Consider the following 53,027-nt stretch of genomic DNA (forward strand, 5'->3'; position numbering starts at 1 on the left):
ATTTCTAATATCGGATTTTGAAGCCATGGAAAGATCAGTCAAGTGATCATAAAAATATTCTTAACTGATCTGCATTACGCTTTGGCGGGTTTTTTATTGTCCAAATAAAATATTAGATAGTTAATGCTTAATTCGTTGCATGATTGTATTAACTTTCGTTAAATGTCGTCATTGATATGGTTAATAAAGCAAAAAATCCTCTCTATATGCATTAAAATCCTCGACAATATTATCATTATTATAAGCAGGATTTTATGACCGCATTAAACAACCAGAATTTACTGCAACTTCGTTTTATTAACCAAGCCAATATTGATTTGGTTAAGCCTTCTTTTGATAACTTACCTGCAAATCCTTATGCAGATGGTGCGTTTCGTAAACGCCGTTATTCAGTGGTTAAATTACAAAATGGTGAGCTTAATCTTCAAGCGACCAAAGCGTTTGTGCAAGACGATTCAATTAATACCTTTCAAGGTAATGTTGAGCGTACTTACGAAAACTTAGAGCAAAGCTTGCTTGAGTCTGAGGGTATGAAAAGCATTGTTAGCGAATTTGCAGCGATCACCGGCATTGACGCAGAGCGTGATATTGAAATTCACCAATTTAGAATGCTTGCCATTGATAGCGATACGCCAGCAGCTCCAGAAGGTGTGCATCAAGATGGGTTTGACCATGTGTGTGTATGTGGTGTTTCTCATGAAAATTTAGAAGGTGGTGAGCTATTGGTTTATGAAAACCAACAAGCTGAACCGTGTTTTAAAATGGAAATAAAAGACGGCATGTTTGCACTAATTAATGACCGTCAGGTATGGCATAACGCCACGCCAATGAACAAAATTGATGCTAACAAACCAGGTTACCTGGATTGCTTTGTACTAACTGCTTAAGAGAAATAAAATGAATTTAATGCAATTGCGCGCGCAATTTCCTGCTTTAATGCAAACTGTTGATGGCAAGTCACCGGTGTTTTTAGATGGGCCAGGTGGCTCACAAGTACCCCAGTCGGTACTCAGTGCCATGACCGCTTATTTAGGGCATTACAATTCAAACTTGGGCGGTGCGTTTTTCTCAAGTGACAAAACGGTTGAGCTGATGGCGAATGCGCGTCAAGCGGCGGCTGATTTGTTAAATGCGCCCAGTGCACAAAATATTGTGTTTGGCCCTAATATGACTAGCCTAACATTTAGCTTTAGCCGAGCAATTTCACGCAATTGGCAAGCAGGTGATGAAATTATAGTGACCAATGCTGATCATTTTTCAAATGTATCGTCTTGGCAGCAAGCCGCTGAAGATAAAGGCGCAGTGGTTAACACAGCGCTAATTAACGAAGCCGATTGTAGTTTAGATATGGCGCATTTTGAAAGCTTATTAAACGCTAACACTAAATTGGTTGCGGTTACGTATGCATCAAATACCACTGGCTCTATTAACGATATTAAACGTATTATAGAGCTTGCTCATAATGTGGGTGCGTTGGTGTATGTTGATGCGGTGCATTATGCGCCACATGAACTGATTGATGTACAAGCGTTAGATTGCGACTTTTTAGCTTGTTCTGCATATAAGTTTTTTGGCCCGCACTTAGGCATGGTTTATGGTAAAACTGAGCACTTAGAAGGGTTTACACCTTATAAAGTAGAGCCAGCAAAAGATGTTGCACCAGGTCGCTGGGAAACCGGCACACAAAGTTTTGAGGCACTTGCAGGCTTTATTGCGGCGGTTGATTACATAGCGGCGATTAGCGAACTTGATGACAGTCACTCACGCCGAGAAAAATTACGTGTTGCGTTTGCTAAAACAAAACAACATGAAATGGCATTGAGTGAATACTTTTTAACGCGTCTAGTTAACTACCCAAAAATTAAGTTGTTTGGTATAGACGATTTAGAGCGTTTGAGTGAGCGTACCCCTACGTTCGCACTGACCTTTGAAGGGTTAGAGCCTCGCCAAATGTCTGAATTTTTGGGTAAACACCATGTATGTGTATGGGATGGTAATTTTTACGCCCAAGGTTTATGCAAACAACTGGGTGTGCTTGATAAGGGCGGCGTAGTACGCATTGGTTGTATGCACTACAACACCATTGAAGAGATGGACACTTTGTTTGACTTGTTTGATGAGCTGATTTGAAGCTGTCAGCTATAAGCCGTCAGCTTTCAGTTTAATGCAAATACTTGACAGTAGTCAGCAGTTAGTTAATTTCTGACCGCTGACCGCTGACCGCTGACCGCTGACCGCTGACCGCTGACCGCTGACCGCTGACCGCTGACCGCTGACCGCTTTAGCTTTGTGGCGTTCCATAAATTTGCTCTGCTCGATTAAACAAAACCCATGAGGTTAAAATATACTTATCGTTTGATACTGGCTTATTGCCTCTATGTGTATGGGTAAAGTAGCCTGGGGCAACCACCATACTGCCTTTTTTAGGGGCTATTTTACGATTTTGATAATAAAACTCGGTTTCTCCGCCTTCTTCAACATCATTTAAATAAAACATAAATAACAACACCCGATGCAGTGCTTCATTATGCTGTAGCTGCGGATACACCTCACTGTGCCAATACGGATAACCGCCTTTATTTACTTCGTATTTTTGCGCTTGAATATTACCGAGTCTAAAAATTTGCTGTACCAATAAGGGGAGTTGTGGTTTACCTACCTCGTCATAGTTGGCGTGAGTTAAATCAACCGGTTGTCCTGTTTTTGGGTGATATACCTTTAAACCAAATGCCCCAATCATCATAAAAATATGTTCTTCAATGTAGTTGAAAACATACTGTGCAGTGGTTTGTTGAATATGTTTTAATTGTTCTGCGTATTCAGGATGATTGTTTAAGTATAAGTCGTGGCTATCTTTTTTATTAAGATCAACACCGCCCGATGTCATCCCTTGTTTAATATGCGGGCTTTGAGAAAAGGTAGTGATAAAGTTATCGCAAAATTCATTACTGAGCGCGTTGTCATACACGCGGATAAAGTCCGTCATGAGTTACCTGTTTAATTATTATTGGATTATTATGTTTACTGAAAAAGTGATGCCGCGTTTTAGCGAAACGGATGCACTCGGACACATCAACAATACCGTACTCCCCGTATGGTTTGAAGCGGCCCGAGTACCTATTTTTAAATTTTTTACGCCAGATCTAAATCCACACAACTGGAAGTTAATCATTGCTAAAGTTGAAGTGTCGTTTGTTGGCGAACTATTTTATGCCCATGAGGTGACAATTAACACCAGCATAGAGCAAATTGGCAATAGTTCATTTGTGATCCGCCAAGAAGCATGGCAGCAAGATAAGTGCTGCGCCATTGGTAAAACGGTGATGGTACGTTATGACTTTGTTAGTAAAACAAAGCAACCACTTTCGACTGATGAAAAAGCCGCATTAACACAGCACCTTGTAGCAGTTAGTTAATCGCAGCTTAACTATGACAAGCTGGATGTTTAGTTAAATATTGCCCCAAGGCAATGACTTGTTTTTCTGAAAAGCGCAGCCCAAGCTTTGTTCGTCGCCAAAGTATATCTGCGCTGGTTCTTGCCCATTCATGGTTTACTAAGTAATCAACTTCTTGCGCATACAGACCATGACCAAAGTGATAACCTAAATCGCCGATTGCTTGGCTGTTCCCCAGTAATTGATAACTAAGCGTGCCATAGCTGCGAACCATACGTTTTAAGGTGTCGATTGCCAGCCAAGGGTAGCTACTTTCTAACTGAGCGATAAGGTATGTTTGGTTACTAAAGTCGCCGCCTGGTAAAGGGGCATCTTTCGTCCACGAGCCACTCATCTTTGGGTAAAAAGGCACTAATTTATTGACGGCATTTTCTGCAAGCTTTCGATAGGTAGTAATTTTACCGCCAAACACACTTAATAAAGCGGCATGATCGGTGTCGTTGCTTAATATCAGCTTGTAATCACGGGTCACCGCTTGAGCATCTGTTGATTTGTCATCTAATAGTGGCCGCACCCCACTAAAGCTGTGCACAATATCGGCCGCGCTTATTGTGTTTTTAAAGTAATGGTTAGTGATACTGATAAGATACTGTATTTCTTGCTCACTAATTTTTACATCAGCAATATCGCCGGTGTACTCTTCATCAGTGGTGCCAATCAGTGAGTAATCTTGCTCATAAGGAATGACAAATACAATGCGGTTATCTTCATTTTGTAAAATATAGGCAACTGGCTCATCGTGGAGTCGGGGCACTACAATATGACTGCCTTTCACAAGGCGAATAGTGTGCGGTGTGGGCTGGGTAAATACATCTTCAAATAATGACGCGACCCATGGGCCTGCGGCATTTACAACACTTTTTGCCTTTATATTTAGGTGCTGCTTGCTGGCTTGTTGCTCTAAAATCACATCCCAATAATCTGCGTTACGCGTTGCTTTAATGCAGCGCGTGCGTGTTGCAATGGTAGCGCCTAAATTATGAGCCGCTTGGGCGTTTAAAATCACTAAACGTGCGTCATCAACCCAGCCGTCTGCGTATTCAAAGCCTTGGGTAATGCTGCTGTTAAGAACGCTATCGCTGTTAAACTCAATCGCCTTTGAAGCGGGTAAAGTATTACGCTTGGCTAGGTGGTCGTAAATAAATAACCCCACACGAATCATCCATGGCGAACGTAAATGTGCTTGGTGCGGCAGTCGAAAAGACAGTGGCCACATAATATGCGGCGCTTTTTTTAATAGCACTTCACGTTCACGTAATGCCTCTCTTACCAATCTAAATTGATAATTCTCTAAATAGCGTAGCCCGCCATGAATAAGCTTACTGCTATTAGAGGAAGTGGCTGAGGCTAAATCGTTTTGCTCACACAATAATACTTTTAAACCGCGACCACTGGCATCGGCAGCAATGCCAGCGCCGTTAATACCGCCGCCAATAATGAGTAAGTCATATTCGTTGTCGTGTGCGCTCATAGATTTTACTCACTCTCGCCGTCATTGCTATTAGAAAGTCTAACTTGTGCAATGCAATGTAGCCACTTTGCGTATAAATCGTTGCGCTCTTCACTGCTCATGGTTGGTTCAAAGCGACGATCGCTTTTCCACATGCTGGCAAGCTGCGCAGTTGATTCATACACCCCAGTTTGCAAACCGGCTAAGTAAGCAACCCCTAACGAAGTGGTTTCGGTTAGAGTGGGGCGCTCAACGCTTGCGCCTAAAATATTGGCTAAAAACGCCATTGCCCAATTATTGTTTGCCATGCCGCCATCAACTCTTAGAATACTAGGTCGGAGTCCGTCACCTTCCATAGCTTTTTGTAAATCTTTGGTTTGATAACCCACCGACTGCAAGGCAGCTGCAACAATAGTGCTAATGCCTGAGTCTCGGGTTAGGCCCAAAATTGCGCCTCGGGCATTTGCATCCCAATAGGGCGCACCTAAGCCTGTAAACGAGGGAACCAAGAATACCCCATGATCCAAGGGAACATCTTTGACGAGGGCTTCACTTTCACCTGCGTTTTCTAATAACTTTAAGCCCTCTACTATCCACTGCATGGTGGCACCAGCCATAAAAATACTGCCTTCAATCGCATAGGTGGGTTTGCCGTTGAGCCGATACGCAAGAGTGGTTAATAAACGATTATTTGATTTTAGTGCTTTATCACCAGTGTTAAGCATTAAAAAGCAGCCCGTTCCGTAAGTACTTTTTGCCATTCCTTCTTCAAAACAAGCTTGACCAATTAAGGCGGCTTGTTGATCGCCTGCTATACCGCAAATTGGAATTTCACCACCAAATAGCTCGCTTGCAGTCACCCCAAAGTCAGCCGCTGAGTCCATTACCTCAGGTAGCATCGACGCTGGAATATTAAATAAAGCCAGTAACTCTTCATCCCAGCATTGCTGATGAATGTTAAACAGTAATGTACGAGAGGCATTGGTAGCATCGGTTTTGTGAGCTTTACCGTTAGTGAGTTGCCATAGCAAGTAGGTATCTATCGTACCAAATGCTAGTTCACCTGCGTGTGCTTGCTCTTTAGCGCCTTTGACGTTATCTAAAATCCAACGAATTTTGGTTGCAGAAAAGTAAGGATCGAGTACTAAACCGGTTTTATCATTCACCATTTGTGTATGCCCAGCATGACGTAAATTATCGCAATAGTCACTGGTACGTCGGTCTTGCCACACAATCGCATTGTAGATAGATTGCCCGGTTTTTTTATTCCACACTAAGGTGGTTTCTCGTTGGTTAGCAATGCCAATGGCAATAATGTCGGCGGCAGTGACTTGTTGCTGCGATAATACGTTTTTAACGCTGCTTAATACGGTTTGCCAAATATCTACAGGGTCATGTTCAACCCAACCATTTTTCACAAAGTGTTGAGGGAAGGTTTGTTGAGCCGTGTCAAAAACCTCGGCATCTTTAGTGTATAAAATAGCTCGAGAGCTTGTCGTTCCTTGGTCAATCGAGAGTATGTATTTAGACATAAAAAATAGTGTTGTTTAATTTAGATAAAGACAGCTTGTCTTTAAGCTAAACGAATAGCAATGCTTTTGCACCATAATGGTTAAAATTATAGATGAGCGAAAGGTAGGAGAGGGAGGTGAACACTCAATTCTGGCGCCTACAATTTAATAGGCGCCAAATAACAACAATTAATTAGCATCCGTTAATTGTTGATGTAGCCAATCTTTTAATACCATTCTGTCGTGTTTTAACTGCTGCATGGCTTCGTCATCTATGGGTGAGTCTTGTAGCTCAAGTACTCGAATTTCTTTATCGATTTCATTGTATTGTTTTGCTTTGGTTGCAAAGTTTTCATCGTTTGCATTAAGTTTTGCAATAGTTTGCGTGTAATCAGGAAAATCTTTAGTTAATGAATGGTCTTCGCCTAACATAGGTTACTCCTTAAATGGCTGTTGCATAATACACGTCACGTTATATAAAAATGATCAGTGACTTGGGGTGTCCCCATACAACAGAGCTTGGGCTGATCTAAAATAAATCAACCGTTATTGGTTGTTAGTGTGTCTATTTATGTTTGCTGGGCTGCAAAACACTGACACCTGCAAAGGCTTCAGTTAGAATATGCCTGCGACAGGCCCTAATTACTTTGAGTACTTTATTACATGCTTTTAATGATCGATAACTATGACTCGTTCACCTATAACTTGGTACAGTATTTTCAGCGCTTAGATCAAGACGTGTTGGTAAAACGTAACGACCAAATAACGCTGAGTGAGATCAAACAGTTAAACCCAGATCATATTGTGATTTCTCCAGGACCTAAAAACCCGACTGAAGCGGGAGTGTCGTTATCTGTGGTAGAGCAGTTTAAAGGAGTTTATCCTATATTAGGTATTTGTTTGGGGCACCAAACCATTGCTCAAGTGCTAGGTGGTAAAGTAGTGCGAGCTAAACAGGTTATGCATGGAAAAACATCGCCTATTTATCATCAGCACCAAGGCATGTTTAAAGGCCTACCTAATCCACTTACGGTGTGCCGCTACCATTCATTAATTGTTGAAGCGCACTCATTGCCAAAGGAGTTAGAAGTAACAGCATGGACTCAAAGCATCGCTGGGCAGCGTGATGAAATTATGGGATTATTACATAACGAGCTCGCACTTGAAGGTGTGCAATTTCACCCTGAAGCGATTTTGACCGAGCAGGGCTTAGCTTTACTTGATAACTTTTTAACGCGCTTCTAGGCTTATACCTGCAAGCTATTTACTTTTTGCCCTAAGATAGAGCTTATGACCGACATATTGCAGCAACAGCGTATTGTTAATGTGCTAAACCAACGAGCGCATGATTTGCTACTGGGTCATAGTTTTGCCAATCAGCAAATTGGCTTTATTCATACCTTAGATCTTAATGACGGCAAACCCGTTAAAAAACGCACCTTATTAGAAGTAGAAGTAGCTGCGCAGCAAAAGCGCCAACAAAAAAGCTCTTCACATCAAAAGTTACAGGCTAAAACCAGTCAAAAACTCCATACCGTTATTGAAAGCGTGATTGCTAAACGTCTTGAAGACATCGATTTTGTGATTAAAGACACCATTGGCATAGAAGATAACGTGTGCGCCATACTCGATATACTGGCTACTCGCGCCGCCTCGGTTGGCCGTCTAGAGCCGCTAATTAACGATTTAAGTTGGTTGGGGCGAGAGCTGGTTACCTTAGTTAATTTACCTTTTTATCGTAAGCAACGCAGTAAAGGCACCTCAGTCAAAGTAGATACCCCAGCGTTGGCATTACGTTATTTGGGCTTAGACAACCTGCAACTGGTAGTGCCTACTTTTGCAGTGCGTCATTGGATGCCACATAGCACAGAACCATTCACGTTATTAAAACGCAGGTTAAAAGACAACACCATGTCGTGTGCCATTGCAGCGCAAACGCTTGCCCAGCTTAACGGGGTAAACCCAATGCATGCGTTTACATTGGGCATGTTACTGAATGTAGGGCAAATTGCTTTAGTGCGCTTATACCTAAAAGTGTTTGATCAGGTATGGCAGCGCAAAGTACTGCGTGCTCGTGAAGAAGGTGATAAAAACCTACACACCGCGCTATTAGAGCTAAAACCAGATCCGTTATTTTTAACAACACTGCTACACGAAAAATCACTGCTTGTCAGCGCCAAGGTCATAGAAACCATGTCGTTCAAATATTTGCCCTTTAACAGTGTTATGCAGCAGTTAGTGAATGGGGTTGAAAAGGGCGATAGTTTATTGCCATTATCGCAAGTGATTTTAAAGGCTCGCTGTTATTCTCAATATTTAAATTTAAAAGAGCACCAGCTGATTGAAGACGATGAATTACAAAGCTGGTTTAGCTATTATCAGTTCACTAAAAAAGAGTTAGATACCCTAAAAACAGGTAATTTTACTAATTTGGCACTTCAAATTGATTAAATCTGTTAATTTTTTTGCGACTATTCATTCACTTTAATTCTACTTATTCATGTGCAGTTGATTTATAAGCGCCATGCTTTTTTCGTTGTAGAGGCGCTCACTAAGGTAAATGCACATCATAATTAGCTCTCAAATAGTTATTCACTATCTATGAAATAATATCTTAAGCCCTTTATTTTAAAGGGGTACATGAAAGTTTTTGAAGAGACATCCCCCTAAATTTCTGAAATAATGAGCGCCTGAAAATTGAACCACAACGTAGTTTCAGGCAAATATACAGTTATTAATTTTTGCCGGCACATTTGGTTATTAACAATAATCACACCCCTATTCTACTGCTTTGTGATGCACACAATTAAGAGGAAATAAAATGACAGTCAATCGCGAATTATTTGATCACGTAATGGTTCCTAACTACGCACCTTCAAGCGTAATTCCTGTTCGAGGCGAAGGCTCTCGTGTATGGGATCAACAAGGACGAGAGTTTATCGACTTTGCTGGTGGTATTGCCGTTAACTGTCTTGGCCATTGCCATCCTGCATTAGTGGGCGCATTAAAAGAGCAAGGCGAAAAAATTTGGCATTTATCAAATGTAATGACCAACGAGCCGGCACTTCGCTTAGCTAAAAAAATGGTTGATGCGACATTTGCTGAAAAAGTTTACTTTGCAAACTCAGGCGCAGAAGCAAACGAAGCGGCACTTAAGTTAGCGCGCCGTTTTGCGCTTGATAAATTTGGCGCAGAAAAATCGCAAATCATCGCCTTTAATAAAGGTTTCCATGGCCGTACATTCTTCACCGTTACTGTAGGCGGTCAAGCAGCCTATTCAGATGGTTTTGGTCCTAAGCCAGGCGACATTGTTCATTGTGATTACAATGACCTTGCCGCATTTGAAGCACTGATCAGCGATAACACCTGTGCGGTAATGATGGAGCCAATTCAAGGTGAAGGCGGTATCATTTCGCCAACTGACGAATTTGCACAGGGCGTTCGCGATTTATGTACTAAACACAACGCACTGCTTATTTTTGATGAAGTACAATCAGGTGTTGGCCGTACAGGTGAGCTATACGCATACCAAGGTTTAAACGTAGTGCCTGATATTTTAACCTCAGCAAAAGCTCTCGGTGGCGGTTTCCCAATTGGCGCTATGCTAACAACCACTGATATTGCACAGCATCTTAAAGTGGGTACACATGGTTCTACTTACGGTGGTAACCCATTAGCGTGTGCAGTTGCAGAAGCTGCATTTGATACTGTAAATAACCCAGAAGTTTTAGCGGGCGTTAAAGCAAAGTCGGCGTTATTTACTGAGCTATTAAATGCCATTAACGACAAGTACAACGTATTTAGTGAAATTCGTGGCCAAGGTTTATTAATTGGTGCTGTGGTAAACGAGCAATACAAAGGCCGTGCAAAAGAGTTTTTAGTTGCCGGTACTGAGCATGGCTTAATGTCATTGGTTGCTGGTGCTGATGTGGTTCGTTTCACACCTTCTTTAGTAATACCAGAAGCGGATATTCGCGAAGGTATGGCACGCTTTGAAAAAGCAGTAGCCCACGTTGTAAATGCGTAATTGCTAATTCAACTTCTTTAGGGGCAAACGTAGTTTGCCTTGCAGTTCCTATTTACCGTTATATATAAGGGAGTAAGCGGATTCATGATGATCCTTCGCCCAATCCAAAAAAGTGATTATGCAGCTTTAGTAACCATCGCCGACGAGTCGGGACATGGCTTTACTTCTTTGCCTAATAATGAAGAGTTATTACAAAAGAAGATAGCGCATTCAGTTAACTCATTTACAAAAACGACATCACAACCAGGTGATGAGGGTTACTTATTTGTTCTTGAAGATACTGAAACTGGTGAAGTAGTCGGTACTTCAGGTATTGAAGCCGCAGTTGGCTTAGATGACGCATTTTATCATTATCATTTGAGTAAAGTGATTCACTCTTCGCGCACGCTAGATGTGTATAAAGCGGTAGATATTCTCACCCTTTGTAATGACTACACTGGGGCGACAGAGCTGTGCACACTGTTTTTAAAAAACGGCTATCGTAAAAATTGTAACGGTAAGCTGCTTTCAAAAGCACGTTTTATGTTTATAAAACAGCATCAACAACGCTTTGCACAAACCGTTATTGCAGAAATGCGCGGTGTATCTGACGAAAACGGTAGTAGCCCATTTTGGCAGTGGCTTGAAGAGCACTTTTTCTCTATGGACTTCCCAACGGCAGATTATCTGACGGGAATAGGGCAAAAAGTATTTATTGCTGAGCTTATGCCTAAATACCCAATTTACGTCAACTTATTGAGTAAAGACGCGCAAGCGGTTATAGGTCAAGTGCATGACAATACGCGCCCTGCAATTCAACTATTAAAAAGTGAAGGTTTTACTTTTAATGGTTACGTTGACATTTTTGATGCGGGCCCAACCGTTGAAGCAAAAGTAGATAACATTGCGACAATTCGTAATGCACAAAACTTTAGTGTTGAAATTGGCGAAATGACAGGCGATACCATGGTGTTGTTAGCCAATGACAAGCTTGAAGACTTTAGAGCAACCGTTGTTCCTATGACATTTGATTCGCGATCAAACAGCCTAGTGCTTACGCAAGAACTTGCTGATGCATTACATTTGAAATCGGGCGATTTTGTTACGGCTACCCCAGTTTAATTTAGGAGAAAGTATATGACTCATCCTGCACAATTTATTAATGGTCAATGGTCACCAGGCCAAGGCACCGAATTTAACTCAGTTAACCCTGCAAATAACGATGTTATATGGCAGGCATCAGCTGCAAGCGCTGAGCAAGTAGATAGCGCCGTAGCCTCTGCACGTGAAGCATTTTATAGCTGGGCTGATAAAAGCTTTGCGCAGCGCTTAGAAATTGTAAAAACCTTTGCTGCAACGTTAAAAGAGCATAGCGAAGAGTTGGCTGTGGCAATAGCTCAAGAAACAGGTAAGCCACTTTGGGAAACGCGTACTGAAGCGGGTGCCATGGTCGGAAAAATTGCCATTGCTGAAAAAGCATTTTTAGAGCGTACCGGCGACGTTGAAAACGCGATGCCGCAAGGCCGTGCGATGATCCGCCATAAGCCACACGGTGTTGTTGCTGTATTTGGTCCTTATAACTTCCCTGGGCATTTACCAAATGGCCACATTGTACCTGCACTTTTAGCTGGTAATACCGTGGTATTTAAACCCTCTGAACTAACACCTATGGTGGCTGAGCTAACCCTTAAACTATGGGAAAAAGCCGGTTTACCAGCAGGGGTTATTAACCTTGTACAAGGTGAAGTTGAAACAGGTAAAGCACTGGCGTCACACAAAGGCATTGATGGTTTATTCTTTACTGGGTCTTCTCGTACGGGTCATATTTTACATGAGCAGTTCGCAGGTCAACCAGGTAAGATTTTAGCGCTTGAAATGGGTGGTAATAATCCGCTAATCGTTAAAGATGCAGAAGATACGCTTGCTGTTGTGCACGATATTGTGCAATCTGCGTTTATCTCAAGCGGCCAACGCTGTACGTGTGCGCGTAAATTGTTTTTACCAACAGGTGCTAAAGGCGATGAAATTTTAGCACGCCTAATTACAGCCACTAAAGCAATCAAAGTTGGTAATTATGACGATGCTGACCAACCATTTATGGGCTCTATGATTTCAACGGCCGCTGCCGCTGGAATGGTTAAAGCACAAGATGAGTTAAAGGCCATGGGTGGCGAAGTGCTGGTTGAACTTGAGCATACAGCAAACACTGGTTTTGTTACACCGGGTATTATTGAGTGTACAAATATCAATGACTTCCCAGATGAAGAGCATTTTGGTCCGCTTCTAAAAGTATTCCGTTTTGATGACTTTGACCAAGCAATTGATAAAGCAAACGACACGAGCTTTGGTTTATCAGCAGGCTTACTCAGTGATAACCAAGCTGACTACGATCATTTCTTACGTCGTATCCGTGCGGGTATTGTTAACTGGAACCGTCCTATTACCGGTGCATCAAGTGCAGCGCCGTTTGGCGGTATTGGTGCCTCAGGTAACCACAGAGCAAGCGCTTATTATGCCGCTGACTACTGTGCATACCCTGTTGCGTCTGTGGAACTTGAAAAAGTAACCATGCCAGCAACACTAAGCCCAGGTTTAAAAATCGATTAATCGATTTTTTAAACTAGTAATAAATCACTAAAAAAGCAGCTTCGGCTGCTTTTTTTGTACTGCAATCTCACAAAGCTAGCAATTATCAGTGCTTTCTGCTTAAATTAAGCAACCAGTATTTTTGAGGTAAGTAGACAATGGTTTTAAACAGGCAAGGGTACGATGACTTAATAATGTACCTAACTCAGAACTTAGCGTTGTTTGAAAAACCAGGTGAAATAAAGCCAGGTGCACCAACGGTTATTGAGTTAATTGAAGATGTAATTGCCGAAAATGTCATACGCATTTGTCAACAACACCCCGATCTATCTACAGAGCAGCGTAGTCAAATTGTACGCGAAGTTGATGGCATTGTTTACGACTTACAAGAAGTACTCAGCAGTGTGACTTCTCACACCGTCACAGTCGAACAGCATGCTTTTATTGATGAGTTTGCAGGGCTAGTCAAAAACTTATTTGATAACGCTATTAGTTAATATTTCCCCCTTTAAAACCACGCTTTATTCGCTATTTAATTTTAAATGCGCGCGAGTGTCTGCGTGTAATGAATATAAATTATTGAGATAAAACAATGCAAGCAAATGTAAAATGGGTTGAAGGTAATACTTACATCGGTCGCTCTAACAGCAATCATAATGTCGTGTTTGATGCGGGCAGTGACGGAGCCGCACCTAGCCCAATGGAAATGGTATTGATGTCGGTTGGTGGTTGTTCATCGGTTGATGTGGTGAGTATTTTAAAAAAAACTAAGCAAGAGTTCTCATCAGTAGATGTGCAGTTAACCGCTGAACGAGCAGAAACAGCCCCGCGCGTGTTCACCAAAATTAATTTACACTTTGTTGTAACCGGTAATAATGTGTCTGAAAAGCACCTAGAAAGAGCGGTTTCGCTTTCGGCAGAAAAGTATTGTTCAGTTGCATTAATGCTTGATAAAACAGTAGAAATTACCCACAGCCATGAAGTTGTTCAAGATCAGGGAAAATAACGCTTTTTCCGTGAGTAAAATTCGTATAAAATCCGCGAACTTTTCATTCTGCAGGTGCAGATTTCACTAATTTATAGGTTGGTTTATATGAACAAACCCTTCGATAAACTTAAACTTCATGGCTTTAATAATTTAACTAAAAGCCTAAGCTTTAGTATTTACGATATTTGCTATGCAAAAACAGAGCAACAACGTAAAGAATATATAGAATATATCGATGAGCAGTATAGTGCAGATAGACTAACCGACATTTTAGGTGATGTGGTTGATATTATTGGTGCCAATATTTTAAATATTGCACGTCAAGATTACGAGCCACAAGGTGCCAGCGTAACTATTTTGGTTTCAGAAGAGCCGGTAGAAGAGCAGCAAAATTATGATGCTGACGAAGCACCAGGGCCGTTACCTGACTCAGTGGTTGCACACCTTGATAAAAGCCACATTTGTGTTCACACGTACCCTGAAGCACACCCTGATGATGGTATTTGTACTTTCCGTGCTGATATTGAAGTATCAACCTGTGGCATTATTTCGCCACTTAAAGCGTTAAACTTCTTAATCCATAGCCTTGAGTCTGATGTGGTTACAATTGACTACCGTGTACGTGGCTTTACCCGTGATATTAACGGCGTTAAACATTACATTGACCATGCTATTAACTCGATTCAAAACTTCATGACAGAAGATACTAAAGAAGCGTACCAAATGATGGACGTGAACGTGTATCAAGAAAACCTGTTTCATACCAAAATGATGTTAAAAGAAACCGATTTAAATACGTATTTATTTGGTTTATCTACTGATGATTTGTCAGATGACGAAGAAGAAGAGATTCGCTCAAAACTAACACGTGAAATGCAAGAAATATTCTATGGTCGTAATCTGCCAGATACAGAATAATAGCAACGCATTAAATAAAAAATGGCGCTCACTGAGCGCCATTTTTGTATGTGTTGTTTAATGCTACTTAACGAGTAACAACTCGGTTTGTCGGCCATTTAGATACCACACACCGGTTTTATCAAACAGGGCGTCTTCTTCTAGCATTATTCTTATTTCTTTATTCCACGGCTTTATAAACACCGCATTGTTAAGCTCAATAGAATAAGCGGTATTTAAATGCAGTGGGTAATCGCCATCACCCGGCACACCTTGCTGTGAATCCCACATGCCTAATGTCGTGCCAGCTGCATGGCCATGATAGCCAAGCGGGTGCGTATAAATAGTGGGTTTTAAACCTTGTGCAATGGCTTTTTCGCGGGCGGCTTTTAATACCTGATTACCCGTTTTACCAGCTGTAAATTCAGCCGTAAAAATGTCCTGTAGCTTATTACCCTTTTTTAACGCATCAACAAGGTAATCTGGGGCTTTTGTCTCGCCTGGTTTTAAAACATACGCATGTTGTTGAGTGTCGGTATTTAGGCGTAAATACGTAATACCAAAATCAACATGCAGTAAATCGCCAGCTTGAATAACATTGTCGGCATAGCCATTGGTAAAACTGTCTTCGTGGTCGAACGATTTACTGTCGGCGCGTTGTATTGCAATACTTGGGTGAAACCACGTTTGCAGTTTAAGCTCCCTTACGCGCTCTCTAAACCACCATACTAAGTCGTCGCTGGTTGTTTTGCCCACCGTAATTACTTTATTTGAAAAGCCCTCAGCAATAATAGAATGAGCAATAGCAACAATGTGTTTGTACATGTCCACTTCTTCTGGAATGCGTTGCTCTAACCATGCAACAGCCAGCGGCTCGGCTGAGATTATTTTATTTTTATATGTCGCAGGTAAGTTGGCCATTAAAGTGGTGTAATCGCCATGCACTAAGCCATCAGCGTGTGCCCAGTCTGTAGATGTATTGAGAGCAATATTTCGCGGTTGGTATTGCTCAATAAGCTCATTAAGAGCAAGCCACTGATTGGGCTGGGCTTGCTTGTCCCATGCCTTTTTAAACACATTCCCTATTTTATAAGGCGCAATAGCAAAAGCATCTACAGCCCCTGAGGCATTGCGTGCTAGCACTAAAATGGTGGTGCGTCTTGCCGACAACCACGTTGCTGGCAGCATGGTTTTTAATATCGGGTCTTCATTATATTCGCGGCTTATCATTAGCCACATATCTATATTGTGTTGCTGCATTAATGTGGGTAATAACGTATTGATGCGTTTTTCGGTAGTGCTATCGATAAACGCGGCCCTGTCTTTCATTGATAAAATAGTCGGGGACTCAGCGGCTTTAATTACAGGGCTAAGAAGTATGAGTATAAAGGCTAATAAAAAAACGCATTTATTGTTTTGCATAGTTGGCTTATTTTTAGGCGAATATATAAGCTAACATCTCACAAGCAATACGATAAAAAAATCATTTGCGATAAACCGCAGGCACAAAAAAGCCCAGCAAAATACTGGGCTTTTTAGAGTCAAAACGTTTAGCTAAGCATGCTGTACAGTAACGCACAAACGGCTAACGAACCGACCGCCAGTACAAATAAGGTACTTAAACGGTTACGGTATTTTTGTAAGCTAGGTACTTTGTAAACCGCAATCATTGGCATAATGAATAAAATCATCGCAATGATTGGGCCCGATAACTGATCCATCATATCTAGTATGCTTGGGTTTTTAACCGCGCAGAACCAAATAGCAAAAAACATCAGTACCGCACCCACTTTGTCAGCCACTTTAGGGCTCATGCTTGAGTGTTTAGTTACTAATCCGGTAAAGCTTTCGCGCGCCCCTAAAAAGTGACCTAAAAACGACGACATAATAGCAATAAAGGCAACCAAAGGTCCCAACGTTGCAATGAATGAGTTTTCTGTAATATTAGCTAAGTAAGACAAAACAGAAACGTTTGCCGCTTTGGCTTCTGCCATTTGTTCACCTGTAAGTGATAACACACATGAGAACACAAATAACAAAACAAAGGTGATCAATAATAAGCTAGTACGTTTTAGAATCGCTTCTGACTTAGACGTTGCTAGTTCACCGTAGTGGCTGCGTTGTTTATTAACAAAGCTTGAAATAGCCGCTGCATGGCTAAACGAAAATACAATAATAGGAATTGATAACCAAAGTGTTTTACTAAAGCTGCCTAGCTCAGGCAAACTTGTATCCGGCATTTGCCAGCTTGGGATTAAATACAGCGATAAAAAGAATAATATACCCACTAACGGATACACTAAAATAGCAAAGGCGCGCAGCATTAAGCGCTCACCGCCCATCATTAAGCCAATCATCAGCGCAACTAAGATACCCGATAACGCAACGCGTGACGGCGACTCCATCCCTAGCTGATTGACCATAAAGCTGTCTACCGTATTGGTTAAACCCACACCGTAAATAAGCAAAATAGGAAAAATTGATAAAAAGTATAACAAGGAGATCAGTCGACCCGCATTTACGCCAAAGTGCTCTTCTACCACATCGGTAAAATCAGCCTCTTTATTTTTTGACGATAATACAAAACGCGCCAAGCCACGGTGGGCTAAAAAGGTCATCGGAAAGGCTAAACACGCCATAATAATCAGCGGCCAAAAACCACCAATACCAATGTTAATCGGTAAAAATAAAATACCTGCACCTACTGCGGTGCCAAAAAGACTAAGTGTCCACTGCGTATCATGCAGATTCCATTTTGATTTAGACGTGTGTGCGTCTTGTGCTGGTGCATTTGAAAGCGTTGCACCTTGAGATGTTGTCATGTGTGTGTATCCATTATTTATCATAATAATTGCGCCGAAGAATATAGTTTTTAGGCACTCATTTCATGTGTTTTTATGTCTTGGATATAAATTTGTTGTAGCGTATTAGTTACTGACTGTCACGAATATGAAACAGTGTTAAAAAGCTGCGCAATTAGTGCAGGATTATGCTGCGAAATGCGTGAATAACACGCAATAATGATCATGAATTGGAATGAGTTATTTAGTACAGTGCATTGCAAAGAAAATTTTTCTTACAATGCACTATGTCTAACTCCAGCAGCTACTCTACTGCAGACAGTGCTTTTTGAGCTATTTTATTGACCATTTGTAATGTTTTCTCAAATACCCATTTAATAAACTCAGCTGATAACTCCTTTATCTTTGTTCGTGCATATCCTGCAAATGCAAGCATGCATGCAAGCAAACCATTTATTGGGCCTGTTAAGTCTACGGTGTGAAAATTGTTGTTTGCTAAGATCATCGCAATTTTGTCGTATAAGCTTAAGCCGTTTGAAACCCCAGACTGCAGCGCATTCAGCGCTCCAAGCTTTGCTTGGCGTAATAGAGTCATTAAAGCCTCACTTAAACGGTTCATCCAATAAATAGAAGGTTGGACTTGGCTTGCGTGGGTAATGTCTAAGGTAACACGTTTAAATGGGTTAAATGTTACCCTCTTATTGATGCTATCCCAAGACTGCTTTTGTGAATTTCGGGTGTAGTACCTCATCAAGTGGTGCCAAGGCACAATTATTTGGTTGTTGTCCATTTTGTATTCAGGAGCGTTGTATGGAGCTTGCATGAATGGCCAAAAAGGGACCATTGGTACTACATCGCCACCATTTACACAGCGGAATATATTTTTTGGTTCAAGAGTATTAGTCGTACTTAATGCGAAATTAGTTAAGCCTACCTTTGGAGCTCCAAAAGTATATAACTTAACGTCTGAACTAAAACGTCGTTTTGCCCAATCAGCTACTAATGAGGCAACTGCGCCGCCCAGACTATGACCAACACAGTGAACTGTAGCATTAGGCTTTAATTCACGTAATAGAGGGGCTAATTGTAATTTCAAAGTTTCAAACAAAGTGTTAAACCCTGCGTGTACACTATGCCCTCCATCACACACACTTATATTAGCTCTACAGTCAGTAGATGCATCGTATATTGATGCAGTTCCGCGTATGGCAAGTACTAAATCGTTTTTAAATGGGTTCATGCGACCAGCTGGAGAGGTGCCTTTGCCAACTAATACAAAACCCGTCTGATGACCTGTTGCATGGGCCATTGCTCCGCCTGAAACTCCTTTTATCGGACCGTTGGATAAATCAAAGGAAAAAATATTTTCTAAATAGTTTGATGCAATAACTGTGTATCGACCTCTTCGGTCTGGTTTTTTTATATCATAAGAAATTTTAGCAAGTTCAGCGCATAAAATGGGTGATAATGTTGCCACGGTAAATCCTTTTAATCTTGTTTTTCCCAACGAGCAATACTTTTAATGAAGTGCTCATCCAATGAATCTTCAGGGTTTATAAGGTGATGTTTGGTTTCATCATTTGTTAAATCGGCATTTAAATTTTTAAGAAGTCTTTTAAATTCTTTAGGTGTTTTTAGTCCATGCTGAAACCCAATCCACAGATTAAAAATCTTGCCATCTTTTTCTAAGTCTATAATTATTCTAACTACAGGCTCATGAAAAATACTACCAGGTTTGCGAGAGGTTAAAGATTTTTCTGGGAAAGAGAAATAGCCTTCGCTATTAGTATATACACTGTCTAGCTCTTCATCATCATAGGTCAAGCTACGTTCAACGAGCTGATTTGCTAGTGGAATCCCATTGTTTGAAAGTTGGCCTGTTACTTCTGGGCAAAGCTCAACTTTATATTTAATTAGACCAAGCATTCGACATCCCTTGTTGATAATTAATAATCCATATTTTGATGATTATCCATAAACAGAATAAAACATCAATGTATTTCCTGTACGATTTAATTTGTCCAACGACAAATACTTGAAATATTATGCTCGCCGCTTGGTGCTTCTGAATCAATGATTTGATGTTTTATTTCTTCAGCGCTTAAATCTGCATTTAAATTATTTAGTCTTTTTTGTAATTCAATTGGGGTTTTAAGTCCATGTTGAATTCCAAACCATAAAGTATGCTGATGACTTTCAAAGTGAGTCACTATTACTACTCTGATCATTGACTCATAAAATATATTGCCAGGCTTACGTGATTTAATTGATTTAGCGGGAAATGAGTAAAAACCGAGTTTATCCGTATAGGCTTCATCTATCTCCTCATTTTCTAAGGTTAAGCCTCTTTGGATAAGTTGGTTTGCTACTGGTTTACCGTTTAGCATAAGTTGTCCTTTAACTTCCGGACATAGCTCTACTATATAGCGAATTAATCCGAGCATTTATTATTCCTTGTATAAAATCTATGTATTTATCTTTATCTATAAATAATGTGAAACGTTGATATACGATATTATTCAATCTAAGAACAAAAATTATCATGGATAGCACTGACTGTTCAAATCGACAAATATAAGGTATACACTGGCAAGGTAACGTATTGATAAGGATATTAAGTTGTTACAAGTTAAAACACTCCCCATTACAGCCACGCGTTGGTTTTCCCTTTTATTGTGCGCAATTACCGCTGCAACAATTACCGTATTTTTAAGCAAAATCGGTTTTGTACAAAAAGCATATTCAAGTTTGGGCGCTATTTTAAATGCTAATCCGGTTTTGCATTACAGCAGCGCATTTTTAGCTGGTATTGGCATAAAACTGTTGCTGGATAAGTTCTACATTTCTCACGCTAAACGCAGTATTGGATTTAACTGGCGATATCCGCCCGTGACAATGAGTGTATTGTTTGGAGTATTTTTCATTGTTAGTTATGTGTATGTAACTTATTCCAATGAAATTTTAGCTCAATTAACTGCTCATGCATTTGTAAGTTTTAAGTTTCTGTCACTGAGTTTTTTAGCTGCTGCAGCGACTATTATCTATCAAACTAAACTGTATACAGAAAAACCGATATTTTCAGTTGCACTGTGCGCGGTATCAGCATTTTATTTATTTTCTGCAATATGCTTAGTTGAAACAGAGCAAGCATTCTGGGTGTTCTTTTGTATAGCCGTTGCTTATTTGGCCATGTCGGTATATTTGCTATGTGAGCAGCTAAAAGTATCTAGCGCAGAGTTGATAGTCGAATCAAAAGAAGAACCTGAATTAACGCTTGAGAGCTTAAAAGAGTTTCGAAAATGGTTTCAAGACGATTCCATTATTAAACAAACAGAGAAATTAGAGCCTGATTTGCAGGTTTACGCTAATCGTATTACTGAGCGACTGCGCAATGGTGGTGATAAATATGAAGAATATATGGCGCAGCATATTGCACTGTGTGGTCCATTTGGATGTGGTAAAAGTAGCATTGTCTCAGCAATAGCAAATGAGCTCAAAAAATCTAAAAAGGTAGAAGCTGAATTATCAGGTAAAGAGAAGCTAAAAGTAGCACAACAAAACAAGATTACTTGGATACACAGCGATATATCAACCTGGGGCGCAGCAAGCGGCAGTGTTGCTCATGTTATACTTAGCCATATTATCGATGATATCAGCCAGCACTTAGATATGTGCGCCTTTCGTGCATTACCAAAACATTATACCGAAGCCCTAAAATCAGGCGGCGGTCTATTTCAATTTGCATCCACACTACTTGCAGGCCCCGTTGATATTGAGCAAAGCTTTCAAAAACTTAATGATGTTCTTGAAGTTACCAACCACAAATTATTGATCACCCTACAAGACGTTGACCGTCCTGTTGCGGGTGATGAAAACGAAAAGCGCCTAAATGATATAGCTGCATTACTGGATAGGTTAAGGAATAAAGATTTAAGTAATATCAACTTTATCGTCGCAATGGGTAATGACAAACCAGAGGATTTTGAAGTGATCTCAAAAGCGACAGATTATAGGGAAGATATTGCAAAAATAGATTTTAGAAAAACGCTAGCTAGCTTTACTAGAGCTAGTATTGATGAGGCCAAAAACAAGTATAGTAAAATTATTCTCTATAGATATTGCCCCACTCATGAAACTAATAAATTAGATCAAATTAATGTAATTATAGATTCACTTCGCCAGCTTAAGAAAATACTACGACGAGTTAATCAAGTGTGGCAATCTGAAAAATTAATGGGAGAGGTTAATTTCTATTCTTTACTTATGGTTATTGCACTTCGAGAAACTAGCCCCACTTACTTTGAACAATACCGTAAAGCTGATTCTTATCTAGAATCTAAAATCAAAAGTAACGAAGATGATTTAGACAATGTATTACGTGAAATAGCTCAGCTAAGTAAAGAGGACTCAGGAAGTTCGCAAAGTAACATTATAAAATCTGAGTTTATTTATAGTTATCTGCAAGTCATGCTTGATGTTAAAAAAGATAGCGAAGGAAAATTAAAGCTCGACCCAAGTAAAGATCACGAACAATCCGTTGGTTGCACACATTCTGATGTTGATTATTTAAGGCGAATATTGTTAGAAAAAGTACCTTCTAATGAGTTAAAAGATCAAGATGTTATGAAGGCTCTAAGAAACGGTGAAAATAAGGAGAAGTTAAATAATTATATACATGAAGCACAGTATAGCTTGTTTGAAAGTAACGCCTTGTTATGCCCTAAGCCAATGCGGTAACTTCAAAAATTACCGCATTGTATGATTTGTAGGTTATTTATTTGGGAAAGATTTAAGAGCTTTATATTCAATTTTCGTATTAGTCGCGTTTAATATTTCGATGCGTGCCCCTTTAAAGCCAATCACATTACTCTCAGTCAGGTCATAATTAACTTCTTGAGAAAAGCTAGGGCGAGCAAAGTCCTTAGAAAACTCACGATACATAAATTTTACTGTATCTTTAGATTTACCATTATAGATCAGCTCTTGTTTGAAACTTGGTTGTGAGATGTTAACAAGCTTACCAACTTTAAACTTTGGATCTGGTGTTGCAACTGGATCTGCTGTACTAAGATCGTAGTAACCTGTTAAGTCTAAAGAGCCATCTGGCTTTAATATTAAATATTCACCATATAATGGTATTCTCCGGCCAAAAGTTATATCGTTTACATAATAGTTATTGGCTGATGCTTGATAATATTTTTGCCCCTTGTTATCGATTTTAATAAATGGGAGTTTATGAGGCGTCATCACATATTCACGAGAAGAGCCACCGTCACTTATAGTAGTGAATAGCTCTAAGCCTTCGTAAGTATAAGCAATACTTTTTTCGAGCAAAGTATCACCAATTTCGGCTCTCGAGATCTTATTAAGTTCAGGGATATTAATTGTAGTAACATCGTTTATAATTCTTGAAGGCTGTTTAGATGAACAGCCAGATAGAGTAATTAAAACGAAGAGTATTGCTGTATAGTTATGACGCATATTCACATCCTTGTTTTGTTGTTTCTCAGACCTTATCAACATAAATCACTATAAACAATGGGTATTGATTACTATGTTGATTATACTTTTAGCTGCTCGCGACTCTAAGCCCGTAGCCCGTAATTTAAGATGCTTGTTGGGTTTTGCTTCGCTCAACCCAACTTACGCTCAACTACCTTTATTCTTCGAGTGCTGATACCACAAAAAATGGATTCAAATACTCATCTTTGGTGTTGTACAAAAGCGGGCTGCCATTAAGTTGAGTGACTTTAGCGCCGGCTATTTCAGCGATGGCGTGGCCTGCGCCGGTATCCCATTCACAAGTTGGGCCTAAGCGCGGGTAAATGTCGGCGCTGCCTTCGGCGACTAAACACAGTTTCAGTGAGCTGCCTTTTGACACCATTTCAACCTCATCAAAGCGTTTTACAAATTCAGCTAAATCAGGGGAAGGGTGCGAGCGGCTACCTACAACACGAATAAGGCCTTTGTTAGGCTTGGTGGTAACTTTAAGCTCGATGCGCTCATCGCCTTTATCTTTAAAAGCACCAATGGCTTCGGCGGCTAAATAAGATACACCCAGTGCAGGGGCATCAACCACGGCTAAAACCGGTTTGCCGTTTTCGATTAGGGCAATATTAACGGTAAACTCGCCGTTCTTTTTTATAAATTCTTTGGTGCCATCGATTGGGTCAACCAGCCAGTAGCTTTTCCATGTTTGGCGTACATCCCAACCAATATCGGCACTTTCTTCACTAAGCACAGGAATATCGGGGGTGAGCTCTTTTAGTCCTGCACTAATGATCTTATGAGCTGCTAAGTCGGCGTCGGTTACAGGGCTTTCATCGGCTTTGTACTCAACGTTAAAGTCTTTATTGTAAATACCCATAATCGCGCTTCCCGCTTTGCGGGCGAGAATAAGGGTTTCTTCTAGCAGTTCAGTCTGGTTCATTACATGGGCCTATAGTATATGCTGATGTTTTAGATACGTTATCAGCTGAGCTACCGATTGGTCTAGGGTGTTTTTACTGGTATCTAAAATTATTTCAGGATTAACCGGCGGCTGGTAAGTTGAATCAATCCCAGTAAAGTGTTTAATTTCACCGGCGCGCGCCTTTTTATATAAGCCTTTTGGATCGCGGCTTTCGCACACCTCAAGAGGGGTGTCGATAAAAACTTCGATAAATTCACCCTCATCTACTAATTCACGAACCATGTCGCGCTCAGCTTTAAAAGGAGATATGAACGCAGTAAGGACTAACAAACCAGCGTCAACCATTAGCTTGGCGGTTTCGCCTACGCGGCGGATATTTTCAACGCGATCGGCATCGCTAAAGCCTAAATCTTTACATAAACCATGGCGTACATTGTCGCCATCAAGTAGGTACGTGTGCGCGCCTTGCTGATTGAGTGCCGCTTCTAAAGCATTCGCAACGGTGCTTTTACCTGAGCCAGAAAAACCAGTAAACCATATAATAGCGCTCTTATGTTTTTTTTGTTCGCTGCGCTGTACTTTAGTGGTGGCGTAATTATGCCAAACAATATTGTTATCCATTTGCTGTGTCTCTTTATGCTATGAACGCGGGCATTAAAACGGAAATACCAGCGGGATCAAAGTCAGTACGGTAATTGAATAAATAATAGAAAGGGGTAGCCCCATCATTACATAGTCTTTTAGTCGGTAGTTACCCGCGCTATAAACCATTAAGTTAGTTTGATAACCAAAAGGTGAAATAAAGCTGGCTGAGGCGCCAAATGCAACCGCCATAATAAACGGCAAAGGTTCTACGTTAAAGCCAATGGCTAGTGAGTAGGCAACCGGAAACGACAGTGCCGCTGCGGCGTTATTAGTGATCAATTCGGTAAATAACACCGTCATTAAAAAGATTGCGATAAACGCGCCATAAGGGCCAAAGTCGCCTAGCACTACAAACATGGCGTCTGATATTTGCCCAGCAAGGCCGGTGCCTATCATCAGCTTAGCTAAACCTATGGCACTGCCCACGACAGCAAGTAACTCAATAGGAAAGCGGCGTTTTATTTCGCTCAGCTTAATCGTGCCACACAACATCAGCCCAATAAGTAACACTAATAAGCCTTTAACCAGCGGTACGGCGCCTAAAATACTTAATCCCAGCACACCTGCAAAACTTAACAATACAATGTTTGATTGTTTTGCACCGAGGTGTGTTTGTAAATCAAGCCCTGAAATATACACAAATTCGCGCTTTAAGTTAGTTAAGTCATAAAAGCTTTTACCAGGGGCGAGGATTAATGAATCACCCGCTTGTAAGCGCACTTGCCCAAGCCCGCCTTGTAAGCGGTCGTGACCACGGCGAATAGCAATAACGGCCGCATGAAATTGCTCTCTAAAGCGGGCTTCTTTTACCGTTTTGCCAATTAATTTAGACGACTGACTAACGACAACTTCAACGAGGTGTTCTATGTCTTTTTCGTGTTTGTCGTGCACCACTTTTAAGCCGTCAAAGCGAGTGAGCAAAGGTACCGACTTTATATCGCCTACAAACAGCAGTATGTCGTCTTGTTGAATAATATGTTGGGGGGTCACGGCGCAAATGCGATTGCCATCGCGAATAATTTCAGCCAAAAACAAGTCTTTTAAATCGCGTAAACCGTTTTCTTCTACGGTGCGGTTTATTAGTTTAGAGCCGGTTTGTACTTTCCCTTCTAAATAAAAAGGCACCACCTCTTGGCTATTTTTACCGTTGTCGGGCAGGCATTTTAGCATCACTAAAATAGTGATTAAGCCCACACTGAGTGCGCCTAAACCCACTAAGGTAAAATCAAAAAAGCCTAATGGCGCCATCCCCGCATCTACTGCAAAGCCATTTACGATTAAGTTAGTAGAGGTACCGATGAGTGTAATAGTACCGCCTAAAATAGCGGTGTACGACAAGGGTAGCAACAGCTTTGAAGGGGAGTGGTTTGGGTTATCCTTTATGGCGGTAATTAAGGAGGCAACCACCGCAGTATTGTTAGTAAAGGAAGACAAAAACGCTGTAGAAAGCCCAAGCTTGGTCACTGATTTAACTAAACTACCACTGGATAACGATTTAGCTAAGCGTTGAATAAGCGTGGTTTTTTCTATCGCTATCGACACTAAAATTAATAACACTAAGGTAATTAATGATGGGTTAGTATAATTAACCAGCATGCTTTCTAAGTCAATTAACCCGGTTAGGTAGCTGGTGCCTATGGCACTGACAAATAACCACGCAGGGTTAATACGGGTACCAAATAGGCACCCGACTAAAAGCAACATAATGCCTGTTAAAATGAGCTGTTCTACCATGCTTTAAATATTCCTAACAGGCGGTTATTAAACGTTATAGCTTTGAAATATCAAGCGCTTGCCAATGTGGAAAGTGTTTGCGTACTAGGGCATTAAACTCAACTTCAAAGTCGCTAAATTTACCCGCATTTTCTTCACTTTGTAGTACCTGTTCTATCATTCCTGCTGCAACCGTTAAGTTTGATAAACGGTCAATAAGAATAAACGAACCTGTTTCGTGATTGTGATGGTACTGATCCGCTAAAATAGTCTCGGTCAGCTCGAGTGTCACAATCGCAATTTCGTTTAATTGTAATGAATCTGCGCTGCCATGCTCTAGGGTGTTTACATCAATAGTGTGGTCTATTTTTGTGACCATGGCCGAGGTGTTTTTGCTGCCTAGTTTTAGGTTATAGCTTTTACCTAGTACTAATGGCGATTCGTGCATCCACACAATTTTAGCCTGTAATTGGTTGGTTACTTGAGCTTGCGAATTCGCAGGCACAATAACGTCCCCTCGGCTAATATCTATTTCAGTATTAAGAGTAACCGTGATTGCTTGGCCTGCTTCGGCGGTGTCGAGGTTGCCATCAAAAGTCACAATCTCTTTAATGTTAGATGTTTTACCTGAAGGCAGTACTTTTATCTCATCGCCAACGCGTAATTTACCTGAGGTCAGCGTGCCTTGAAAACCACGGAAGTTTAAATTAGGGCGAACCACATACTGCACCGGAAGGCGCGCTTCAAAACCAGTGTCGATTTCAGCTGCCGGAGAGTCTTCTAACAGCTCAAGCAATGGTTTGTCGGTGTAATAAGGAGTGTGTGCAGAGCGAGTTACTACATTATCGCCTTTAAGCGCCGACATAGGCACAAACTTAATGTTTGATACGTTAAGTTGCTCGGCAAATTTTAAATAATCGGCTTTAATTTTTTCATAAACGGTTTCGTCAAAATCAACAATATCCATTTTGTTAACCGCAACCACAAACTGTTTAATGCCTAATGAGTCACAAATAAAGCTATGGCGCTTAGTTTGTACCTGCACGCCATAACGTGCATCCACTAAAATAATGGCAACATCACTGGTTGATGCACCCGTTACCATGTTACGGGTGTACTGCTCATGCCCAGGGGTGTCGGCAATAATAAACTTACGCTTAGCGGTTGAGAAATAACGGTACGCTACGTCAATTGTTATGCCTTGCTCACGCTCAGCTTGTAGGCCATCAACTAACAATGCTAAATCAAGTTCTTCACCGGCATTACCTACTTTTTCGTTATCTTTATGAAGTGCAGCTAGCTGATCTTCATAAATTTGGTGACTATCGTGCAGTAGGCGTCCAATTAGGGTTGATTTACCGTCATCCACACTGCCACACGTTAGCATACGTAATAAGCTTTTATCTTGTTGACGTGCTAGGTAAGCGTCTATACCAATTTCTTTTACTTCGTTAAATGTATCGTTATTTAGGTTAGACATTAGAAATACCCCTCACGTTTTTTCTTCTCCATAGAGCCTGCTGAATCATGATCAATCACCCGACCTTCACGTTCAGATGACGACGATAGCAACATTTCTTCAATAATTTCTGTTAGGCTGCTTGCCGTTGATTCAACCGCGCCAGTGAGTGGATAACAGCCTAAGGTTCGAAAGCGAACCGACTTCATTTGTGGTACTTCACCTTCATTAAGCGGCATGCGATCGTCATCTACCATGATTAAGGTACCGTCGCGTTCTACTACAGGGCGCTCTTTAGCAAGGTACAGTGGCACCATTTCGATATTTTCTTGATAAATGTATTGCCAAATATCTAGTTCAGTCCAGTTAGATAATGGGAATACACGAATACTTTCACCTGGATTCACTTGGCTGTTATAGGTATTCCAAAGCTCAGGACGTTGGTTTTTAGGATCCCAGCGATGGTGTTTATCACGAAATGAATACACGCGCTCTTTAGCCCGTGATTTTTCTTCATCACGGCGTGCGCCACCAAATGCGGCATCAAAACCGTACTTGTTAAGCGCTTGCTTTAAACCTTGGGTTTTCATGATATCGGTATGTTTACCCGAACCATGCGTGAATGGGCCTACACCCATTTCGATGCCTTCAGGGTTTTTGTGTACGATTAAATCAAAGCCATACTCTTTGGCTAAACGGTCGCGAAACTCAATCATTTCACGAAACTTCCAGTTGGTGTCTACGTGTAATAACGGAAACGGAATTTTTGCAGGATAAAATGCTTTACGGGCTAAGTGCAAAAGTACCGATGAGTCTTTACCGATTGAGTAAAGCATAACTGGGTTCTCAAACTCAGCGGCGACTTCGCGCATGATTTTGATACTTTCAGCTTCAAGTTGCTGAAGGTGAGTTAAAGCCATTGTTGGTCGTCCTACTAAAATGATTAAATTAAAATCTGTTAAACTACGCCACGTCTGTCAGCGGTTGAGCAAAGCTACTGATCTGTGCTTTTTCGCCAAACCAGTGTAATTCTTGATGCAGCGAAGCTACTTCACCAATAATCAGTAAAGCGGGTGAAATAATTTGATGCTGCTCAATGAGCTGCGCTAATTGGTCTAACTGTCCTGTGACAACACGTTGATTTTTGCGTGTGCCGTTTTCAATTATGGCCACTGGTGTTGTTGCTGCTCGCCCATGTTTTAATAGCTCGGCTTGAATATGCGGCGATTTAATTACCCCCATATAAATAGCCAGTGTTTGGTTTTTTTGTGCAAGCGACTGCCAATTAAGTTCTTGTCCTTCTTTTTTGCAGTGTCCGGTAACAAACTGAATAGCCTGAGCATGGTCGCGATGCGTTAAAGGAATACCTGCGTAGGCACTACATCCCGCGGCTGCCGTTATACCTGGCACTATTTGGTAATTTACGTTATTGGCTGCCAGTACTTGGACTTCTTCGCCACCACGGCCATAAATAAATGGGTCGCCCCCTTTAATTCGGCACACTTTTTTACCTTGTTGTGCTAAATCAACCAACATCTTATTTGTATCTTCTTGAGCTACGCTGTGATCGCCTAAGCGCTTACCCACACAGATTAAATCGGCATCGCGACGCACTAATTCCATGATCTCATCGGATACCAAGTAATCATATACCACCACATCGGCTTGTTGCATTAGTTGCAGCGCTTTTAGTGTGAGTAGCTCTGGGTCGCCAGGGCCTGCACCGACTACGTATACTTCGCCTTCTGGTTCAACTTTGGCATCCAGCATTTGCTCTAGTTGTTGCTCAGCGCCATGGGTATCACCGGTTTGGACTTTGCTTACTACTGATGAATCAAACACGCCTTCCCAAAATTGGCGACGATCAGCAAAATGTTTAAAGCGTTGCTTTACTTTATGGCGAAAGCCACCAACCAAGTTAGCGAGTGGGCCGATATGCTGCGGAATAAGTGTTTCGAGCTTTTCACGTAAGCGCCTTGCTAAAACCGGCGCGGTACCTGCACTTGAAATCGCAATGGTAATTGGGTTGCGATCAACAATAGAGGGGAAAATAAAGGTACATTTAGGTTGATCATCCACCACGTTTACAAACACATTACGCGCATTGGCGAGTTCAAATACGGTGTTGTTTACTTCATCGTTGTCGGTGGCGGCAATAATCAAAATTTTGCCATCAAGATGCGACTCTTCAAAATAGGCATCTATTAATGTTACTTCATTATTATGCGCATGTTCTTTTAATTCTTCGCAAAACCAAGGGGCAACTAGCGTTACATCGGCACGTGCTTTTAAAAACGCACGGCATTTTCGCAAGGCAACCTCTCCACCGCCAACAACCAATACGGGTTTGTTGTCGAGTTTGGTAAAGATAGGTAAATATTGCACTGAATAACGCCCCTAAAAATAATAAAGTGTTTAACTGAGAAGCAGAATATAGTGGCTATTGATAAGTAAAAAATAATTAAATCTTAGTTGATATTCTTAAAAGTTATATCAATCATGTTTTTTAGGTCTAAATCGTATTTAGTAAGGGGTAGAGTGACATTTAGTATAAAAAACGCGCTTATAGTGTTTGGTTATGAGCTATAGCAAGTTTAAGCTATGATGCTCTTATATAGTTTAAGGTCACACAATTTCATAGGCATAAAATGACAAACAATACTCAAAACGCCACGCTAGCCGTTAGCTTAATGGACTTAACCAGTTTAAACACTGATGATAGTCAAGCCAGTATTAACGCATTAGTAAACAGTATAAACCCTAAGTTAGGAACGCCTGCTGCGCTTTGTGTGTTTAGTGAATTTGTTGATGACGCTAAAATAGCACTTGCTAATCGCTTATTGAGCCATGTAAAAGTGGCCACCGTAACTAACTTTCCCTCTGGTGATGCGCCACTCAATGAAGTACTCAATGAAACCCTGATAGCCATAGAGCGGGGGGCCGATGAAATTGACCTAGTTATTCCTTATAAAGCGCTTTTAAAAGGTGAAGCCGATACCGTGCTGGAATACGTGAGTGAGAGTAAAAAGGTATGTGGCAGCCGTGCTAAGCTCAAAGTGATCATTGAAACTGGCGAGCTAAAAACAGCAGCATTTATTACTCAAGCAACCGAGCTTGCCATTCAAGGCGGAGCTGATTTTGTAAAAACCAGTACAGGAAAAGTAGCAGTAAATGCCACGCTTGAAGCAACTGAAATAATGCTTAAAGCCATCAAAAAATCATCAAAGCGAGTTGGTTTTAAGGCTGCTGGTGGAGTCAAGACCGCAGTAGATGCAAATGCTTATTTGCAACTAGCAACCGAGATTATGGGGCATGATTATTTAGCACCAGAAACATTTAGGTTTGGCGCTTCATCGCTGTTAAATGACGTTTATAAGGTGTTGAATGAAGCGCAGCAGTGATGCCGAAAAACAACAATTAGAGCACGATGCGGCCAAGTTGTTTTTGCGATGTTATGAACAGCAAACGGGAATTCATATGCGCCATATTTGGCACAATGAACCAAATAGACCCGATGTAAGCTGTTATCAAGAAAATCAGCAACTCGATATAGAGGTGGCGCATTTATACGCCAGTGAAACGGAAGCCATGGCCGTGTTAGGCCGGCCACTGTCGATACAAATGCAGCGTGATTTAGCCGACATGGCGCAACAACCAAGCGAACACCGGTTGCAATCAGCGTTGGAGCGCTTATTAAAACAAAAAGCGACTAAGCGTTATTATTCAAAGCGTACGTGGTTGTTAATTCGTAACGCTAGTACTATTTGGCATAAGAGCGACTTTGAAGCGGCAGTCAAAAAAGTATGTTTTCCAAATACCCATCAATTTGAACAAATATGGTTACTGTGTGATTTTTATCGCGGTGAGTTATTACGAGTGGATTAAAAGCGGCTATAAAGTAGCCGCTTTTTTATTGTTTGATTAAAATTCAAAGGTGCTGATTAGTTAAACTTAAACATGTTGCCTAAGCTTTCTAGCCCTGACTGTTGAGTTTTTGCTAAACATTTTGAGTCATCTAAAGATTTCTTTGTTGTTTCATCGGCAAGGCCCGTTACTTTCAAGCTCTTTTCTTGTTGATACTCGCGCAGTGCTAATACAGTTTGACGGTCGTACTTAACGTCTTCAGTTTCAAACTCTTCATAATCAGGTTGGCTTTTTAAATAGCCTAAGCAAACCAAGTTCATACGAGACATTGCTAAGTCCATTTTTTCATAATGTGGCATTCTATGATTCGGCACATCGACAGCGACAGCAGCAGGTGCTGCTTTTTTACTAGCTACCTTTGGCGGTGGTGGTGCTGTATAGCCTGCAGCAAGCGTGTTGTTTTGGTTATAGCGATAATAGGTGTCTGGGATTTTAGTTTCTAAAAACTCAACGGCTTTAATTATTACTTCACGTAGTGCCTTTTCTTTTGGAGTGTCTGACCAACCACTAAGACTCCCTCCAACCAGTGCGCCACCAAAGTTTGTTGCTGCGCTGGTAAAGTTAAAATCTTTACTACCGCCTTCAACACTAGTTGCAGCTAAAATACGTGAAGTGCGTGTATCAATTAACCTTAGGTCAATAGCCATGTGCGATCCAGAAAAGCCAGCTGAAACAGAACTAAACACATCACCAATAAAGCCGCCTGAACCAACACTTGCCCCTGAACTGTCATCATCAAATTCAGTAACCGCTGCAACGACTACAATTTCAGCGCCTTCAATTTCGCCATACGCTGCACCCGATTGTGCACTCACTCTGCCTGATACAGCTAAATCTTGCTCCGAAAGCACAGCATCTAGTGCTTGGCGCTCCAATACAATAAAGCGATTAGTGCCAACAAGTGCGGTGGTAAGTTGATCTGCCATACCTTCACCAATTTCTTTTCGCCACCATCTAGAGTTATTCGACTTATCAGTGAAACGCGCCACGGCGATACGTGCTTTAGGGCCATTGTATTGCTGTTTGCTTACTTCATTAATGTCAGGCGAGTTTTGATTTGAAGTAACGTTTGTTGAGGTGCTTTGGCATGCGCTTAAGCTGGTTATTAATGCTGTGGCAAGTAGCGTTTTTTGTATGGATGAGAGCATAGGATTTTCCTTAATTTATGTGCTTAATTACATTTGTAGTTATTTTTTTAGCAATGGCTAATTAAGGTTAATTTAAATAAATCAGTAGCTTAAAAATAGTACTCAGGCGAAAGCTTTGAGTACACACGCGAAGCTAATTACTTTTACATGTTTGTGCTTCTCTGTATTGTTTTGGTGTCAGTGAATATTTGGCTTTGAAACAACGGGCAAAGTAACTTTGAGAACTAAAGCCGGTGTTATCTGCAACTAAACCTATGGTTAAGTCGCTATCAGCTAATAATTTTGCTGCATATTCTAAGCGGGTATTGCGAATGTAATCGCTGGGTGTAATGTCAAAAAGTGCTTTCATTTTTAATTGCAGTGCACGAGGGCTCAAACACATTGCACTGGCAAACTCTTCGACGCTAAACAGTTCATTTTGGTAATTTTCACGCAAGATTGTTTTTAAGCGTTCTGTAAACGTGTAATCTTTATTCTGCTCTATTTGTGCATCTAAGGTCACAGCATGTGCTTGGGCTGATAACTGTTTTATTAGGTGCTTATTTAACGCATCACGAATGCCTAATAAGCCATGAACCCGACTTTTTAATAATGATGCTTCAAAGGGTTTACACAGGTAGTCATCGGCCAGCAAATCAAGCCCCTTTATTCGGCTGCGACTGTCTGCTTTGGCAGAGAGTAATAAAACAGGGATATGATTAATAGAGATATCTGAGCGAATGGCACTGAGAAGTTGATATCCATCCATCGTAGGCATCATTACGTCACTGAGCACTATATCGGGCATTTGAGTTTGGCACAGCACTAGCCCTTCTTCTCCATTATTAGCGGTGAGGCAGGTGTAGTTATCACTAAATAATGAAACCAGTAACTCACGCATTTCCTCGTTATCTTCAACAATGAGTAGTTTTTTGTTGTTTTCTACCAGCATAGTTTGAGAGGACGCTAGTTGTTTATCCGTTAATAAGTTATCTGATTCACACAATGGCAACGTGACTGTAAAACAACTTCCTTTGTTTATTTTACTGGCTAATGAAATTTGCCCGTCGTATTGCTCTACAAGCTGCTTAACCAGAGCGAGACCTATACCACTGCCTGTTTGGTTGTGTGTTGCAATACGAGTAAAGCGTTCAAAAATAAGCGCTTGCTGGTGATCTTCAATACCAATACCAGTATCAGATACCGTTATAACAACATTATTGTTTGTGTTAGAAAGCGTTAGATTAACGGTTCCATCTGATGGGGTGTATTTAAGTGCATTGGTCAATAAATTATCAATAATAGATAAAGTATGTTTAGTTTCTAAATTTATGTAACTAGGCTGTTGCGTCGTGTCTTTAAAGGAAAAATTAATATTTTTTTGGGCAAACAAAATAGCAAAGTCGTCTACTATTTGCGCTACAAAAGGGCTTAAAGAATAAGCGGATACATATTCTATAGTCGCACTTGGGCGCTGGCTGAGCTGTAATAGCTCATTAATTAAATTAAGTAGGCGGAGCCCGTTACGCTTGATTATAGAAACTTGATGTTGCGCTTGAGCACCGAGTTGTTGCTGTTGTAAGTTTTCTACTGGCGCTAAAATTAAGCTTAATGGCGTTTTAAGTTCATGGCTAATATTATCTAAAAATTGGGTCTTTAGTTGATTGAGCTTTCTTTCTTGTTGAATAAGTTGCTCTGCGGTTTTAGCTCGATAGCGTGACGCTAAAATTAACCATGTAATAATCAAAACTATTATAAGGTATGCCGCATACGCCAATTTCGTTTGCCACCAAGGAGGCGTTACTGTCAGCTTTAGCATAGTGTGAACCTTGCTCCATTGCCCGTATTGATCGCTAACTTTTAATTGTAATTGATAATTACCTGCACTTAGCTGTGAATAGTTAACTTGTCGTTGGCTTGCATCTGTATAGATAAATTGCTTATCTAAACCACTTAGCTTGTAAGCATACTGGTATTGATTAGCAGATGAGGCATTATTAACGGCGGAATATTTAAAGCCAATGACCCCTTGGCTAGTTGGAAAAGAGAGTTTTTTAGTATGATTTATTAGTTTTGCTGGCTGTTTTTGATCTGTTAGATAGTTTTTTGTTGAACTTGCTTGGTTATAAATTAATAGCTCAGTTAACACTGGGGTTGGAGCTGAAGTACTCAATAGCAGTTTACTAGGGGAAAACTGATTAAAGCCATTGATTCCGCCAAAAAATAGCTCGCCATCAGCTGCTTGAAAAGCGGCACCTAAAATAAACGAATTATGCTGCACGCCGTCACGAGGTAAAAAATGCTGCATAGCTTGATTTGTGGGATTATAGCGGGTGAGCCCTTGGTTACTGCTTAGCCATAAATGGCCTTTACTATCATCTTTAATAGCAAAAATATTATCGTTTAGTAATCCATCATGTTCGGTAATGTAAGAGATTTTTTGTGTTTTTTTATCAAGGCGGTTTAAACCACCAAAGGTACCCACCCATAGGGTATCGTTATTTTGCAAGTGCAAAGAGGTGACCATATTATGGCTTAAACCAGTCTGCGATGTCTGATCCGAGGGGTAATGAGTAAATGATTCATCCGCCATACTTAGATAGTCTAAACCTGCACGCGTCCCGACCCATAATCCGTTCGCATTGTGATCATAGAGCACGGTAAATACGGTATTGTTAGCAAGGCTATTTACTGAGTCGTCGTGCTTGTAATGTTGAACCTCTAAGGTGTCGGGATTAAAGCGTGTTAAACCTTGGTTGCTACCTAGCCATAAATTTCCTTTAGGATCACTCGTTATCGCATAAACACGATCGCTGCTAAGTTGATGACTTTGCGTTGTATAGGCAATAAAATTATCTTCAGCTGGATTGTATTGCAGTAACCCACCGCCATAGGTACCAATCCAAAGTCGCTGTTGGTTATCTTCATGCAGGCTAAATACATTATTATTAGTAAGGCCGCTTTGCAATTTTGAGTTAACTTTATAGCGCTTAAAGCCAGTGTCGGTTTGTTTGTTTAAGCCATCACGCGTACCAACCCATAACCGACCTTGTGAATCTTTAAGTAGAGCGCGAACAAAATTATGGCTAATAGTAGTCTCGTCATCGCTCAAGTGCTGTTGATGCGAAAGTTGATTTTGCTTTTTATCATAACGTTGCAAGCCATAGCCATCAGTACCAATCCAAATGATACCGAACTGGTCTTGATAGACTGACAAAAGGTAATCATTAGCAAGCCCATTTAGTTGCTGTTTATTGTGCGGTATGTGCTGAAAATTCTTTTTAGATGTACTTTGCTCTGTTTTGTAAAATAAACCTTTTCCATAACTTGTAAGCCACAAGGTATCGGTGTCGTCAATTAATATATCGGTGATCCATACATCTGCAAATTGAGCAAACTCCGCAAAAGCCTCTGTTGTTGGAATAAATAAGCTAAGGCCTTGTTTGCTTGCTAGTAATAGCTGCCCTTGTGTATCTAAGTGTAACCGCCATAAATTTTTATGGCTCTTTGCTATGTGTTTAAACGTTTTTAGCTCGGGGTTAAATTTAATTAATCCCTCGTTGGTCGCTAACCAGATATTCTGTTGAGCATCTATGACAATATCTTGTATGACTGTATTAGCTTGCTCGGGGCTAGTATAGCTAAATGACTCTACTTCATTCTTGACTATATTTAATCGTGTTAACTTTCCATGTTCATGGCCTAACCAAATATTATTTAGACTATCTGAAGCCAATGACCAAATGCGATTATCAGTAATAGCCAACTCAGTTTGCGTATTAAAAACCTTAAATTGACCGGTTTGAGTGTCAAGTAAGTTTAAACCATTACTGGCTGTAGAAAACCAGATAGCATGGGGGTCGCCAGCAAGACAATCGGTGACCCAATTTCCTGAAATACTAGCCTCAGTAGGGTGAGACTTGAAGCGTTTAAACTCATAACCATCAAAGCGATTAAGACCGCCTTGTGTCGAAAACCAGTGAAACCCTTGCTTGTCAGTGATACTGCAAGTAATCGAATTTTGCGATAACCCCTGTTCACTAGAGTATGTATCTAAGTGAATAGCGCGCGCGATGAGTGCACTGTGAAATAAGCATAAAACGCTTAGAATCACGATTTTGTAAAGTGTATGAAGTAAATGCACCCGCTTCCTTGTGCTATTAATATTCCTAAAAGTGAAACAATCATAAACTGCTTTTTTATTAATGTTAAGTTTGATTTTGAGTGTGGCCAATGAGATTTTAAGTTATGGGTATCTTTTTACTCTTGTGTTAATGAATTGCGTAAGTATAATAGGCATCCACTTTGCAGGGGCGTAGTTCCAATTGGTAGAACAGCGGTCTCCAAAACCGACGGTTGGGAGTTCGAATCTCTCCGCCCCTGCCAATTTTTACAAAGTGAATAAAGTCTAGAACTAAAAATCGGTTTGAGTAAGCTTGTTTTTAAGTTTAGATTTTAATGGATTAACCCTGTCGACGTGCAGGGTTGTTGTGTCTGTAGTTAAGGTAATAATATTATGAGCACGAATATAGAAACACCATCAAGTGGGATGGAGTCAGTAAAGTGGTTAGTAGCAATTGCGCTACTTGCAGGCGCAGTCGTTGGTAATCATATGTTTGCAGATCAGTCTGTATTACTACGTGCTATTGGCGTTGTGGTTGCAATAGCGGCGGGTTTAGCTATTGCTTCGCAAACTTTTAAGGGACGTACTTTCCTTGCTTTTGCTAAAGAAGCGCGTATTGAAGTACGCAAAGTAATTTGGCCAACGCGTCAAGAAACAACGCACACGACATTAATCGTAATGGTTGCAACAGTGATTATGGCACTTATCCTTTGGGGATTAGATGGCATTTTATTCCGCGCTGTAGGCTTTTTAACTGGATTGGAGATCTGATCCCATGTCGGATGAGAATAACGAAAAGAAACTACGTTGGTACGTAGTACAAGCTTTCTCAGGTTATGAGAAGCGTGTTGCTCAAACATTATTAGAGCACATTAAAATCAAAGGCCTAGAAGATAGCTTTGGTGAAGTATTAGTTCCTACTGAAGAAGTAGTTGAGATGCGTGCTGGTCAAAAGCGTAAGTCTGAGCGTAAATTCTTCCCAGGTTACGTACTAGTACAAATGGATATGAACGATGCAAGCTGGCACTTAGTAAATAGCACTGAACGTGTTATGGGCTTTATTGGTGGCACATCAGACCGTCCTGCACCAATTAGTTCTAAAGAAGCTGATCGCATTCTTAATCGCCTACAAGAAAACGCTGAAGCGCCTAAACCAGCAACATTATTTGAACCAGGTGAAGTGGTTCGTGTTACTGATGGTCCATTTGCTGACTTTAGTGGTGTGGTTGAAGAAGTTGACTACGAAAAGAGCCGTGTAAAAGTATCGGTACTTATTTTTGGTCGTTCTACGCCAGTTGAACTTGAGTTTGGTCAAGTTGAACAAGATAAGTAATTGATTTAAAGCGTTGTGTTAAAAGTTTCTTAATTTTTGGCACGAAGCTTGAAAAAGGCCGCTGATTAACTTATAATCAGCGGCCTTTTTGTATTCAGGGAAAACGTTTGTTTAACTGTTTACTAAAAAGTGAGAAACCAATTTTTAAACTGGGAAGCCGCTAGAGTACGCGTCCTCGCGCGCACAAGGCTAAGACCCACCTAATGAGGTATTTATAATGGCTAAGAAAGTTGAAGCTCTAATCAAGCTACAAGTTGCTGCTGGTATGGCTAACCCTAGTCCTCCAGTAGGTCCAGCACTAGGTCAACACGGTGTAAACATCATGGAATTCTGTAAAGCGTTCAACGCACGTACAGAATCTATCGAAAAAGGCGCTCCAGTTCCTGTAGTGATCTCTGTTTACGGCGACCGTTCATTTACGTTCGACATGAAAACGCCACCGGCTGCTTACTTACTTAAGAAAGCTGCAGGTATCAAATCTGGTTCAGGCCGTCCTAACACTGAAAAAGTAGGCACAGTAACTCGTGCTCAACTTGAAGAAATCGTTGAGACAAAGAAACCAGACCTTACAGCTTCTGATTTAGAAGCTGCGGTTCGCACTATCGCAGGTTCTGCGCGTGCGATGGGCTTGAACGTAGAGGACTAAGATAATGGCTAAATTAACTAAACGTATGCGTACTATCCGCGAAAAAGTGGAAGTAACTAAAGATTACGAAATTAACGAAGCAGTTGCTCTTTTAAAAGAATTAGCGACAGCTAAATTCGTAGAAAGTGTTGACGTTGCTGTTAACCTTGGTATCGATGCTCGTAAATCTGATCAAAACGTTCGTGGTGCGACTGTACTACCTAACGGTACTGGCCGTGATGTTCGTGTTGCTGTATTCACTCAAGGCGCTAATGCAGAAGCTGCAAAAGAAGCCGGTGCTGAATTAGTAGGCATGGAAGATCTTGCTGAACTAGTTAAGAAAGGCGAGATGAATTTTGACGTTGTTGTTGCATCACCAGACGCTATGCGTGTTGTTGGTCAACTAGGTCAAATCTTAGGCCCACGTGGTCTAATGCCAAACCCTAAAACTGGTACTGTAACACCTAACGTTGCAGAAGCAGTTAAAAATGCGAAAGCAGGTCAAGTGCGTTACCGCAATGACAAAAATGGTATCATCCATACTACGATTGGTAAGGTTGATTTCACTGCTGAGCAGTTACAACAAAACCTTGAAGCTCTAATTGTTGCGCTTAAGAAGGCTAAACCTTCTCAAGCTAAAGGTGTTTACTTGAAGAAAGTAACTATCTCTACAACAATGGGCGCAGGTGTTTCTGTTGACCAAAGCACTTTAAGCACAGTTGTTGCTTAATTGAGTGTTTACATGGCGTGAAATTTGTACTATAATTTTGCGCCATTTTGTTGATTAATTTAGTTAATCGCAAAGTAAAGAATTCGGGTTGAAGTCCATAATTTCGAAGCGCCTTTGGGCAACGCGATAAATTGGGCTTCCGTCCAAGACCGTAGGCGGCTTCGGCCTTAATGTTACCTACGTAGACGGTGTGAATCCCCAGATAGATTTTTCCTAATCTTCTGGCTCTCGCCGTAAAAAGCATCTCCATCTTTATTGATGGGGAAGAGTAAAACAGGGAAGCCGATAAACGGTAACCCATTAAACCAGGAGTAACACCCATGGCTTTAAATCTTCAAGGCAAAAAAGCAATTGTTGCTGAAGTCAACGAAGCAGCCAATGGTGCTCTTTCTGCAGTTGTTGCAGATTCTCGTGGTGTAACAGTTGGTGCAATCACTGCCCTTCGTAAAGAAGCTCGTGCAAATGGTGTTTGGATGAAAGTTGTCCGTAACACTTTAGCAAAACGTGCTTTTGAAGGTACAGAGTTTGAGTGCCTTTCTGACTCATTAGTTGGTCCAAGCTTAATCGCTTTCTCATCAGAGCACCCAGGTGCTGCTGCGCGTATCTTCTCAGATTTCGCGAAAAAGAATGAGCATTTCGAACTTAAGATGGCCGCTTTTGAAGGTAATGTAGTAGACGCAGCTATGCTTGCAACTCTACCTACATACGACGAAGCTGTTGCACGCTTAATGAGCGCTATGAAAGAAGCGTCTGCTGGCAAATTGTGTAAAACAATTGAAGCAGTACGTGTACAGAAAGAAGAGCAAGCTGCTTAATTTTAAGTTGTTTAATCCCTTTCGGTGTAAATTTATTTGGACCTTAGAGTCCGTTAATTATTAGGAAATTTGTAATGTCTGTAACTAAAGACCAAATCCTTGACGCAATTGCTGAAATGTCAGTAATGGACGTTGTTGCTCTAGTTGAAGCAATGGAAGAAAAATTCGGCGTAACTGCTGCAGCTGCTATGGTAGCAGGTCCTGCTGCTGAAGCTGCTGAAGAGAAAACAGAATTTGACGTAATCCTTACTGGCGCTGGCGCTAATAAAGTTGCGGCAATCAAAGCTGTTCGTGGCGCAACTGGTCTTGGCTTAAAAGAAGCTAAAGCACTTGTTGAAGCTGCTCCAACTCCAGTTAAAGAAGGTATTTCTAAGGAAGAAGCTGAAGCTCTTGCTAAAGAACTTACTGAAGCTGGTGCTGAAGTTGAGGTTAAGTAATCTAGCTTTTGCTAGGTTCGCTGCCTGAGAAATCAGGCAAGGGCTGGTGATTATTTAATCACCGGCCTTTTTGCGCTATAGAGCGACTATTCTTATAGCGCAAATAAAATCTGATTTATTCTTTAATTTCAACGCTTTATAGTTTGCTAGTGTTGAGGTGGGATTAAGTTGGAACAACAGTTAAATGTTGTACATCTTGGCATAGATGCCAGTTAAGTCTGTTCTTACAAGAACAGGTCGGGTCAAAGATCAGCAAGCTGAGGAACCCCATGGCTTACTCTTATTCTGAAAAGAAACGTATCCGTAAGGATTTTGGTAAACGTCCACAAGTTTTGGATATACCTTTCTTACTGTCGACGCAGTTAGAATCGTTTAAAAAATTCTTAGTCCCGGACGCTGATGGCGATCATGGTTTGGAAGCTGCCTTCCGTTCTGTGTTCCCAATTAAAAGCTACTCGGGAAATTCTGAGCTTCAATACGTAAGTTATCGTATTGGTGAGCCAGTATTCGATGTAAAAGAATGTCAAATTCGCGGTGTGACTTATTCTGCTCCACTTCGCGTGAAACTGCGTCTTGTAGTAATGGACAAAGAAGCTCCAGGCACAGTTAAAGACATTAAAGAGCAAGAAGTTTACATGGGCGAAATTCCGCTCATGACCGATACCGGTACTTTTGTAATCAATGGTACAGAGCGTGTTATCGTTTCTCAGCTACACCGTAGCCCTGGTGTATTCTTTGATAACGACCGCGGTAAAACTCACTCGTCAGGTAAAGTGCTTTATAACGCACGCGTAATTCCTTACCGTGGTTCATGGTTAGACTTCGAATTTGATGCAAAAGATAACTTATATGTACGTATTGACCGTCGTCGTAAATTACCGGCGTCTATCATCTTACGTGCACTTGAGTACACGAGTGAAGAAATCCTAGATATCTTCTTCGATACTACTGCGTTTGAAATTGCTGACGGTAAAGTTCTTATGGAACTTGTACCTTCACGTTTACGTGGTGAAACTGCCGCTTTTGATATCAAGAGCGAAGACGGTGAAGTCCTTGTTGAAAGCGGTCGTCGTGTTACGGCTCGCCACATCAAGAGCATCGAGAAAAAAGGCATTAATCAATTAGAAGTACCACATGAGTACATCATTGGCCGTGTATTAGCGAAGAACTATGTTGATGAGTCAACAGGTGAAATCATCGCGACTGCAAATGACGAGCTAACGCTTGAAATGATGGCTGAATTGGTTAAAGCAGGTCACACTACTATTGATACATTATATATCAATGAAGTAGACAGCGGCGCTTACATGTCAAATACATTAAACATTGACTCGTCAAGCAACCGTTTAGAAGCACTAGTAGAAATTTATCGCATGATGCGCCCAGGCGAGCCACCGACGAAAGACGCGGCTGAAGCCTTATTTGAGAACTTATTCTTCTCAGAAGAACGCTATGACTTATCAACAGTAGGTCGTATGAAGTTCAATAGCCGTGTTGGTTACGATTCAGACACAGGCCCTGGCACATTAAGCAAAGAAGACATCGTAGCGGTTATGAAAGTATTGATTGCTATTCGTAACGGTGTTGGCGATGTTGATGATATAGACCACTTAGGCAACCGTCGTATACGTAGTGTTGGCGAAATGGCTGAGAACCAATTCCGTGTAGGTTTAGTACGTGTAGAACGTGCTGTACGTGAGCGTTTAAGCTTAGGTGACCTAGACGCGATCATGCCACAAGATCTTATTAATGCTAAGCCTATTTCGGCAGCAGTTAAAGAGTTCTTCGGCTCGTCTCAGTTATCACAGTTTATGGACCAAAATAACCCGCTATCAGAAGTAACGCACAAGCGTCGTATTTCTGCATTAGGTCCGGGCGGTCTAACTCGTGAGCGTGCTGGCTTTGAAGTACGTGACGTTCACGTAACTCACTACGGTCGTGTATGTCCAATCGAGACTCCTGAGGGTCCAAACATCGGTCTAATTAACTCATTGTCTACGTATGCACGTACCAATGACTACGGTTTCTTAGAAACACCTTACCGCAAAGTGGTAGACGGTGTAGTAACTGATGAAGTTGATTACCTATCAGCCATTGAAGAAGGTCAGTTTGTTATCGCACAGGCGAACTCAAACTTAACTGAAACCAATGAGTTTGTAGATGAACTTATTCCATGTCGTCACAAAGGTGAATCAACCTTTATGGGTCGCATGGACCAACAATATATGGATGTATCACCACAACAGGTGATCTCTGTAGCGGCCGCACTTATCCCGTTCCTAGAACACGATGATGCTAACCGTGCATTGATGGGTTCAAACATGCAACGTCAAGCAGTACCAACATTGAAAGCGGACAAACCGTTAGTAGGTACTGGTATTGAGTTAACACTAGCGAAAGACTCTGGTGTAACGATTGTTGCAAAACGTGGTGGTGAAGTAATGTATGCCGACGCAAGTCGCATCGTTGTTAATGTACATGAAGAAGAACGCATTCCTGGTGAAGCGGGCATCGACATCTACAACTTAACCAAGTACACACGTTCTAACCAAAATACATGTATTAACCAAAAACCAACATGCATGGTTGGTGAACCGGTTACTCGTGGCGATGTGTTAGCAGATGGTCCTTCGACTGACTTAGGTGACTTAGCCCTTGGTCAAAACCTTCGCGTGGCATTCATGCCATGGAACGGTTACAACTTCGAGGATTCAATCTTACTATCAGAGCGCGTAGTTGAAGAAGATCGTCTAACGACTATTCATATTCAAGAACTACAGTGTATTGCCCGTGATACTAAATTAGGCTCAGAAGAGATCACAGCAGATATCCCGAACGTGGGTGAATCTGCACTAGGCAAGCTTGATGAATCAGGTGTTGTATATATTGGTGCTGAAGTTAAAGGCGGCGATATCCTAGTAGGTAAAGTGACTCCGAAAGGCGAAACGCAATTAACACCAGAAGAAAAGCTACTACGTGCTATCTTCGGTGAAAAAGCGTCTGACGTTAAAGACAGCTCTTTACGTGTACCAAACTCTGTAACTGGTACTGTAATCGACGTACAAGTTTTCACCCGTGATGGTGTTGAAAAAGATAAACGTGCGTTAGAAGTTGAAGACATGCAGCTTCGCGAAGCGAAGAAAGACTTCAACGAAGAGTTCCGTATTCTAGAAGCCGGTGTTTTAGACCGTGCACGCAAGTTACTTGTGGCAGCTGGTTTCGATGAAGACAACTTAGCGTCACTGAATGCTGAAAAGTTACTAACTCAAAGCCTTGCTGAAGAAGACAAGCAAGCTGAACTTGAGCAACTAGCTGCACAGTACGATGAGCTTAAAGCTGAATACGATAAGAAGTTTGAAAACAAACGTCGTAAAATTACCCAAGGTGATGACTTAGCACCAGGCGTACTTAAGATTGTTAAAGTATACCTAGCTGTTAAACGTCGTATCCAACCGGGTGATAAAATGGCGGGTCGTCACGGTAACAAAGGTGTTATCTCGACTATCGTACCAGTAGAAGATATGCCATACGATGACAAAGGTCGTACGGTAGATATCGTACTAAATCCACTAGGTGTACCATCACGTATGAACATCGGTCAGATCCTTGAAACACATATGGGTCTAGCTGCACGTGGTATTGGTGAGCGCTTAGAAGAAATGATGAAAGAGCAACGCGAGCTTCATGAGCTACGCGAATTCATTAAACAAGCTTATGAGATCGGTGAGTCTCGTCAGGTTGTGGATATTGCTAGTTTCTCTGATGACGAAATTCGTCGTTTAGCTGAAAACTTGAAAGGTGGTTTACCGATTGCTACTCCTGCATTTGATGGCGCGAAAGAAAGCGAAATCAAAGACATGCTAGAGCTAGGCGGCTACCCTAGAAGTGGTCAGGTTACACTTTATGATGGCCGTACTGGCGATCAGTTTGAACGTCAAGTAACTGTAGGTTACATGTACATGCTTAAACTTAACCACTTGGTTGACGATAAGATGCACGCACGTTCTACTGGTTCTTACAGCCTTGTTACTCAGCAGCCGCTGGGTGGTAAAGCACAGTTCGGTGGCCAGCGTTTTGGTGAGATGGAAGTATGGGCACTTGAAGCTTACGGTGCTGCTTACACGCTACAAGAAATGCTAACAGTGAAATCGGATGACGTGAACGGTCGTACTAAGATGTATAAAAACATCGTTGATGGTAACCATAAAATGGAACCAGGTATGCCAGAATCGTTCAACGTATTGTTGAAAGAAATCCGCTCACTGGGTATCAACATCGAGTTGGAAGAAAATTAAGCCAATTAGATGCTGCAGTTAGCGCTGCAGCATCTGTTATGGCTGAATAGAATGTAGGGACGAGAACATCCGTCCTCAAGATTAACTCCGACAGGAGAGCTAAGGTGAAAGACTTACTTAAGTTTCTGAAGCAACAAAATAAGACCGAAGAATTCGATGCAATTCGCATTGGTCTTGCTTCACCAGACATGGTTCGCTCATGGTCATACGGTGAAGTAAAGAAACCTGAGACTATTAACTACCGTACTTTCAAGCCTGAGCGCGATGGCTTATTCTGTGCCCGTATTTTCGGCCCAGTGAAAGATTATGAGTGTTTATGTGGTAAATATAAACGCCTTAAACACCGTGGTGTGATCTGTGAAAAGTGTGGCGTTGAAGTAACACTCACTAAAGTGCGTCGTGACCGTATGGGTCATATAGAACTGGCAAGTCCAGTTGCGCATATATGGTTTTTAAAATCATTACCGTCACGTATCGGCTTAATGCTTGATATGACGCTTCGTGATATTGAACGTGTTCTTTACTTCGAATCATTCGTAGTAACTGAGCCTGGCATGACAACGCTTGAGCGTGGTCAGCTATTAGGTGAAGAAGAATACCTAGATGCACTTGAAGAGCACGGTGATGAATTTGAAGCGAAGATGGGTGCTGAAGCAGTATTAGACTTACTGCGTGAACTCGATCTTGCTCAATTAATTGCAGAAATGCGTGAAGAGTTACCAACAATTAACTCTGAAACTAAGCGTAAAAAGATCACTAAACGTCTTAAGTTAATGGAATCGTTCCACCAATCAGGTAATAACCCTGAGTGGATGATCATGACAGTACTTCCAGTATTGCCACCTGACTTACGTCCATTAGTACCACTAGACGGTGGTCGTTTTGCGACATCTGATCTAAATGACCTTTACCGTCGTGTTATTAACCGTAATAACCGTCTTAAGCGTCTACTAGATTTAGCTGCACCAGATATTATCGTACGCAACGAAAAACGTATGTTACAAGAAGCGGTCGATGCGCTACTTGATAACGGTCGTCGTGGTCGTGCAATTACAGGTTCTAACAAACGTCCTCTTAAATCGCTTGCTGATATGATCAAAGGTAAGCAAGGTCGTTTCCGTCAGAACTTACTTGGTAAGCGTGTAGATTACTCTGGCCGTTCTGTAATCACGGTTGGTCCTACACTTAAGCTTCATCAGTGTGGTCTTCCTAAGAAGATGGCATTAGAGCTTTTCAAACCATTCATCTATGGCAAATTAGAGCGTCGTGGCATGGCTACGACAATCAAAGCTGCTAAAAAGATGGTTGAGCGTGAAGTTGCGGAAGTATGGGATGTACTAGACGAAGTAATTCGTGAACATCCAGTATTACTTAACCGTGCACCAACACTTCACCGTTTGGGTATCCAAGCGTTTGAACCTGTGCTTATCGAAGGTAAAGCGATTCATTTGCACCCATTAGTATGTGCGGCGTACAACGCCGATTTCGATGGTGACCAAATGGCGGTACACGTACCGCTAACAATTGAAGCGCAACTTGAAGCTCGCGCGTTAATGATGTCTACAAACAACATCTTATCGCCTGCTAATGGTGAGCCAATCATCGTTCCTTCACAGGACGTTGTATTAGGTCTTTATTACATGACGCGTGATCGTATTAACGCGAAAGGCGAAGGCGCCGTATTTAAAGATCCTAAAGAAGCAGAAAAAGCATACCGTAGTGGTAATGCCGACCTTCACGCTATCGTGAAAGTACGTATTAGCCAATCAGTTAAAAACGAAGAAGGTGTTGTTGAAGACACTGTAACCGTAATTGATACTACTGTTGGTCGTGCGATTCTGTCTTTAATTTTACCAAAAGGCATGCCGTATGAGTCAATCAACCAAGCCCTAGGTAAAAAGCAGATTTCTGGCTTAATTAATGAGTGTTACCGTCGTCTTGGTCTAAAAGACACAGTTATGTTTGCTGACCAAATCATGTACACCGGTTTCCACTATGCAATGAAGTCTGGTGTTTCAATTGGTATCGATGACTTAGTTATCCCACCAGTTAAAGCAGCAATCATTGAATCAGCTGAAGCTGAAGTAACTGAAATCAACCAACAATTCCAATCAGGTCTTGTAACGGCTGGTGAAAAGTACAACAAAGTTATCGATATCTGGTCACGTGTAAATGAAAACTTATCACGTGAAATGATGGCCAACTTGTCAAAAGACACGGTTATCAATGCAAAAGGTGAAGAAGTAGAGCAACCGTCATTTAACTCAGTGTTTATGATGGCCGACTCAGGTGCTCGTGGTAGTGCCGCTCAGATCCGTCAGCTAGCAGGTATGCGTGGTCTAATGGCACGTCCAGATGGTTCAATCATCGAGACGCCAATCACCGCTAACTTCCGTGAAGGTCTAAACGTACTTCAGTACTTCATCTCAACGCACGGTGCGCGTAAAGGTCTTGCCGATACAGCACTGAAAACAGCAAACTCGGGTTACCTAACGCGTCGTCTAGTAGACGTTGCACAAGATTTGGTAATCAATGAAGACGATTGTGGCACAGAAGATGGCTTAACAATGAAACCGCTAATTGAAGGTGGTGACGTTGTAGAAGCACTTCGCGAACGTGTACTAGGTCGTGTTGTTGCTGAAGATGTTGTAATACCAGGTACTAATACAGTACTTGTTGAACGTAACATCATGCTTGACGAAAAACTGTGTGACCTTTTAGAAGAGCACTCAGTTGATGAAGTTCGCGTACGTTCAGTTATCACTTGTGATAACGACTTTGGTGTTTGTGCTAAGTGTTATGGTCGTGACCTTGCACGTGGTCATATCATCAACGCGGGTGAATCAGTAGGTGTTATCGCGGCACAGTCAATCGGTGAGCCGGGTACACAGCTTACGATGCGTACTTTCCACATCGGTGGTGCGGCATCAAGAGCGTCTGCTGAAAATAATGTACAAGTTAAAACAAACGGTACATTAAAACTTCACAACGCTAAATATGTATTAAATACAGACGGTAAGATTGTTATTACCTCTCGTTCTACCGAGATCACTATCATTGATAGCTATGGTCGTGAGAAAGAGCGTTATAAAGTACCTTACGGTGCGGTATTAACAGTGCAAGACAATGCAGAAGTTCAAGGTAACGACATCGTTGCTACTTGGGACCCGCATAGTCACCCAATCGTTCTTGAGCATAAATCAAAAGTATCGTTCAGCGATATCGATGATTCAAACACTGAAGCACAGACTGACGAACTAACGGGTTTAACTCGTGTAGTTGTTAAAGATCTTGCTAAAGCGAATGCGAAAGAACCAAAGCTTATCATTGAAAGTGATGAGCGTGGCTTGCAAGAAACGCGTCTTCCTTCATTCACTACGATTGAAGTAACAGACGGCGCGACTGCAAACCCAGGTGACGTGTTAGCACGTATTCCGCAAGAAGGTTCGAAAACTCGTGATATCACGGGTGGTCTACCACGCGTAGCCGACTTATTTGAAGCACGTAAGCCGAAAGATCCAGCTATCTTAGCTGAAATCACCGGTACGATTAGCTTCGGTAAAGAGACTAAAGGTAAGAAACGTTTAGTTATTACACCAGCTGAAGGCGATCATTACGAAGAAATGATTCCTAAGTGGCGTCAACTTAACGTGTTTGAAGGTGAACAAGTGTCTAAAGGTGAAGTTATCGCCGATGGTCCAGAATCACCGCATGACATCTTACGCCTACGTGGTGTGACTCATGTTGCTAATTACATTGTTAACGAAGTGCAAGAGGTTTACCGTTTGCAGGGCGTTAAGATCAATGATAAGCACATTGAAACTATTATTCGTCAAATGCTACGTAAATGTATCATTCTAGACGGTGGTGATACTGAGTTCTTAGCCGGTGAGCAAATTGAAGTGGCACGCGTTAATATCGCAAACCGCGACCTTGAAGCTCAAGGTAAGATCCCAGCTAAGTTTGAAATCCAGTTAATGGGTATCACAAAAGCATCACTAGCGACAGAATCTTTCATCTCAGCAGCCTCGTTCCAGGAGACAACTCGTGTCCTAACAGAAGCCGCTGTAAATGGTAAGAGCGATGAACTACGCGGTCTGAAAGAAAACGTAATTGTGGGTCGATTGATCCCAGCCGGTACCGGTTTTGCGTATCATCAAGAGCGTATGGCTCGTCGTAAGCAAAAAGACGTTGTTGAAGAGCAAACGGTAAGTGCGGAAGAGGCAACTCAAGCACTCACTGATGCTTTAAACGCGGATTTATCTGGAAATCAATAAACCGAATCTAATCAATAGATTAGAGTTTCACAAGGCAGTTATCTACTGCCTTGTGAGCGGTTTAGGTTGACAGGTCAATCTTTGCTCATTAAAATTCCGCCACCCATTTACTTGCACGTTTAAAACATGCTGGTAAAACAAGGGCGGATTTTTTATTTTTTTCAGTAGTAATTTTAATTTCAGGAGCTATTTAAATGGCAACTATTAACCAGCTAGTGCGTAAGCCACGTCGTAGCAAGGTTACTAAAAGTAACTCAGCTGCGCTTAAAGCGTGTCCGCAAAAGCGTGGTGTATGTACTCGCGTATATACAACTACACCTAAGAAACCAAACTCGGCGTTACGTAAAGTAGCTCGTGTACGTTTAACTAACGGTTTCGAAGTAACTTCATACATCGGTGGTGAAGGTCATAACCTTCAAGAGCACAGTGTAATCCTAATCCGTGGTGGTCGTGTTAAAGATTTACCAGGTGTGCGTTTTCACACTGTACGTGGTGCACTTGACTGTGCAGGCGTTAGCGACCGTCGTCAAGCTCGTTCTAAATACGGTGCAAAACGCCCTAAAGGCTAATTGTTTTCCGTTAGTAAGGCCAAGCACTAAATATTATTAATTATTGTTTTGGGTGATTGACTCGAAAGAGCAAACCTGAATAAACCGGAGATACAAAATGCCTAGAAGACGCGTAATAGGTCAACGTAAAATTCTTCCAGATCCTAAGTTCGGATCGGAACTTCTTGCTAAGTTCGTTAACATCGTAATGTTAGACGGCAAGAAATCTACTGCTGAAAAAATCGTTTATGGTGCGCTAGACGTGGCTGCTGAGAAATCAGGCAAGTCGCACCTAGAAATCTTTGAAACTGCACTTGATAACATCCGTCCACAGGTAGAGGTTAAATCTCGCCGTGTTGGTGGTTCAACTTATCAAGTACCAGTTGAAGTACGTCCAGTACGTCGCAACGCATTAGGTATGCGTTGGTTAGTAGACGCTGCACGTAAGCGTGGCGAAAAATCTATGGGCTTACGTTTAGCTCAAGAAATCGTTGACGCTGCTGACAACAAAGGCACTGCGGTTAAGAAACGTGAAGACGTTCACCGTATGGCTGAAGCGAATAAAGCATTCGCTCATTACCGTTGGTAATCTGTCCTTAACCTTTAAGAGGATTTTATGGCACGTACAACTCCACTTGAGCGTTACCGCAATATCGGTATTTGTGCTCACGTAGATGCAGGCAAAACCACCACAACAGAACGTGTTCTGTTCTACACAGGTCTTTCTCATAAGATCGGTGAAGTACATGATGGCGCCGCAACTATGGATTGGATGGAGCAGGAACAAGAGCGTGGTATCACAATCACTTCTGCTGCAACAACGTGTTTCTGGAAAGGGATGGACGCGCAATTTGACGACCATCGCATCAATATCATTGATACCCCAGGACACGTAGATTTCACTATCGAAGTAGAGCGTTCTTTACGTGTACTAGATGGTGCGGTAGTTGTTCTTTGTGCTTCATCTGGTGTACAGCCGCAAACTGAGACAGTTTGGCGTCAAGCGAACAAATACGAAGTTCCGAGAATGATCTTCGTAAATAAAATGGATCGCACAGGCGCTGACTTCTTAACGGTTGTCGGCCAGGTGAAATCTCGTCTTGGAGCAACGCCTGTTCCAGTCCAGCTGCCAATTGGCGCTGAAGACGACTTTAAAGGTGTTATTGACCTTATTAAAATGAAAGCTATTAACTGGAATGATGAAGACCAGGGTATGACTTTCTCTTATGAGGCAATACCGGCAGAACTTCAGGATTTAGCTGAAGAATGGCGCTCTCATTTAGTTGAAAGCGCTGCTGAAGCCTCTGAAGAACTAATGGATAAATACTTAGAAGGTGAAGAGTTAAGCGAAGCAGAAATTAAAAATGCTTTGCGTCAACGCACATTAGCGAACGAAATTGTTCCCATGACCTGTGGTAGTGCATTTAAAAACAAAGGCGTTCAAGCTGTGCTTGATTGCGTTGTTGAATACATGCCATCACCCACACAAGTGAAACAAATCCAAGGTATCCTCGAAGATGGTACCGAGGAAGAGCGTCCTGCTGATGATAAAGCGCCGTTTGCTGCACTTGCTTTTAAGATTGCAACAGACCCGTTTGTTGGCACCTTGACCTTTTTCCGTGTTTACTCTGGTACTGTTAAACAGGGTGACGCGGTATATAACCCAGTAAAAAGTAAGCGTGAGCGTCTTGGTCGTATCGTTCAGATGCATTCAAACTCACGTGAAGAGATCAAAGAAGTCTACGCAGGCGACATCGCGGCGGCTATTGGTCTCAAAGACGTAACAACAGGCGAGACACTGTGTGATCCGAATTCTATTATTACGCTAGAGCGTATGGAATTCCCAGAACCAGTTATCTCTGTTGCGGTTGAGCCTCGCACAATCGCTGACCAGGATAAAATGGGTATCGCGCTAGGTAAACTAGCGGCAGAAGATCCATCTTTCCGCGTACAAACTGACGAAGAATCAGGCCAGACGATTATCTCTGGCATGGGTGAACTTCACCTTGATATCATTGTCGACCGTATGAAACGTGAATTCAGTGTTGAATGTAACGTTGGTAAGCCGCAGGTTGCATACCGAGAAGCTATTCGTTCAACTGTTGAAGTTGAAGGGAAGTTTATACGTCAATCAGGTGGTCGTGGTCAATATGGTCACGTCTGGCTTAAACTTGAACCGATGGATATTTCGGATGATGAAGCCCCAATTTACGAGTTCGTTAACGAAACCGTAGGTGGGTCAGTTCCGAAAGAATACATCCCTGCGGTAGACAAAGGTATCCAAGAGCAAATGGCTCAAGGTGTACTGGCAGGCTACCCATTACTTGGCGTGAAAGCGACTTTATATGATGGTTCATTCCATGATGTAGATTCGAATGAAATGGCATTTAAAATAGCAGGTTCACTCGCTATGAAGCAAGGTGCGCTAGATGCAAACCCTGCTTTATTAGAGCCAGTAATGAAGGTTGAAGTACTCACTCCTGAAGCAAACATGGGTGATGTAGTTGGCGACCTAAACCGTCGTCGCGGCATGATCGAAGGCATGGAAGATGCACTTGGTGGACTTAAGCAAATTAATGCTCAGGTTCCGTTATCTGAAATGTTTGGTTATGCAACTGCTTTACGATCTGCAACACAGGGCCGTGCCTCATACTCTATGGAGTTTTTGAAGTACGCTGAAGCCTCTAAACAGGTTGCAGATACAATAATTTCAGCTCGCGCTGTTATATGATTTTAGCTTGTCTGGCTCAATACTGAGTCAGGCTTTAATTTCTTTATTAGGAATTTTTTAAGATGGCAAAAGAAAAGTTTGAACGCGTAAAACCGCACGTAAACGTTGGTACAATCGGCCACGTTGACCACGGTAAAAC

General features: G+C 41.6%; 43 protein-coding genes, 1 tRNA gene and 1 pseudogene. 27 read left to right on the forward strand and 18 right to left on the reverse strand.

Annotated features, from left to right (window positions below; translation table 11 throughout):
• The first annotated feature begins 254 nt into the window (after nt 1-254).
• A complete protein-coding gene (locus QL984_RS12720) occupies nt 255-887 on the forward strand; it encodes a 2OG-Fe dioxygenase family protein (RefSeq protein WP_013463817.1) in 633 nt (210 codons plus the stop codon).
• 10 nt (nt 888-897) lie between these two features.
• Entirely contained in the window at nt 898-2,130 is a 1,233-nt protein-coding gene (locus QL984_RS12725; protein ID WP_128583489.1) for a cysteine desulfurase-like protein, read from the forward strand.
• Nucleotides 2,131-2,281: 151 nt separating this feature from the next.
• Here the strand turns inward: QL984_RS12725 and QL984_RS12730 are convergent, their stop codons facing one another.
• Nucleotides 2,282-2,986 (reverse strand): 2OG-Fe(II) oxygenase, encoded by a 705-nt coding sequence (locus QL984_RS12730; protein WP_024602232.1) that lies wholly within the window; start codon nt 2,984-2,986, stop codon nt 2,282-2,284.
• Between the two features lie 31 nt (nt 2,987-3,017).
• Between QL984_RS12730 and QL984_RS12735 the strand changes: the two genes are divergently transcribed.
• Complete coding sequence (locus tag QL984_RS12735) at nt 3,018-3,416, forward strand: thioesterase family protein (protein WP_024602231.1); 399 nt, start codon at nt 3,018-3,020, stop codon at nt 3,414-3,416.
• 7 nt (nt 3,417-3,423) lie between these two features.
• Here the strand turns inward: QL984_RS12735 and glpD are convergent, their stop codons facing one another.
• The 3 genes from glpD to QL984_RS12750 form a co-directional block, all read right to left on the reverse strand.
• The gene (glpD, locus tag QL984_RS12740) at nt 3,424-4,926 is read right to left on the reverse strand and encodes a glycerol-3-phosphate dehydrogenase (protein WP_024602230.1); all 1,503 of its coding nucleotides are present in this window, start codon (nt 4,924-4,926) and stop codon (nt 3,424-3,426) included.
• 5 nt (nt 4,927-4,931) lie between these two features.
• Nucleotides 4,932-6,437: a glycerol kinase GlpK gene (glpK, locus tag QL984_RS12745; protein ID WP_024602229.1), complete on the reverse strand. Its 1,506-nt coding sequence runs from the start codon at nt 6,435-6,437 to the stop codon at nt 4,932-4,934.
• A 168-nt stretch (nt 6,438-6,605) separates the two neighbouring features.
• Complete coding sequence (locus tag QL984_RS12750) at nt 6,606-6,848, reverse strand: YdcH family protein (protein ID WP_013463823.1); 243 nt, start codon at nt 6,846-6,848, stop codon at nt 6,606-6,608.
• A gap of 231 nt (nt 6,849-7,079) precedes the next feature.
• Here QL984_RS12750 and QL984_RS12755 point away from each other — a divergent pair, with 231 nt between their 5' ends.
• The 8 genes from QL984_RS12755 to speD all read left to right on the forward strand — a co-directional run bounded on the left by QL984_RS12755 (nt 7,080) and on the right by speD (nt 14,914).
• Nucleotides 7,080-7,661: an aminodeoxychorismate/anthranilate synthase component II gene (locus QL984_RS12755; protein ID WP_013463824.1), complete on the forward strand. Its 582-nt coding sequence runs from the start codon at nt 7,080-7,082 to the stop codon at nt 7,659-7,661.
• Nucleotides 7,662-7,706: 45 nt separating this feature from the next.
• Nucleotides 7,707-8,867, forward strand: a complete 1,161-nt coding sequence (locus tag QL984_RS12760) for an HDOD domain-containing protein (RefSeq protein ID WP_016900057.1) — start codon at nt 7,707-7,709, stop codon at nt 8,865-8,867.
• 370 nt (nt 8,868-9,237) lie between these two features.
• Nucleotides 9,238-10,443 (forward strand): aspartate aminotransferase family protein, encoded by a 1,206-nt coding sequence (locus tag QL984_RS12765; protein ID WP_024602228.1) that lies wholly within the window; start codon nt 9,238-9,240, stop codon nt 10,441-10,443.
• A gap of 84 nt (nt 10,444-10,527) precedes the next feature.
• Nucleotides 10,528-11,544, forward strand: a complete 1,017-nt coding sequence (gene astA / locus QL984_RS12770; RefSeq protein WP_013463827.1) for an arginine N-succinyltransferase — start codon at nt 10,528-10,530, stop codon at nt 11,542-11,544.
• A gap of 15 nt (nt 11,545-11,559) precedes the next feature.
• On the forward strand, nt 11,560-13,029 hold the full coding sequence (gene astD, locus QL984_RS12775; protein WP_024602227.1) for a succinylglutamate-semialdehyde dehydrogenase: 1,470 nt from the start codon (nt 11,560-11,562) through the stop codon (nt 13,027-13,029).
• A 137-nt stretch (nt 13,030-13,166) separates the two neighbouring features.
• Complete coding sequence (locus tag QL984_RS12780) at nt 13,167-13,505, forward strand: DUF3802 family protein (RefSeq protein WP_013463829.1); 339 nt, start codon at nt 13,167-13,169, stop codon at nt 13,503-13,505.
• 95 nt (nt 13,506-13,600) lie between these two features.
• Nucleotides 13,601-14,014, forward strand: a complete 414-nt coding sequence (locus QL984_RS12785; protein ID WP_013463830.1) for an OsmC family protein — start codon at nt 13,601-13,603, stop codon at nt 14,012-14,014.
• A gap of 87 nt (nt 14,015-14,101) precedes the next feature.
• Nucleotides 14,102-14,914, forward strand: coding sequence for an adenosylmethionine decarboxylase (gene speD / locus QL984_RS12790; RefSeq protein ID WP_013463831.1), 813 nt, complete (start codon nt 14,102-14,104; stop codon nt 14,912-14,914).
• 63 nt (nt 14,915-14,977) lie between these two features.
• Here speD and QL984_RS12795 read toward each other — a convergent pair whose 3' ends face one another.
• From QL984_RS12795 to QL984_RS12815, 5 genes are all read right to left on the reverse strand, one after another.
• A complete protein-coding gene (locus QL984_RS12795) occupies nt 14,978-16,315 on the reverse strand; it encodes a M24 family metallopeptidase (RefSeq protein ID WP_138764698.1) in 1,338 nt (445 codons plus the stop codon).
• 128 nt (nt 16,316-16,443) lie between these two features.
• Nucleotides 16,444-17,715: an aromatic amino acid transport family protein gene (locus tag QL984_RS12800; protein ID WP_028835945.1), complete on the reverse strand. Its 1,272-nt coding sequence runs from the start codon at nt 17,713-17,715 to the stop codon at nt 16,444-16,446.
• Between the two features lie 283 nt (nt 17,716-17,998).
• The gene (locus tag QL984_RS12805) at nt 17,999-19,171 is read right to left on the reverse strand and encodes a lipase family protein (protein ID WP_024602225.1); all 1,173 of its coding nucleotides are present in this window, start codon (nt 19,169-19,171) and stop codon (nt 17,999-18,001) included.
• A gap of 11 nt (nt 19,172-19,182) precedes the next feature.
• A complete protein-coding gene (locus QL984_RS12810) occupies nt 19,183-19,620 on the reverse strand; it encodes a DUF6795 domain-containing protein (RefSeq protein WP_024602224.1) in 438 nt (145 codons plus the stop codon).
• A gap of 86 nt (nt 19,621-19,706) precedes the next feature.
• Nucleotides 19,707-20,138 carry a DUF6795 domain-containing protein gene (locus tag QL984_RS12815; protein ID WP_024602223.1) on the reverse strand — a complete coding sequence of 144 codons (432 nt, stop codon included), beginning with the start codon at nt 20,136-20,138 and terminating at the stop codon, nt 19,707-19,709.
• A gap of 175 nt (nt 20,139-20,313) precedes the next feature.
• Between QL984_RS12815 and QL984_RS12820 the strand changes: the two genes are divergently transcribed.
• Nucleotides 20,314-22,431 (forward strand): ATP-binding protein, encoded by a 2,118-nt coding sequence (locus tag QL984_RS12820; protein WP_290172849.1) that lies wholly within the window; start codon nt 20,314-20,316, stop codon nt 22,429-22,431.
• Between the two features lie 33 nt (nt 22,432-22,464).
• Here the strand turns inward: QL984_RS12820 and QL984_RS12825 are convergent, their stop codons facing one another.
• The 7 genes from QL984_RS12825 to cysG form a co-directional block, all read right to left on the reverse strand.
• Nucleotides 22,465-23,175 carry a hypothetical protein gene (locus tag QL984_RS12825; RefSeq protein ID WP_138764700.1) on the reverse strand — a complete coding sequence of 237 codons (711 nt, stop codon included), beginning with the start codon at nt 23,173-23,175 and terminating at the stop codon, nt 22,465-22,467.
• 178 nt (nt 23,176-23,353) lie between these two features.
• A complete protein-coding gene (cysQ, locus tag QL984_RS12830) occupies nt 23,354-24,124 on the reverse strand; it encodes a 3'(2'),5'-bisphosphate nucleotidase CysQ (RefSeq protein ID WP_138764701.1) in 771 nt (256 codons plus the stop codon).
• 9 nt (nt 24,125-24,133) lie between these two features.
• Nucleotides 24,134-24,727, reverse strand: coding sequence for an adenylyl-sulfate kinase (gene cysC, locus QL984_RS12835; protein WP_013463834.1), 594 nt, complete (start codon nt 24,725-24,727; stop codon nt 24,134-24,136).
• A 33-nt stretch (nt 24,728-24,760) separates the two neighbouring features.
• On the reverse strand, nt 24,761-26,485 hold the full coding sequence (locus tag QL984_RS12840) for an SLC13 family permease (protein WP_138686476.1): 1,725 nt from the start codon (nt 26,483-26,485) through the stop codon (nt 24,761-24,763).
• A gap of 34 nt (nt 26,486-26,519) precedes the next feature.
• Nucleotides 26,520-27,944, reverse strand: coding sequence for a sulfate adenylyltransferase subunit CysN (cysN, locus tag QL984_RS12845; RefSeq protein WP_028835949.1), 1,425 nt, complete (start codon nt 27,942-27,944; stop codon nt 26,520-26,522).
• On the reverse strand, nt 27,944-28,843 hold the full coding sequence (gene cysD, locus QL984_RS12850; protein ID WP_013463837.1) for a sulfate adenylyltransferase subunit CysD: 900 nt from the start codon (nt 28,841-28,843) through the stop codon (nt 27,944-27,946). The genes cysN and cysD overlap by 1 nt, the downstream gene beginning before the upstream one ends.
• A 43-nt stretch (nt 28,844-28,886) precedes the next feature.
• Nucleotides 28,887-30,308: a siroheme synthase CysG gene (gene cysG, locus QL984_RS12855; RefSeq protein ID WP_016900055.1), complete on the reverse strand. Its 1,422-nt coding sequence runs from the start codon at nt 30,306-30,308 to the stop codon at nt 28,887-28,889.
• A 263-nt stretch (nt 30,309-30,571) separates the two neighbouring features.
• Here cysG and deoC point away from each other — a divergent pair, with 263 nt between their 5' ends.
• Together deoC and QL984_RS12865 are read left to right on the forward strand one after the other, a co-directional pair.
• Nucleotides 30,572-31,324 carry a deoxyribose-phosphate aldolase gene (gene deoC / locus QL984_RS12860; protein ID WP_028835951.1) on the forward strand — a complete coding sequence of 251 codons (753 nt, stop codon included), beginning with the start codon at nt 30,572-30,574 and terminating at the stop codon, nt 31,322-31,324.
• On the forward strand, nt 31,308-31,808 hold the full coding sequence (locus tag QL984_RS12865; protein ID WP_013463840.1) for a hypothetical protein: 501 nt from the start codon (nt 31,308-31,310) through the stop codon (nt 31,806-31,808). Before deoC ends, QL984_RS12865 begins: the two co-directional genes overlap by 17 nt.
• Before the next feature lie 56 nt (nt 31,809-31,864).
• On the opposite strand, the gene QL984_RS12870 is transcribed toward QL984_RS12865, so the two are convergent.
• Both QL984_RS12870 and QL984_RS12875 read right to left on the reverse strand, forming a co-directional pair.
• Nucleotides 31,865-32,995 (reverse strand): CsgG/HfaB family protein, encoded by a 1,131-nt coding sequence (locus QL984_RS12870; protein WP_138764702.1) that lies wholly within the window; start codon nt 32,993-32,995, stop codon nt 31,865-31,867.
• A gap of 133 nt (nt 32,996-33,128) precedes the next feature.
• Nucleotides 33,129-37,118, reverse strand: coding sequence for a hybrid sensor histidine kinase/response regulator transcription factor (locus tag QL984_RS12875; protein ID WP_290172851.1), 3,990 nt, complete (start codon nt 37,116-37,118; stop codon nt 33,129-33,131).
• Nucleotides 37,119-37,283: 165 nt separating this feature from the next.
• On the opposite strand from QL984_RS12875, the gene QL984_RS12880 reads away from it, so the two are divergent.
• From QL984_RS12880 to QL984_RS12940, 13 genes and pseudogenes are all read left to right on the forward strand, one after another.
• Nucleotides 37,284-37,360 (forward strand) — tRNA-Trp (locus tag QL984_RS12880).
• Nucleotides 37,361-37,490: 130 nt separating this feature from the next.
• On the forward strand, nt 37,491-37,868 hold the full coding sequence (gene secE / locus QL984_RS12885; RefSeq protein ID WP_013463843.1) for a preprotein translocase subunit SecE: 378 nt from the start codon (nt 37,491-37,493) through the stop codon (nt 37,866-37,868).
• 4 nt (nt 37,869-37,872) lie between these two features.
• Nucleotides 37,873-38,430 carry a transcription termination/antitermination protein NusG gene (gene nusG, locus QL984_RS12890; protein WP_013463844.1) on the forward strand — a complete coding sequence of 186 codons (558 nt, stop codon included), beginning with the start codon at nt 37,873-37,875 and terminating at the stop codon, nt 38,428-38,430.
• Nucleotides 38,431-38,647: 217 nt separating this feature from the next.
• Nucleotides 38,648-39,076, forward strand: a complete 429-nt coding sequence (gene rplK, locus QL984_RS12895; protein WP_008108462.1) for a 50S ribosomal protein L11 — start codon at nt 38,648-38,650, stop codon at nt 39,074-39,076.
• A 4-nt stretch (nt 39,077-39,080) separates the two neighbouring features.
• Nucleotides 39,081-39,785: a 50S ribosomal protein L1 gene (rplA, locus tag QL984_RS12900; RefSeq protein WP_013463845.1), complete on the forward strand. Its 705-nt coding sequence runs from the start codon at nt 39,081-39,083 to the stop codon at nt 39,783-39,785.
• Nucleotides 39,786-40,105: 320 nt separating this feature from the next.
• Nucleotides 40,106-40,600: a 50S ribosomal protein L10 gene (gene rplJ, locus QL984_RS12905; protein ID WP_013463846.1), complete on the forward strand. Its 495-nt coding sequence runs from the start codon at nt 40,106-40,108 to the stop codon at nt 40,598-40,600.
• A gap of 74 nt (nt 40,601-40,674) precedes the next feature.
• Nucleotides 40,675-41,037 carry a 50S ribosomal protein L7/L12 gene (gene rplL / locus QL984_RS12910; protein ID WP_013463847.1) on the forward strand — a complete coding sequence of 121 codons (363 nt, stop codon included), beginning with the start codon at nt 40,675-40,677 and terminating at the stop codon, nt 41,035-41,037.
• 269 nt (nt 41,038-41,306) lie between these two features.
• Nucleotides 41,307-45,332, forward strand: coding sequence for a DNA-directed RNA polymerase subunit beta (gene rpoB / locus QL984_RS12915; RefSeq protein ID WP_024602214.1), 4,026 nt, complete (start codon nt 41,307-41,309; stop codon nt 45,330-45,332).
• A gap of 104 nt (nt 45,333-45,436) precedes the next feature.
• Entirely contained in the window at nt 45,437-49,609 is a 4,173-nt protein-coding gene (rpoC, locus tag QL984_RS12920) for a DNA-directed RNA polymerase subunit beta' (RefSeq protein ID WP_013463849.1), read from the forward strand.
• 194 nt (nt 49,610-49,803) lie between these two features.
• Entirely contained in the window at nt 49,804-50,178 is a 375-nt protein-coding gene (gene rpsL / locus QL984_RS12925) for a 30S ribosomal protein S12 (protein ID WP_002958885.1), read from the forward strand.
• A 97-nt stretch (nt 50,179-50,275) separates the two neighbouring features.
• Complete coding sequence (gene rpsG, locus QL984_RS12930; RefSeq protein WP_010392135.1) at nt 50,276-50,746, forward strand: 30S ribosomal protein S7; 471 nt, start codon at nt 50,276-50,278, stop codon at nt 50,744-50,746.
• Nucleotides 50,747-50,773: 27 nt separating this feature from the next.
• Complete coding sequence (gene fusA, locus QL984_RS12935; RefSeq protein ID WP_013463850.1) at nt 50,774-52,888, forward strand: elongation factor G; 2,115 nt, start codon at nt 50,774-50,776, stop codon at nt 52,886-52,888.
• Between the two features lie 62 nt (nt 52,889-52,950).
• A pseudogene (locus QL984_RS12940) lies at nt 52,951-53,027 on the forward strand (elongation factor Tu); the annotation flags it as partial.

The sequence above is a fragment of the Pseudoalteromonas sp. APC 3495 genome (assembly GCF_030407645.1).
Taxonomy (GTDB): Bacteria; Pseudomonadota; Gammaproteobacteria; order Enterobacterales; family Alteromonadaceae; genus Pseudoalteromonas; species Pseudoalteromonas tetraodonis.

Bases quoted from the DNA above. Each gene is read 5' to 3' on its own strand.
- QL984_RS12720 (WP_013463817.1), top strand. From the start codon at position 255: ATGACCGCATTAAACAACCAGAATTTACTGCAACTTCGTTTTATTAAC.
- QL984_RS12725 (WP_128583489.1), top strand. From the start codon at position 898: ATGAATTTAATGCAATTGCGCGCGCAATTTCCTGCTTTAATGCAAACT.
- QL984_RS12730 (WP_024602232.1), bottom strand. From the start codon at position 2,986: ATGACGGACTTTATCCGCGTGTATGACAACGCGCTCAGTAATGAATTT.
- QL984_RS12735 (WP_024602231.1), top strand. From the start codon at position 3,018: ATGTTTACTGAAAAAGTGATGCCGCGTTTTAGCGAAACGGATGCACTC.
- glpD (WP_024602230.1), bottom strand. From the start codon at position 4,926: ATGAGCGCACACGACAACGAATATGACTTACTCATTATTGGCGGCGGT.
- glpK (WP_024602229.1), bottom strand. From the start codon at position 6,437: ATGTCTAAATACATACTCTCGATTGACCAAGGAACGACAAGCTCTCGA.
- QL984_RS12750 (WP_013463823.1), bottom strand. From the start codon at position 6,848: ATGTTAGGCGAAGACCATTCATTAACTAAAGATTTTCCTGATTACACG.
- QL984_RS12755 (WP_013463824.1), top strand. From the start codon at position 7,080: ATGCTTTTAATGATCGATAACTATGACTCGTTCACCTATAACTTGGTA.
- QL984_RS12760 (WP_016900057.1), top strand. From the start codon at position 7,707: ATGACCGACATATTGCAGCAACAGCGTATTGTTAATGTGCTAAACCAA.
- QL984_RS12765 (WP_024602228.1), top strand. From the start codon at position 9,238: ATGACAGTCAATCGCGAATTATTTGATCACGTAATGGTTCCTAACTAC.
- astA (WP_013463827.1), top strand. From the start codon at position 10,528: ATGATGATCCTTCGCCCAATCCAAAAAAGTGATTATGCAGCTTTAGTA.
- astD (WP_024602227.1), top strand. From the start codon at position 11,560: ATGACTCATCCTGCACAATTTATTAATGGTCAATGGTCACCAGGCCAA.
- QL984_RS12780 (WP_013463829.1), top strand. From the start codon at position 13,167: ATGGTTTTAAACAGGCAAGGGTACGATGACTTAATAATGTACCTAACT.
- QL984_RS12785 (WP_013463830.1), top strand. From the start codon at position 13,601: ATGCAAGCAAATGTAAAATGGGTTGAAGGTAATACTTACATCGGTCGC.
- speD (WP_013463831.1), top strand. From the start codon at position 14,102: ATGAACAAACCCTTCGATAAACTTAAACTTCATGGCTTTAATAATTTA.
- QL984_RS12795 (WP_138764698.1), bottom strand. From the start codon at position 16,315: ATGCAAAACAATAAATGCGTTTTTTTATTAGCCTTTATACTCATACTT.
- QL984_RS12800 (WP_028835945.1), bottom strand. From the start codon at position 17,715: ATGACAACATCTCAAGGTGCAACGCTTTCAAATGCACCAGCACAAGAC.
- QL984_RS12810 (WP_024602224.1), bottom strand. From the start codon at position 19,620: ATGCTTGGTCTAATTAAATATAAAGTTGAGCTTTGCCCAGAAGTAACA.
- QL984_RS12815 (WP_024602223.1), bottom strand. From the start codon at position 20,138: ATGCTCGGATTAATTCGCTATATAGTAGAGCTATGTCCGGAAGTTAAA.
- QL984_RS12825 (WP_138764700.1), bottom strand. From the start codon at position 23,175: ATGCGTCATAACTATACAGCAATACTCTTCGTTTTAATTACTCTATCT.
- cysQ (WP_138764701.1), bottom strand. From the start codon at position 24,124: ATGAACCAGACTGAACTGCTAGAAGAAACCCTTATTCTCGCCCGCAAA.
- cysC (WP_013463834.1), bottom strand. From the start codon at position 24,727: ATGGATAACAATATTGTTTGGCATAATTACGCCACCACTAAAGTACAG.
- QL984_RS12840 (WP_138686476.1), bottom strand. From the start codon at position 26,485: ATGGTAGAACAGCTCATTTTAACAGGCATTATGTTGCTTTTAGTCGGG.
- cysN (WP_028835949.1), bottom strand. From the start codon at position 27,944: ATGTCTAACCTAAATAACGATACATTTAACGAAGTAAAAGAAATTGGT.
- cysD (WP_013463837.1), bottom strand. From the start codon at position 28,843: ATGGCTTTAACTCACCTTCAGCAACTTGAAGCTGAAAGTATCAAAATC.
- deoC (WP_028835951.1), top strand. From the start codon at position 30,572: ATGACAAACAATACTCAAAACGCCACGCTAGCCGTTAGCTTAATGGAC.
- QL984_RS12865 (WP_013463840.1), top strand. From the start codon at position 31,308: ATGAAGCGCAGCAGTGATGCCGAAAAACAACAATTAGAGCACGATGCG.
- QL984_RS12870 (WP_138764702.1), bottom strand. From the start codon at position 32,995: ATGCTCTCATCCATACAAAAAACGCTACTTGCCACAGCATTAATAACC.
- secE (WP_013463843.1), top strand. From the start codon at position 37,491: ATGAGCACGAATATAGAAACACCATCAAGTGGGATGGAGTCAGTAAAG.
- nusG (WP_013463844.1), top strand. From the start codon at position 37,873: ATGTCGGATGAGAATAACGAAAAGAAACTACGTTGGTACGTAGTACAA.
- rplK (WP_008108462.1), top strand. From the start codon at position 38,648: ATGGCTAAGAAAGTTGAAGCTCTAATCAAGCTACAAGTTGCTGCTGGT.
- rplA (WP_013463845.1), top strand. From the start codon at position 39,081: ATGGCTAAATTAACTAAACGTATGCGTACTATCCGCGAAAAAGTGGAA.
- rplJ (WP_013463846.1), top strand. From the start codon at position 40,106: ATGGCTTTAAATCTTCAAGGCAAAAAAGCAATTGTTGCTGAAGTCAAC.
- rplL (WP_013463847.1), top strand. From the start codon at position 40,675: ATGTCTGTAACTAAAGACCAAATCCTTGACGCAATTGCTGAAATGTCA.
- rpoB (WP_024602214.1), top strand. From the start codon at position 41,307: ATGGCTTACTCTTATTCTGAAAAGAAACGTATCCGTAAGGATTTTGGT.
- rpsL (WP_002958885.1), top strand. From the start codon at position 49,804: ATGGCAACTATTAACCAGCTAGTGCGTAAGCCACGTCGTAGCAAGGTT.
- rpsG (WP_010392135.1), top strand. From the start codon at position 50,276: ATGCCTAGAAGACGCGTAATAGGTCAACGTAAAATTCTTCCAGATCCT.
- fusA (WP_013463850.1), top strand. From the start codon at position 50,774: ATGGCACGTACAACTCCACTTGAGCGTTACCGCAATATCGGTATTTGT.